This is a genomic window from Pseudoalteromonas sp. 4NS20-0020 (assembly GCF_057554385.1).
In genome coordinates this window covers 173,014-230,684 of the sequence record NZ_BAAJMI010000002.1, presented here as the reverse complement: position 1 = coordinate 230,684, position 57,671 = coordinate 173,014, and the positions used below count along the sequence as shown (strand labels likewise).

Sequence of the window (57,671 nt, the reverse complement as noted above, 5' to 3'; positions counted from 1 at the left end):
AAAAATCGTTTGGGCTTTGCATTAAACAAATTACTTGGGACAACTCCCCGGAATTGCTATCGGGAATTAACGCTAAACCTTGCTTTTCAAAGCCTGTATTGTTTAGCCAATTTTGAATAAATGTTGGCTGCTTTGATTGCCAATCAGAGAGTTCGCTTTTAAGAATAAATGATAAAGGAATACCAGAAGATGTATTGCGAAGTAATGCACTCATTAAATAGCTCATAATTTGTAAAAATTGTTCTTACGAGCATATCAATAAGCACTATTAAAAGGTATCGCTAATTGTCGAGTTTTTAGTGTTATTTATTGTGTATATTTTTTTTAACTGATTCTTGATTCGATTGTTCTATTTCGTTATCAAGTTCTTTTATTGATTTATTAATGCTAAACGAGCTGGGCAATACATCCACCCCCACTAACCGCCCTAACTTAACAACAAGTGGAATAGTAACGGGTGAAAAAGGAAGCACAGCAAATACGCCCAATCCAAGGCCTTTTAAAATATCGACAAACTGCTCATTCGCTCGTTTAAGCTCTGCACTATTTGTTTGCCCTTGTGTGTAACGCTTGTATATGGCCAACATCTCTTTAGTTTCTTGTTTTTCTTGTGCAAGTGCAATTTTAAGTGCCACCATAGCACGACGAAAACGAAGCTGTTGACGCTTTTTACTAATTTTTACTACACGCCAAGGAGCACGGTGAATAACTTTATATAATCGCATTTCTATATTTTCACACATGCTGTTGGGTTAACAAAGAATAATTTACTTGATTAAGACTATACTTTATCCTTCGCACCAAACTAGTGCCAAAAAGTATTAACTATGACTGATTTCACAACTCAAATTCCACAAAAACCTGAAAAACCAAAATCTGATGAATGTTGCGGCAGTGGCAATTGTTATTCATGTGTGTGGGATGAATATAGAGAAAAATTAGCAACATGGAAATTAACAAATTTGCAAACTAAAACAAAAAAACAGGATGACATTTAAAAAGCCAACCTCGAAAACCCCTCCCCACCTGCATTAATATTCCCAATTATATCTTAACCTGCACACAAATGGTTATAAGTAGCACTAAAATGCACCACCTTTGGATTTTTTACCTAATTAAAGTTTTGTTATTTAATAGTTAATTAATAATTGCTCTTGTTGTTTTTTATGTATAGTCTGTATTCAGGAGTTAACAGAAGGTGAGTATTTACGCTCTTTTGATTCGATATTTCAATCGCGTAAAACCACTCTGTTCGTTCCACAATTATGATTAAGGCGTGCTTTAAAGTACGACTAAAACAAAATTATTCTAACTGGGGAAATTTAGAATGAAATTAAAAAATAATACGCTAAACCAAGCGATTAAATTTGCATTAGCCACAACCACCGCCGGATTATTCATCTCGGGCTCTGCAATAGCAGCAGATGAACAAAGCGAAGTTAAAGTTAATAAGAATGTAGAGAAAATTGCTGTAGTAGGTACGCGTTCAGCTCCACGTTCAATTGGTGATTCACCCGTTCCTATTGATATCATAGGTGGCGAAGAGCTAGAAAAGTCAGGTAACACTGACATGCTAGAACTTCTTAAAGGCTCAGTTCCTTCTTTCAACGTTCATCAAAACCCTATTAGTGATGCAGCATCACTAGTTCGCCCTGCTAACCTTCGTGGTTTACCATCAGACAGCACGCTAGTACTTTTAAACGGCAAACGTCGTCACCGTGCATCTGTAATCGCATTTCTAGGTGGCGGTATTAACGATGGTGCACAAGGCGCCGATATTTCAGTTATTCCTAGCATTGCAATTAAACAAGTAGAAGTACTTCGTGACGGTGCAGCCGCTCAGTACGGTTCTGATGCTATTGCAGGTGTAATGAACTTCCAATTAAAAGACGCTTCAGAAGGCGGTAAGTTTGAAGTTCGTAAAGGTCAATATTTTGAAGGCGACGGCGATACAACTCAAATTTCTGGTAACGTAGGTTTACCGTTTACAGACAGTGGTTTTGCAAACTTAAGCTTCCAATACAAAACAGCAGATGCAACGAGTCGTTCAGTTCAACGCCCAGATGCAGCAGGTTTTGCAGCAGCAGGCGTACCTGATGTTTCGTCTCTTGCTCAAGTTTGGGGTGCACCAGAAGTTGATGACGATATCTCACTTTTTGGTAATGTAGGCCTAGACTTAACAAACAACTCACAATTTTACATGTTTGGTAACTACTCTGAGCGCGATGTACGTGGTGGCTTTTACTATCGTAACCCGCATACTCGTTCAGGTGTATATTCAAACGATGATGGCGCAACACTCCTTGTTGCAGACTTAACTGACGACATGAGCGGTAACTGTCCTACCATTTCAATTACAGATGGTAATGTATTAGACGACCCGGCTTACGTAAGCGGCGTAGCTAACAACCCAGATTGTTTTGCATTTAACGAAATGATCCCGGGTGGTTTTACACCAAACTTTGGTGGCAACATCACTGATACCTCTTTAACCATTGGTACAAAAGGTGAATTTACAGACGGCTTCATGAAAGACGTATTGTATGATTTAAGCGGTACTGTGGGTCTAAATGAATCTCGTTACTTTATTTACAACACAGTTAATGCATCTTTAGGCCCAGACACACCTCGTGATTTTAGTCCGGGTAAATACGAGCAGCTAGAGAAAAACTTTAACTTAGATCTATCTAAAGGCTACGACTTTGGCCTAGCATATGATGTGAACGTAGCCGGTGGTTTAGAGTGGCATGAAGAAACATTCACCGTTATTTCTGGTGATGAAGCATCTTACACAGCGGGTCCATTAACAGCGCAAGGCTTTGGCATTGGCTCAAACGGCTTCCCTGGTTTCAAACCGTCGCAAGCAGGTGAATTTTCACGTCGTAACTACGCAGCATTTGTCGACGTTGAAGCACCATTTACAGAAGACTTCTTAATGGGCTTAGCGCTTCGATTTGAAGACTACGACTCGTTTGGTAGCACAACAAACTACAAATTAATGGCTCAGTACCATGTAACTGAAGACCTAAATATTCGTGGTTCAATTAGCACAGGTTTCCGTGCACCAACTGTTGGTCAAGCAAACGTAAGTAACGTTCAAACAAACTTAAGTGATGGTGTATTAAGAGATTCTGCATTATTACCACCAACAAACCCTGTTGCTGTTCAACTTGGTGGTACGGAGCTACAACCTGAAGAATCGCAAAGTTATACATTTGGTGCAGTTTATACAATTGGCGATTTGTTCCTAACTGTTGATTACTACAACATTCAAGTTGAAGACCGTATCAGTCAATCTGAAAAAATTACGCTTAGCCAAGCTGATAAAGATACACTTTCAGCTGCGGGTGTACCTAATGTTGAAGGTCTTGCGCAAGTTAGTTTCTTCACTAATGACTTTGATACAACAACTCAAGGTGTTGATGTTGTAGCTAATTACACAGCAGATATTTTAGGTGGCAGCTCTACATTTAGCCTTGCTTACAACTGGAATGAAACTGAAGTAACTAAGTTCAGTGATATTACGGGTGAGTTTAAAGTTAAACGCCTAGAAGAAGACTTACCTAACCACCGTGCAACACTTACGTGGGCACAACAGTGGGAGTCAATCTCTGCGTTTACTCGTCTTAACTACTATGGCGAATATCAAGGTGTTCACGTTGATTACGATGCAACAGCTAAAACAGCAGACGCATCTGTAACGCTTGATGCAGAAATTACGTACTTTGTGAACGATTCAATCAGCTTCTCTGTAGGTGCACAAAACTTACTTGACCAAGATGCTGAAAAACTTGATTTCCAAGATGCAACGGGTATCCCAAATAATAACTGGGGTGGTAAATACTACGAAACATCTCCTTACGGTATTAACGGTGGTTTCTACTACGCTAAGGCCACGTATACTTTCTAATTTTTAGAATGAAAGCATTAAGGCGAAATGTTAAGACATTTCGCCTTTTTTATTTTATAGTAAATAAAAAATAAAATGCTCCACTATGCTACTAGATAAAGCCAACAAACTACTCGAACAAAATAAGCTCAAAGAAGCTGAATTTCATTACAAAACGATACTTGCTACTGAGCCCGAAAATGGCGAAGCCTTATTTGGTTTAGGTAAAATAGCACTAAGACTAGAAAAGTTTGATGCCGCAGTTTATTTACTACAAAAAGCCTGCGAACGTTTACCCCACATGTTAGAACCGCTTCACGCATTGGCAGACGCGTTTAATGGTGTTAATTCACCACAGGACGCACTTACCGTATTAGAATATGCAAAAAGCCTAGCAAGCCATAACCCTGAACCACATTATTACTTAGCTCAGCATTATTTAACACATGGTGATTTGGATAAAGCGCACACAACATTTGCACACGCATTGAGTATGGGCTTATACCCTGTCACAGCCTATATTTTATTTGAATTAGTACAACTTGGCCGTTTTAATAAAGAACACAATTACATTAGTAATTTGCATCACTTAGTAACTCAAACTAACAACCTACGTCTTAAAATGGTGTGTTACTACGCATTAGGCAAAAGTTACGATAAACTAAACGATACAGATCAAGCTTTTAACTATTTTGAGCTAGCAAATACGCTACAATATAAATTAAGTACGTTTACAACCAAAGAGCTTGACCCTTTTTATGATCAGATCATTAAATTCAATACTCTTGATTTATTGGCTACACGTGAAGAAGACTTTTCCGCAACAATCACGCCTGTATTTATAATTGGCATGCCAAGAAGCGGGTCAACTCTACTAGAGCAAATGCTTATAAGTCATAGCCAATGTTCAAGCCTAGGCGAAAACACGAGTATTAGTAATAATGTTGTTGCCTTTTTAGAGCAAAAAACCAAAACTTCGTATCCTCAGTGCTTAGCAAATTTAACGCCTGGCCTAATTAATCAAGCTCGTAATATTTATATTGATACACTAAAAACAGCGACACCGTTAAGGCCGATTATTATTAATAAGCTACCAAGCAATTATCAATCGCTCGGGCTGATTTATATTTTATTTCCAAACGCTAAGTTTATTAATTTATCACGTAACGTTAATGCCACAGCATTTTCTGTATTTAGTAATTATTTTGCTGAGAACGAGCCGTACTTTTGCTCTTTAACTGAATTTAAACACTACCATGGCTTATATGAAAAACTAATGACACATTGGAATACTTTAAGATTACCTGTGTTTAATTTGGCCTATGAAGACTTAGTAAATAATCCTGAAGACCAATTAAATACTCTTTTTAAGTTTTTAGAGTGTAAATATGAGCAAAACTGCTTATCGTTTTACAATCAAAAAAGAGCCGTCACAACACTGAGCAAACAAGCTGTTCGCCAGCCAGTGAATACAAATGCCGTTAGTAAATGGGAACGATACCAAGTCCCCTTGCTCAAGCTAATGAACAAGGGTGACTCTTAAACCATTGAAGTAAATCGTTAAATTGCTCTTTGCGGGCTATTGGATGAGTCAACATATTTATGTGGTCGTAATCAATACGGTGTCCATGGCGACGACCATAAATACGCATTTGTTGGATACCAGGGCCAGATTCATCAATAAACCTTTGAATATCAACTGGCTGCGCTAATGCTTTATCTTTAACCGCTGCAATATGTAGCGTAGGTGGCAAATGAAGTGAACGTAGTGCTTTTGCATAATCAAAATTATCATCGGAATCAACCCAAGGCTTTTTTTTAGCCCACTGCATGCTTTGATAATGCGACTTTTGGGTTTCGTCGTCACTTCCCCACTTTAAGCGCTTTGCAGGTAAATACCCGTGCTTTTTAGCAAGTAATGGCGCCATAAAATACCAAATAAAATTAGCTTGAAGTAATTTTTTTGGATGATTATTAAACAGTGAGCGTTTTGAACCAAAGTAAACACATGCTTTTACATCATCAATATAATGTGGAAAGCGTGCAAATACGCTATTCATTAAAACGCCACCCCACGAATGGGCCACCCAGTAATCTGGTTTAGAACCTTCGAGCTGCTCAATTTTATTAATAAACGCGGGAATATCTTCTAATATAGCTTCGGTTTGCCCATAGGCAGCAGATTTAGATATAACAGGCTTACTTTCTCCGCGCCCACGCAGATCAGCGACATAGCAACGATATCCGTGCTCAGCTAAAAATGGAGCAAGACCTTTATTACTATGTGTATAAAAAATTTTGCCATTTTCGACTGCACCATGCATAAAGAATACGATGGGACCATTTTGTTGTTCATCGAATATTTTGCGTAAATGCAGTGTTTGTTTATCTGCTAAATTTATAGTTATTGATTGTTGAGAAATGGCCACGCTTAATCCTTATTGTTACCCTCAACTCATCGTACCAGTATTTTTAAATATGCCAAAGTAATTGTCTGCACTTTAATTACGAGGATTTGTTACAATTAACTATTGATATAGATTGCTAAAATAAATTCATGACTAAAAATACACCACGTGCAAAACTACACCCACGCAATCAGCATAATAACGGTTACGATTTTAACTTACTAACAGCTGCGCTGCCGGCTTTAAGCCCTTATATAGTTAACACGCCTGCAGGTACTAAAAGTATTGACTTTGCAAATAATAAAGCAGTAAAAACACTCAACCAAGCGCTACTCAAAGCGCACTATAATATTGAATTTTGGGATATTCCCGAGCACAACTTATGCCCACCAATACCAGGGCGAGTAGACTATATCCATCACTTGGCGGATCTATTAAGCGAAGATAATAAACAAACAATCCCGCAAGGTAAGCAGGTTAAAGTACTTGATATAGGTACTGGTGCAAATTTAGTTTATCCATTAACAGGGACGAGTGAATATAACTGGCACTTCACTGGCTCAGATATAGACCCTGTCTCGGTTAAAATAGCCAAGCAAATTGCACAATTTAATGCCTTAAAAATAACGGTTAAGCTGCAAAAAAAACCGGCTAATATATTTAAAGGTGTTATAAACCAAAAAGACTTATATCACTTAACGCTTTGTAACCCGCCATTTCATGCAAGCGAACAAGAAGCAAAAAAAGGAAGTGAACGAAAATGGAAAAACTTAGGAAAAGCGCCCAGTAAAACGCTTAACTTTGGTGGTAACAACAACGAGCTTTGGTGCGAAGGTGGTGAAGTACAATTCATCACAACAATGATTGCAGAAAGTGAAGAATTTGCACAACAAGTATTGTGGTTTACATCTTTAGTCTCAAAAAAAGACTCACTTAGTGCACTTGAAGCAAAGCTAAAAACATACCCAATTGCGGAATATAAAATTATTGATATGGCTCAAGGGCAAAAAGTTAGCCGATTTCTTGCTTGGAGTTACTTTGATAAAGAGACGCGTGAACACATTTGTAATGAACTTGATTAAATAAGAAAAAGGAAAAATATGATAGATTTTCGTTCAGATACGGTCACCAAACCAACAAAAGAAATGCGCGATATCATGTACAGTGCACCAGTCGGTGATGATGTTTATGGCGACGATGAAAGTGTAAATAACCTAGAGAACTTCGCTTCTACTCGTTTTAATTTTGAAGCCGCACTTTTTTGCAGCTCTGGAACACAAGCAAATTTACTTGGTTTAATGGCACATTGTGAACGTGGGGACGAATATATTTGTGGCCAAAGTGCGCACAATTATAAATTTGAAGGTGGTGGTGCAGCAGTTCTAGGCTCTATACAGCCACAACCGATAGAAAACGAACAAAACGGTTCCATTAATTTCAATAAAATAGCCGCTGCAATTAAACCAGACGATAGCCACTTTGCAAAAACGCGATTACTAAGCCTAGAAAATACCATTGGCGGTAAAGTACTTAGCCTAGAGTACCTTGCCCAAGCACGGGACTTTGTTAATGAGCATAATTTAGCTCTGCATTTAGATGGCGCACGTGCGTTTAATGCATCAGTTGAGTTAGAAGTTGATATTAAACAAATAACGAAACATTTTGACTCTGTGTCTATTTGCTTATCTAAAGGGTTAGGTGCACCGGTTGGATCATTATTATTGGGGTCATCTTCGTTGGTAAATAAAGCTAGGCGATGGCGTAAAGTACTTGGTGGTGGTATGCGACAAGCCGGAATGCTCGCTGCTGCGGGGCAATATGCGCTTGAAAATAACATAAGTCGCTTAAAAGACGATCATGCTAATGCGCGCTACCTAGCTGAATGTTTAAGCTCACTTGAAGGCTTTAACGTAGATATGAGTAATACGACCAATATGGTGTATGCATCTTGTGATGAAGATTTTAATATTGTAGATATAGCTGCGAAGCTAAAACAGCAAGGTGTTCTAATAAGCCCAAGTAAACAACTCAGGCTAGTTACGCATTTAGGGATAACTCGAAAAGATATAGACACCTTTATTAACGCGTTATCGGCCCATATTTAAAGCGGCTTTGTAATGTTTGCGGCATACCGATACATAACGATCGTTGCCGCCAATTTCAACTTGATTACCATCGGCAATGGCATCACCATTTTCATCGGTACGTAATACGTGATTGGCTTTGCGCCCACAATGGCACACCGTTTTAAGCTCAATTAATTTATCAGCCCAAGCTAGTAGGTATTGAGAGCCAACAAACAACTCACCTCTAAAGTCGTTTCGTAAACCGTAGCAAAGCACAGGAATGTCTAACTCATCTACTACATCAGTTAACTGCATGACTTGCTCTTTGGATAAAAACTGACATTCATCGACTAATATACAATGGCGCTTTTTTTCATTGTTAAGCAATTGAATCAACTCATACACATCTTTACTTGCATCAAATACATGTGCATCTGATTGCAAACCTATTCGAGACGAAACCTTGCCAACACCTTCTCTATCGTCAATAGCTGCAGTAAGGATAACTGGCTCCATACCTCGCTCTTTATAATTAAAAGCCGATTGTAATAAGGTGGTAGATTTTCCCGCATTCATTGCAGAATAGTAAAAGTATAATTGAGCCATGATGGTGCCAAGTTACAAAAAGTGCGCTTATGCTACCCTAATATGCACTGAATACCAATTTCAAACGCCAAATAAGCTTATGATTTAAAGTATTAGTTTTGAGGTTGTTTGGCAGAATTTAAATAATCAATGTAGATAGGAGCCGAATCAAATTCACTAACCCACTGCCACATTTTATGACTAAGCGTCGGATGATTTTCATAAAATTGATGCGAAAAAACTAAATAACCAAGCGTAAATTCGTATGGGGGAAATAGTGCTTTTACATCGGTGTCACTATAAGGGTAACTAGACGTTTTAATTTTATTAACTTGGCAAATATCTATGCTTGAGTCCACAACCCCTTTGTTAAGTAGCTCAAATGCACTTTCTTTTGACACCGTCTCGTGAACAAAAAGAGGTTCTTTTTTTAAAACAGCGCTCAAGCCATAACCGCTTGGCACAGCAATTGTAAATGTTTTGGTATTAAACTTATCGCGTGATTGCCATTGCGATCGAAATTTATCACGACCTAACAAGCAGCTGCCAAACCTGCTAATAGCAAACTGAGCATTAGGTTTTGCATCTTCATCCATTGGGTAAACGGCTATTCGCTCTCTGCCTTCTCTGAAGCTAGCAATAACTGCATTTACTTTATTTGATTCAAGATCTTTCAAGCACCTTCGCCAAGGTTTCCTTACAAACTCAATATCAACGCCATCAACTGCATCATCTAATAGCCGGAGTACGTCTGCCGAAGCTCCGGGCCTTTGAGTCGGGATCTCTTGCCCTGCACCTAAAAACATTGGCGCAATTTCCTTGTCTTCATAGCAAAAAAGCAACCTTTTAGCAGCGGCGTTTGCAACATTAATAGGTACGATGCATAAAAAGATAAATATATAAAATAGTGTATTAAATTGCATAGCTATTTTTTATTAGAGTATTTTTTATAGTGTAACCTTTATAATATATGATACAAAACTTAAGGCTACTAATTCACAAAACCCCTTCGTGTTTTAGGAGCCAGCGTTTTCTTTCGAGTCCACCAGCGTATCCTGTGAGCGTTGCATTTGCGCCAATAATTCTATGACAAGGCACGATAATGCTAATTGGGTTTTTACCGTTAGCTGCCCCCACCGCTCTTACCGCTTTTGGGTTATTTAATGCGTGAGCAATATCACCATACGTATTGGTTTTACCGTAAGGAACATCTGAAAGTGCGTTCCATACACTTTTTTGAAATTCAGTCCCTTTAGTATCCAATGGAACATTAAATGTTTTACGCTTTTTATTAAAATACTCTTTTAATTGCAGCGCACAGCTTAATATCGGCTCATTAGTTACTTTAGCAAGAGGCACATGTGGGTAGGTTTCAAGCGGATAAAAGCCAACGTAACTCACCCCTTTTGTAGTTGCTTGAATTATTATATTGTCTATGGGACTTGTTATGTATGTTTGAATAATCATGATAGTTGCTGCCAAAGTTGAAACGTTAAATAGGAACGAAATGGGGTGCACTTTTCACTGTTAAACGAACTTGCCGCAGCTTGTGCTTTTTTAATACCTAAATCACCATCAAGTAATATATCGGGTTGGCTTTGCCCTCTTAATTTTGCATAGTTCACAGTCCATGGGCCTATTCCTTTTAAGTCAAGCCATAAATCTAAGTCACTATTGCCAGGGTTATTGGTGCAAAACAAAGCTAAATTATGTAGCGCATTTTTGCGCGCTTGTGGCATTTTAAAAAAATCAAAGCTGCTTTGTGCTACCTGTTCGGCACTCGGAAAATACACATGGTTTACGTCTTTTTCTCCGAGCTCATCAACTAGTTTAGTGACTAAGCTATGCGCTGCGGCTACGCTTACTTGTTGTCCTAGCACAGCCCTAATACCAGCCTCAAACTCTGACCAAATACCTGGCAACCTAAGTCCGTTACACAGTGTGAATGCATTGTTTATGTTTGTATTTAAATGAGTTTCTATTAAATTAATATCAGCATCTAAGTCTAGAACCCGCCGTATGTTATTTATAACTGTTTGCAAATATTGCGTGTCGTCTATCTCTACCTTTACTTTAAAGTGATGTTTACTTTCGATAAATTCGGCAGTGAAACATCCTTTATAAAGCGTATTTGAAAACGTACGCCCGTAGCTATTTGCCGAAATCCATTCAACAGGTTTAATTAAACGTTTTTCTATAAACGAGCGTAAAGCAAGCCAATTATAAGGAGGCCTAAAAGGAAGGGTTAAGGTAAGTGACGTACTTTGAATTTTGGTATTTTGACGCAGTGCTGATGGTGTCATATTTAATTGTTTGAAAAAAGCATCGTTAAATCGCCTTGTACTTTTAAAACCTGCCGCGTATGCAATGTCGGTTAGCGATAAATGCGTTTCTTGTATCAGCTTTTTTGCAAAATGACATTGCTTAAATAAACGATATTGCGTAAGCGACAAACCAAAATGTTGTTTAAACAAACGTCTTAAATATCGGCTACTCACTCCTAACCTTTCAGCTAACTTTTCGCAATCATGTTCATCGTATTGATCAATGAGCTGCTTTGCCCTCAAAGCGGTTGTTTTGACCCCTTGCCAAGCCGCACTTCCCGGTGCACTGTCAGGCCTACAACGAATGCAAGGCCTAAAACCGTCTTGCGCTGCATTATGAGCAAACTCATAATAAATAACATTTTTTTCAAGCGCAGTAGGCGCTGGACAAATAGGCCTGCAGTAAATACCCGTACTTTTTACCGCAACATAAAAAAGACCATCAAATCGGTGATCGCGACTTTGACGTGCTTTTTGCCAGTAAGATGAAATCATAAATAGCTCTTTTAATGAGTGACCAGCGCAAAGTTTAAATAAATTTTTAACCATTGCTAGCCACAATCGGAACTTAACTATTTAGCAAAATCTATTAACTCTTGACCCGTTAAACGATAAATAATCCATTCAGTTTGGGGCTTTGCACCTATACTGTCATAAAAATCTATTGCAGGCTTATTCCAATCCAAAACAACCCACTCAAAACGACCACAATTATTGCTCAACGCCTTATTAGCTAAATGCTTCATTATGGCTTTACCAGCACCTTTACCACGGCTATCTGGACTTACGTATAAATCTTCAAGATACAAACCGTTTTTACCTAGCCAAGTAGAATAATTGTAAAAATAAACTGCAAAGCCTATAGGTTCATCGCCATCTAAACATATAATACTGTGCGCTGTGGCGCCTTCGCTAAATAATGTATCTAAAATAGCTTGCTCATTTGTTTTGACCGCATCTGGCTCTTTTTCATATATCGCAAGCTCTGTAATAAAATTTAAGATAATTTTGGCATCGCTTGGCTTCGCATCGCGAATTATAATTGACTTGCTCATAGTTGTGACCCTAAGTGTGCTGCACTATTGTTAAATTAAAATATGTGTTCAGTAAGTATTTATGGTGCTGATAATGTATTACACACCATGAAATTAATGTGTGTTTGAGTATGCCATACATTAATTAGCTTAATTGATTAATAAACAAAAAATATAATTGAATTAAAAACTATTAATGTGGTTTGCTATTTTTTGCACCTGAGTTCAGCGCTATAAAGTTAATTACGACACCCGGATTACCTAAGCTGTTTTAAATATATTCAAGCTACTCTTATTCAAGCAAAAATTGATTGTGTGCCCAAAACGCAGAGAGCCTATAAAGCAAGCAACAATGCAAACTTAAATAAGAATCAAAACCAATAGTAACACAATGATTTTTATAGAGAAAACTTGCAATTACTTGGTTTTACACTACACTAGCCATAATTAACAAAGCTATGGTGGCATATCATGAAAGGTAATCAAAAAGTAATCGACGCATTTAATGCGCTACTCGCCAACGAGTTAGCTGCAATCGATCAGTATTTTATACACTCTCGCATGTATGATGATTGGGGTTTAAATAAACTTTATGAGCGCCTTAATCATGAAATGGAAGAAGAAAAAGATCATGCTGACTGGTTAATCAAACGTATTTTATTTTTAGAAGGTGTCCCAAACCTTACCAAGCGTCGTGATTTGCTTATTGGAAACGATGTTAAAAGCATGATGCAAAATGATTTAACACTCGAACTAGAAGTTGTTGCCTGCGTAAAAGATGTAATTGCCATCTGTGAAGAACAGCAAGACTATCAATCTCGTGCAATACTCCAAAAACTATTGTTCGATACAGAAGAAGATCATGTTTACTGGTTAGAACAACAACTTGGCCTAATTGAAAAAATTGGCTCAGAAAATTACCATCAATCTCAAATTGGTTAGCAGGAGCTAAAGTTATGAAAGGCGACTTAGAGGTAATTAAAGCGTTAAATAGCGTACTTGCTAATGAACTTGTCGGAATTAATCAATACTTTTTACATGCACGTATGTTTAAAGACTTTGGTTTTAGCCAGCTTGATAAAGCAGACTACAAAGTGTCAATTCAAAAAATGAAAAACGCCGATCGTTTAATTGAGCGTATTTTATTTTTAGAGGGTTTACCAAACCTACAAGACTTAGGCCGTTTACGTATTGGTGAAAACAGCGAAGAAATGATTGCTGCTAACATGAGCTTTGAGCTTGATACTATAGACGAACTTCGCGCTGCGGTTAAATTAGCTGAAAGTAAAAAAGACTACATTAGCCGAGAAGCACTCGACCATATTTTAAACGAGCAAGAAGAGCAAATGGACTGGCTGGAAACACAGCAACAGCTCATTGAGAATGTAGGTATAGAAAACTATCTTCAATCTCAACTTTAACAACACGTTATAAGCATAAAAAAAGCAGCCATATGGCTGCTTTTTTTATGTAATATTTTTTAAAATAATTAAGCGACTTGATCAGTTATGTCTGCAATTTGAATCAGCTTGCGATTCAAAATCTTCTTAGTACAACCACAGCATTTTCCGCATTGGCTGCCGACATTAAGCTCTTTTGCCAACTCACGCATAGTTGTTGCACCATCATCAATTGTTTGTTCAATTTTTTTATCTGTGACACCGTGACATAGACAAATGTACATGATTACAAACCACTCTAATTACTTTCAATATAGTTATATTAATCTAAATAGTAATAGTTATCAATAATTTTTAGAGCGTTATTTTAATTTTATTTTAAACCCAATTATAACTTTAGAGTAAACTCTCATACAAGAATTGGTAACTCATTGTTCCCCTAATCTTTTGTCAATTTTATTTAGTATCGCCATTGATTCAAATTGATAGATTGCTCATTAAAATCTAATAATTAGTGAATATAGATTAGTTCATCTGAGAGTTGACTAATAAAACTTTCACTCAAAAGTGTGCACTAACACAAATATAAATCACTTGCATAAAACTACTGACTACTCAGTTAGGCTCTTTTTGAAAAAATAGAGTGTGATTTAACACTCAACAAATTTACTTTAAGGAAGCGGCCCCCTGAAGCTAAACCCTATTTTTGCAATAACAGCCTTTAGTATCTGCTACGAGTAATTTTGAGTTAAACCCAGCAACTAAGTTAGTCATTGCCGTTTCTACAAAACCACTGCCCTGCGAACAAGCCAATCCTTCGGATAATGGCCCCGCATAAACAAACTCGCCATTCTTATCCATAATTACTGCGGCTGGCGTAGCTGGAATAACGTGTTGTAACTTAGCTGAATATGGATGCTGAATAATATTAAAGCCTTTTTCGTCAGCAAACCGTTTAAGTGCGGTAATGTGTGCTTTAGCCTGCTTCGCGCAACCACAGTTTTGCTCTATGACAAGAACTAAAGACGCCTCGTGTATTTGCGTATTCAACCCTAGCTGCTTTTTAAAACTTAAAAACCAACCATCCTGTAATAGTACTCTGTCACTATCAAACGATTTTAGCTGGCTAACCTGAAAATAAACTAAGCCTGATATAACGAATCCTAACCAGGCTAGTATTATAAACTTTAAAAAATGTGGGCTACTTAAATTTAGCAATTGATTGCTCAAGTACGTCAATACTCACGTCGATTAACTGAACTTTGTCGGTGAGTTGCTTAACAATATTGGAATCTTCGTACTGGTTTTGGCGCATTTGGTCTGTGCTGTTAGCAATTTGTTCTGTATTACCAGCCTGCTCTGAAACAACTTGTGCAACCGAGGTAGTACTACTGGATACCGCTTTTATCTGTTCACTCATTGCTGAAATATTTTCTTTCATTGCAGTGCTTATTTCAGTTAAATCAACAACAAAGCTTACGCACTGAGTCATTGATTGGGTAGATGTTTTACTATTTGTAACAAGGTCTTTAAGAGTCAGGCCTATCTTGTCTGTAGTTGCTTTACTATGGTTTGCTAATGATCGTACTTCATCCGCTACAACTGCAAAGCCCCTTCCGTGCTCGCCAGCCCTGGCGGCTTCAATGGCTGCGTTAAGCGCAAGTAAATTTGTTTGCTCAGCAATCCCAGATATTTCGTTTAATAAGCTTGAAATGACATCGCCGGCAGCAACGAGTTGGTTAATTTGCTCTTCTGTATGATTTAACAAATTCAGTAGCTCTCTGCTTTTACTGTCGGTCTGCAATACGTCGTCTAAAGCCCCTTTAGCAGATTGTGTGATGCTATCTACTTGTGTTTTCAACACTTCGCTTTCTTGCTCTACTAATTTGAAACCATGCGCAACTTGAGCACCCGAATTAGCTATATCATCTGTTTGCTGAGTTCGCTGATGTGCACCATTCGCTAGTTGATCATGAACTTGAATTAATTCACCGGAATTGGTTTTTAGAGAATACGATTGAGTTTTAACTTGTTTAATAACGTCCGATAAGTAATCGAGCAAGGTGTTAAAACCAACAACGGCTTCACTTTGCGTGTAATCGGCTCTAAGAGATAGTTTGATGTGCTCAGAGTTTTCCATGATTTGCTCAGTTGCTGAGCTAAGTGATGTTCCAGCCCGGCGCTCTCTCTCTAAAGTAATTGCTATGTAACCTACAACAAGCACTTCAACTATTGCATAAGCTGCATGAATAATCACAGTACTAAAAGCAAGCCTATCAGGGTCAAAAACATAAAAGCCCGTATTTTGGGTTTGTAAGTAGTAGAAAGAAAGGTGATGGACCGCGACAAACAAGATAGCTGTAATAAAAACGCGCCACTGAACAAAAACAATTAAAATAGGCATTAATATAAAAATTTCAAAATGCACTTCAATTAAGCCAAATGCTTGCTGTATGTGCAAAAAAGAAAACATCATAATTGCAGCAGCAACTATGTGGGGTGTAATAGGGTTATTTTCTTGAGTTTTAAGTAGCCATATTGGAAGTAAACACAACGGTAAACCAACTATTAATGCTTGAGTTAACGTACCAAAATAAAGGCCTAATCCTATAGATTCGACGAATAAGATGACAAAAATAACTGTTAATAAACGACTAACACTAGACATAAAGACCCTAACTTTTAATTTTGCTAATACATTTAACTTAGTACAAATACAGCCAAATAGTACCGATATTATCAATGAATAATTTAAAATTTAATAATAATAAACATTTAATTTACACTATATACAAGTAACCTATTTAATTATAGGTAATATTTTCTTAAACGTAGGCGTAGCTGCAGTTTTTGTCCATTGAAATATAATAATTTCTGCACATGAAATTACCGCTCCGCCATGCCTTAGCTGTTCTATTGCGATACTTTTATGCTCAGCATTACGAGAGCCTATTGCATCTATTACTAAAACCACTTCAAATCCATTTTTTAATAAATCAATACACGTTTGTAAAACACACACGTGCGCCTCAGTGCCCACTACAACAATCGTTTTTTTGTTAAAACTAATTAACTTATCTAAGAAGCCAGCTTCTTCACAAGCACTAAAATGCACCTTATTAAAATACGTAGCACGCGGTAAAACAGATTTAATTTTGTTGTCGGTTTCTCCTAATCCTTGGACGTACTGCTCTGAGATAAGTGTTGGTATGTCGTAAACACAGGATGCCTGCGCTAATTTTAGCGTATTTTTTAAAAGACTTTGAAAATCACTAATCATAGGGGAAAGTTGCTTTTGAATATCTATGATCAGTAAGAGACTATCTTTAGCTTGTATGTTTGTTAAAGCCATTTTAAGACCTCCCTAAAGCTCTTAAATAATAATAAACATTAGTTCATTGCATTAAATTTACATTGTTTTACCCAGTATTTTATTTGTAATAAAAAATAAAAGTTGTGCTATATTTAACACTTAGCTGTACAAAGCAATACATGTTTGGAGATCGGTCATCAGTGCCAATAAGTAAATTATCCCTTTTTGTTTTATTTATAATGTTGTGTATGACCAATGCATTTGCATCGCAAAATTATGCCCAACAGTTACAACGCCTTTCTACCGATGAAGGCCTCTCACAAAATTACGTAGTAAAAATACAAGAAGATGAGATTGGCTACATTTGGATTGCTACGCAACAAGGACTAAATAGGTTTGATGGCTATAATGTTGAAACATTCGACGGTGGTTTTGACCTAGACAAACATTACATTTTTACAGTACTAAAAACACAAGACGGTAAGTTACTTGTTTCTACTGATATAGCTGGTGCATACCTAATAGACCCGCAAACTTTAAAAACAGAAAAAATCTACTCAGGACAGCTCGATAAAGAAAAACAAATTTATTCACCTGTTTCAGCAATGGCCGAAAAAAACGAACTTTATTACTTAGCAATTGATAACCAAATACTCACTTACAATAAAATCACTGGAGCTTTCACACAAACAGCGGCTTTACCCAAAAAAACGTCGTATATACGTGCTCTAACACTACACAATAATACACTTTTCATTGGTGCCAATGATGGGCTATTCACGTTCAACCTTGTTAGTAATCAGCTTACAGAAATACCGCTTCACCCTGTCGAAAAAACAACAATAGACAACATCAATGTAAAGTTTTTACAGGTAGATAAAGAGCTTGGCCTTCTAGTTGGCACGGTAGAAGGGCTGTATAAATTCGCATTTTCAGAAGATAACCTTGTACTCAGCTCTAAAATAACGACGCTTATTCCCGATCTTAATATCTGGGATTACATTAATTCTGAGCAGGGTGAGTTTATAGCAACAGAAAAAGGATTATTTAGTTTTAGCCGAATAAACGGCGAAATAGAGTTCATATTAAATTATGAAAAAAGTAAATTTAATATAAACGATAACTCAATTGACGATTTAACAATAAGCCAAACAGGAGTACTTTGGTTATCATCAAGAAGCCAAGGGGTATTCACGTGGCCCATTAATACAAGACGATTTAAAAATATTAAGTTGCCCGTCAATAATACTATAAACAAAATTCACGAAGACGAAGATAATACTATATGGTTTGGCACAAACGATGGCCTAGCTCAATACAACCCTAAAACAAAAACCACGCGTACTTTTTTAAACTCAACTGACGCAAAAGCAGTGTTTGGTTCGTCAGCAATTTATGATATTTTTGCTTCCTCTCTTGGAAACAACCAATATTTATGGCTATATTCTTACAATGGTTTTGAGTTGTTTGATAAAAATAGTAAGCAATTAGTATCAAATTTAAGTACTAATAACGATATACTTACTCAACCAACTGTTTTTGGTTTTGCCAAAATTGGCACTCATCAATATGCATTTGCAAACGACAAAAACTTTTACCTATTTAACGAAAAAACGGGTGATATAAGGGTTGTTAAAGGACTTAAAAACTTTCTAGACCCGGTATATGCCTATGTGTTCCTTCCGCCAATAGAAACACACCCAAACGAACTTTTAATTAGTATGACCAACAGCCTATATAGGTATAACGAGTCAACACAAAGCTTAACCCAAATATTTGAGTCATCAAAGAATAGAGACGACATCTATTACACTGTAGATAGTTATTACCTTGACTTAAAAAGAAATGTTTTATGGCTTGCAACTACTCATGAAGGCTTAATTGGCATAGACCCACAAAGCTATGAACTTAAACATTCTCTGGGGCTTAAAAGTTCTTTAAATTCTAATTCAATTTTGTCTTTAGTGCCTGATGAAAATGATTACCTGTGGGCAAGCTCTGAGAATGGGCTCTACAAGGTAAACCTCAATACACTTAATGTTACAAGTTTTTCTGTTAAAGATGGTTTAAGCACCAATAAATTTACAGACTACACACAAAGAAAATTGAATAATGGGCAAATAATATTGGGTAGTAATGCAGGCGCGCTGCTTTTTAATCCTGCTGATTTTAATACAAAAGCAACAACTAAAAAACATAAATTAGCAATTACAGATGTCAGTCTATTGACAAGAGAATTACCTTTTTCACCTCTTGCATACAGTAATCAACCACTCAAATTGAGCCATGATGATATGGGGTTAACGGTAAGCTTTTCTGACTTTTCTTACCCAGATACAAATAAAACGTTATATGATGTGGTTCTTGATGGCCCAACATCACTTACCTATGACAACTTAAAATCAAATCAGGTGTTTTTTACTAAACTTCAACCAGGAAGCTACACTCTAACCATAAACGCTCATTTTAAAGATGGTGTAATTAAAGCCCAACCAGTTAAGCTGAGCATGAATGTAGCCTATGCTCCTTGGAAGTCACCCTTTGCGATATTCACCTATATTATCGTTATGTTAAGTCTCTTCGCTTTATTTTTCTGGCAATACCGTAGCCGCCAAAATGTTATTCAACAAGCGCATACAGACACTATAAATTCGAAAAAACAAACAGAGCTCGCTCTTAAAAATAATAAAAGTGGAATATGGGATTTTCGATTTGAAGATGGTTCTGTAAATACCTTACGCGGCATAGAACTGGGTTATGAGAACCTTGAAGAACGAGTATCGATAGAGCTGTTTTATTCTATTATACACCCTGACGATAAGCGTCGATTTGAAACCAAATGGCAAAGCTTTATAAGCAAAAAAAGTAAAAATAAAAATTGGCAATTAACATATCGTCTCCGCCATAAAAATGGGCAGTGGTTGTGGTATCAAGACACTGGCCAAATAATTTTTGACACTCAAACAGGCAAACCTTTGTATGTATCTGGTATTTATACCAATATTACAGAGCAGCGTGCCAATGAAGAACAAGCCAAAATACTAGGTGAAGCATTTAGCCAAATAAACGATTGGTTACTGATTTTAGACGATCATTTAATGCCATTTTCAGCAAATAATAGTTTTATAAGAACGTTCTCTGATTCAGAGGAATTTACAAATATTAGCCCGAAACTATTTATAAAGTCTATTGGTAAAGAAAACTGTAAAGAGTTCGCAAAAATACTTAAAAAATTGCAACCAACTGAAAACTGGCATATTGATACGTTAATAAAAACAGCTAAAAGCAGTAAGCACCCAGTGCATATTAATGTGACTGCTGTAGCAAAAAGTACAACAGAAGTAAGCTACTATGTAATTGTTATTTCTGACCTAACAGAGCAAAAAAGAGCTGAAAATGAGCTGCGTTATTTAGCCAATTACGACGCACTAACAAAACTGCCAAATCGTAGTTTAATGTATCAAGAAATTGAGGAAGCCATTAAACAAGCCGAAAGTTCAAATACACATTGCGCACTCTTATTTATAGATTTAGATAAGTTTAAGCCAGTAAATGACTCTTTTGGTCATGCTGTAGGTGACAAGCTTCTTTGTAATATTACTGAACGGGTGAGTAATATTCTTAACGAAAATGCACAGCTTGGCCGCCAAAGTGGAGATGAGTTTTTAGTTCTTATTAAAAATGTAGAATCTCAGGACTCATTAAAAGAAACAGTTATGCTAATTAGTAAAGAATTAGCAAATAAAGTGATGATTGAAGACTTTGCGATTAATATTTCTGCCAGTATAGGCGTTGCTTTGTACCCATTTGATGCAATAACAACCGACATTTTAATTCGTAACGCAGACGTCGCTATGATGCAAGCAAAGCAAAATGGCAGGAATGGTTTTAGCTTCTTTAGCGATGAAATGAACGAACAAATAAAACAAAAGCTAATGCTCGAAAATGATTTAAAAGATGCAGTAAAAGCCGACTTATTTTTTAATCATTATCAGCCAATTGTTGATATTGAAGCAAGAAAAATAAATGGTGTAGAGCTACTAATGCGCTGGAAAAACAAAGAGCAATTTGTTTCACCCGCAGTGTTTATTCCAATTTCAGAAGAAACCGGTTTAATCGAGCGCTTAACTGAGTTAGCCCTTAAACGCGCACTTATTGAATTAGCGCCACTACTGAATGACAATCCATTATTTTATATTTCCTTAAACCTATCACCAAAACATATTTTAAAGGAGAATATAACCGAACGTTTACAATGCATACTAGCAGACGCGGGTATTCTGCCAAAGCAACTGAGGCTCGAAATTACAGAGACTATATTGCTTGAAGATAAACTGAAAGCTGCTAAGCAGTTACAAAAATTAAAAGCAGCAGGATTTAAATTATTGCTTGATGACTTTGGTACAGGCTATTCATCGCTGACTTACTTAAGCCAATTCCCAATTAACGTTATAAAGATAGATCAAAGTTTTGTAAATAGTATTGGTGAGGACAAAGGAGACGAGTCAATTATTAAAACAATTATTTCTTTAGCTGAAAATTTGAACCTATATTGTATTGCTGAAGGAGTCGAAAACCGCCAACAAATGGAGTTTTTATCGAATGAAGGGTGTCATATACTTCAAGGTTATTACTTTGCAAAACCAATGAGCGCCGAAGCGCTTAATGAAAATAGTTGCTTTAGCAGAATTATTGAGCTTATTTGAAGCAACTAACATGGTATATAAACCCTCCCCCCCACTAACACTAAGTTCTAATGACCTTTGTGGGTTAGTGTTTGTTAAAACTTAAAGCGGTTTAATCGCAGCACCAGGTTGGCTAATACTCCTGCACTACTCTTCAGCCTTTACACTGTGTAACAGAAAACCAAAGCCAAGCAACAAGAAGTAAACTGCCCCGGGAGATTCCTTTGGGGCCGCGTCTGCTTGCATTAATTATGCGTTATCAACTATTTGTGAAGGTACACACCTTATGTGCACTGTCTTGCCTAAGCACCATGTAGGCCGTTGGAATTTAACTTTGAAGGTTAATAAACTCTAGTGAATATGATGGCATTCATGGCTTTCAATTTGCAGTACGCTACTCGTTACTCTAAATCTTTCAGCAAGCAGATTTTCTACCTTTAAGCGACATGCTTCGTCATGCTTTTCAATAGTACAGTGCTTTTTGAGTACCACATGAGCCCCCACGACTAGGCCATCGTAATTACGTGTTACAGTTACATTATGTACATTATGTACGTGTTCTATGCTTGTGATTTCGCTTTCTATATCTGCTACCTTAGGAAGTTTTGCTTTATTTAAACGCAAACCTTTAATACAACTTATAATTACTTTAATGCCCGTAAACAATACAAACGACGCTATAAGCATACTCGATAAAATATCGATGACCGCAAGGCCTGTGAAATATATTAATACACCAGCAACAAAAGTGGACACAGTAGAAATCAAATCAAAAAACGAATGTAAGAACACGGCATAAACATTAATGCTTGCTTTTCGTCCCTTGTATAACACCCAAGCAGCGGCACCGTGGAACAAAAAGCCCAGCCCCGCAATTACCGACATTAAGTAACTATTTATCTCAAGTTCGTTACCTTCATGCTGATGAATAAATCGCTCCCCACCTTCATATAGAATCACCAAACTAATTGCGAGATATAAAATGCCATTAATAAGCCCACCCATTAACTCAGCCCGTTGATAGCCATCATTGAAAGTTTTAGCTAAGTGAATAGCAAAACTTGAAGCAATTAAGGCAATAAATAGCGAACTATTATGCACAAACAAATGTCCTGCATCAGCTAATACAGCAAGCGAATTAGCATAATACGCGCCAATTACTTGTATGATCATAAATGAGCATGTTATTGCAAGCGCAATGAGTAAGCGCCTGCGAGAAGCTTGGTGTGTTGTAATTTCGGTCATGAAATACTTGGATTACCTATACTTAAAATGCAAGTAAGCCGCTAAAGGCTCACTGAAGAAAGGAGTAATGATATACAGTATCAATTATAATGCGTGACTCACATAAACGCACTAAAAAAGTTAGTAATATCAACAAAACTGTACTAAAACTATATTATAAGAATAAAAATCAATCGGATATGTCCTATCTTTTATAGAAAATGAGGTAACTTAAACGTTGAACTCGATTAAAGAGATCTGGAGTACATTAAAGTGTCTCCCTTTTGCTGTTTTGGTCCACGACTCAAAAACACGCAACTACAAAGCGAACGAATCCGCGTTAAACCTGTTTAATTTAAAGCAGCATTCTGACTTGAATGAAAATCACTTTAGTCACATAAAGCTAATAAGCCCTTTAAGTAAAAAAACTTTATTATTACAGAACCTTTTTGATGTTTATCTTATACCTAATGTTCAAAATAAAGTGGTGCTTGAAGTAGATAAAACAGCCTTCTTACTGAATATTAAATTTGCCAATATTACCGAGACCGTTTCAATGATCACCTTTGAAATAGAAAAACAAACAATTGATGAACAATATAATTTTGATGTTGTTATATCGAATATATCAGCCGATCTCATTGATATTCAGAACGATGATGTAGATAAACATATTAATTATGCATTAAAAGCAATTGGCACTGTATGCCATGCAGATCGCAGCTATTTATTTAAATTTAACGACGAAAACACACAAATGAGTAATACACATGAATGGGTAAATAAAGGCATAATGCCTTTTAAGGATTCGTTACAAAATATTCCTAAAAGAGAACTTCCCTACTTTTTTAAATTAATGAACGACACTTACCTTTTTAAAGTAAATGATATTGCGGATTTACCAGCCTCTGCAGGTGGTGAAAAAAAAGAATTTGAACTACAAAAAATCAAATCAGTAATGTGCATTGGCTTAAGCTACGAAAAAGAGCTTGTTGGTTTTATTGGTTGCGATTGTGTAGCAGTAAAACGTGAATGGACAAACCTTGATTTAATCAGAATAAAATTAGTGGGTGAAATACTAACCAACGCGTTCAAAAATATAAACTATAAACAAAAATTAGAACTTACTCAGCAGCAACTTATCACAGCCAATCAACAATTAAGTGAGCTGGTAAATACAGACGGCTTGACTAACATAGCTAATCGTCGATGCTTTGATCAAACTATAGATGACGAAATACAAAGATGCGTTCGTTACCAACAACCCATTAGTTTACTTATTTGCGACATCGACTTTTTTAAAAAATACAACGATAGTTATGGTCATCAAAAAGGGGATGAGGCATTAAAACAAGTTGCTGAAACACTACAAAATTTATGTAAGCGCCCCGGCGATCTAGCAGCTCGATATGGTGGTGAAGAATTTGCACTTATTTTACCCTGTACCAATACTGATAATGCATATTGCTTTTCCACTCTAATTCAAAAAGAAATAGCCAAGTTGGGCATTGAGCATAAATATTCAGAAGTAAGTGATATGCTTACTTTAAGTATTGGTTTTTATAGCCTAATTCCTAACACAAAAACAATAGCAGAAGACATTATTGCAAAAGCAGACGCTGCTCTTTATAACGCTAAAGAAACTGGTCGAAATAAAATTTCCGAGAGCCCCCCTCGATAATATGTACTTCTTAAGTGCCCACTTTTTGTAGGTAATTACATTGAAAAGTGGTAGTCTTTATTAGTTTAAAATTAAAACAATACACCATTTTATGATTAATTATTATAAGGAATATTTAAATGGATCCAGTGTCACAAATCCTCGATGTCGTATTTACCGTTGAGGCATTTTTACTCATATTTGTTATTGTGCTTCTAAAAAGCAGTGTTAAATTTGTCCCTCAAAATAGAGCTTGGCTAATTGAACGTTTTGGTAAATACCAATCAACCAAAGAAGCCGGCCTTAATTTTATTATTCCGTTTATCGATAGAATATCTGCCGACCGCAGCTTAAAAGAACAGGCCCAAGATGTTCCATCTCAATCAGCTATAACAAAAGATAACATCTCGTTAATTGTAGATGGCGTATTGTACTTTCGAGTATTAGACCCGTACAAAGCTACCTATGGTGTTGACGATTATACATTTGCAGTTGTTCAGCTTTCGCAAACAACAATGCGCTCAGAGCTTGGTAAAATGGAGCTAGATAAAACTTTTGAAGAGCGTGACCTACTAAACACAAATATAGTAGCTGCAATAAACCAGGCATCTGAGCCATGGGGTATTCAAGTACTGCGTTACGAAATTAAAGATATTGTGCCACCGAACTCGATTATGGAAGCTATGGAAGCACAAATGAAGGCTGAGCGTGTAAAACGTGCTCAAATTTTAGAGTCTGAAGGTGACCGTCAAGCAAATATAAATGTCGCTGAAGGTAAAAAGCAAGCACAAGTGCTTGCTGCAGAAGCAGATAAAGCTGAGCAAATTTTACGTGCGGAAGGTGAAGCTACCGCAATTACAACCGTCGCTGAAGCACAAGCCAATGCACTATTAAAAGTCGGTGAAGCCGCTGATACAGAGCAAGGGCAAAAAGCGATTCAACTTGATTTAGCAACTAAAGCCATTTCGGCTAAAGAAGCCATTGCACGTGAATCATCTGTTGTTCTTCTCCCTGACAACGCAACAGATGCAAGCTCAATGGTTGCGCAAGGCATGGCAATCATTAATAGTTTAAACAAGCAAAATAAAGGTTAACACCTAAAGAGGTTTGTATGGATTTTATTATGCAAAATTTACCACAAGCACTTATGGTGCTTGGTATAATTGCCTTAATAATAGAAGTAGCCGTGCTGGGTCTCTCTACTATTATTCTATTATTTTTTGGCTTATCACTACTGATAACTGGTTTTTCAATGAGCATAGGAATATTGCCAGACTCATTAACAACTGCACTATGGAGTAACACAGTGGTAACGGCTATTTTAGCCATTGGCCTGTGGAAACCTCTAAAAAAAATGCAAAACCGTGTGGATACAAAGCCCGTAACAAACGATTTTGCAGAGCTTACGTTTACCCTAGATGACGACGTTACCGAGCAAGGGTTAACTACTTATAATTATTCAGGTATTAGCTGGAAATTAAAAAGTGAGGAAGCAATTACTGCAGGCACTCGCGTATACGTTATGAAAAAAGATGTTGGTGTAATGTGGGTAAAACCGGTTTCACAGTAATTTGTAAGCTAATTATAAAATAACGGGTGGCTCGAGTTGCCCGTTTTTTATCCCGCTAATTTGAATTGTCGTCCCTTGTATATTTTGTAAGTCCTTATTAGAGTCGCATAATGCTGAAGTCACAAATAGCAGCTCACCTTGTTTGCCGCCAAATGCTGTACATGTAGGATTGAGGTTATTTACTTTTATTGTATGAATTACTTCTGCATCAGGCGATAAACACATAATACAGCCCATTCCCCATACTGCTAACCACAAGTTACCAATACTGTCGATTACGCAACCATCGGGATCTACATCGGTGTTATTAAATTGATAGAATACCTTCGCCGTGCCAGCAACTTCACCTGTATTAACATCAAGGTCAAGAACGTAAATACAGCTTGTAAAAGAGTCACAATAGTAACCACGAGAGCGAGCTTTATCAAAACACAAACCATTAGGAATGGTTAAATCAGTCACAATGCAATTTAGCTTTTTTTTGTAATAGCGGTATATCTTACCCTGCCCTTTTTCGGCAGTCATATCCATTGTACTTAACCAAAAACCACCCCAGGGATCGGCACGCCCATCGTTTGAGCGCCTATTCGAGTCACCACTTTCAAGTTCCGTAATTAACTGAGGTATTTTACGCTTTATATGATAACGGTAAATTCCAGATTCAGTTCCTAAAATTAAATGCTCTTTATCTTGCCAAGCTATAGCTGTCACTATAAAAGGCATTTCAACCGAGTAAGCATTTGCTGGTTCATCGAGTGAGCAACAAAATAACAGTTTTTCATTGATATCAACCCAAAAGAGTTTTGCCAACATTGGGTGCCATAGCGGACTTTCGCCAAGCTGATTTTGCGTATTATTAAATAAGGTGATTTTAAAATCGCTCATTTTAGAGTTTATTTACCTTGTAGGAGCAAACTATGACCTTGGTACAATTATTCGCAGCACAAGGTTCTTAAATAACGGGCTCGAAAGCAACAACGGCTAAATTATGCTGACTTACGTTCGCGATATAATAACTATAACAATGTCAATTTATGCAAAAATATTGACGCATATTATCCATCTTAATGTTGCAAAATCAGTGACCCTTTTAAAGGTTTATTATTAACATAAGCTTGAAGCCTAACATTAACAAAAAATATAACTCAGTGCGATGGAATTACAGCCATAAAATTACTAAAAATATCATGCCAATTAATTAATATATTAACTACCGAGATATTTATTAAATTAAATGTCTTAGTTATTGTTTACTTATTATTGAATTAACCTTTAATAGGAATGCAACTTATTGATAATATGTGTTTTATAGCTCGCCCTCACTGGCCTTAGTTGGTAACATAAAGTCAGATTAAAAGGAGTTACAATTATGGCTAAAAATATAAAACATGCACTTGTAGTCGAAGGTGGCGCAATGCGCGGTATATTTGCTGCAGGTGTCCTTGATGAATTTTTATCACAAAATCATCAGCCCTTTGATTGTTACTTTGGCGTTTCTGCAGGAGCAACAAATGTAGCTGCATTCTTATGTAAGCAACCCATGCGAAACTACAAAGTGATAACAGATTATTCATGTAGGCCGGAGTTTATTAATCTGGCTCGGTTTTTAAAAGGTGGTCACTTATTTGACCTTGATTGGTTATGGGAAGAAACTATTCGTGAAATTCGTCTACAAACCGAAATATTTGAGCAAAACCCACAACCGTTTTATATTGTTACTACCGCTATAGATTCAGGTAAAGCCTATTATTTAGAAGCAACAAACGACAATATGGTTGAGCAATTAAAAGCATCCTGCGCAATTCCTATTGCATATCGTGATTACCCGATTATAAATAACACACCTATGACGGATGGTGGAGTTGCAGACTCTATTCCTGTTATCAAGGCGTATGAAATGGGGGCGCGCGAAATAACGGTTATCTTGTCACGTTCACGAGGGTACAAAAAAAAAGCGACAAAAACGTCTTGGCTCACTAAACAAATTTATAAGGGCTATCCTGCACTCATAAATGCAGCATTAAATAGAGCTGACGTTTATAATAAAAGTATCGATTTTATAGAAAACCCACCCAGCGATTGTATAGTTAATATTATTGCACCACCAAAGCACTTTAAAGTGGGCAGAACCACTAAATCGTTTAATATTTTAAATAAAGGATACCAAATGGGCATAACTGAAGCGCGTGCTCACTTGCAAGCACCCTAAAATAAACAATTAAAGAAAATGTTTTAACCGCCGATATTAATTTAGTCAGGAGAAAAATATGAGTGAAAAAATAAATGACGATGCACTTCATGCTCTTAAAATAGCGTTTACATATATGCCAAAAGCTATTGAAGTGACTAAATATGAATATGGTGAGCGTTATCAAACGGTCCTTGATCATATAGAAGCCGTAAGAGAAACACTGCTGATAAACGATGTTGATCCAGAAGAAGTTGATGGAGATATCAACCCAGAGTACACACCTAACTCAACATACTAGATTATATAACGTGCACACAGATACGCTAAATCTATATTTTAATCAAATCGTGTTTTTATGTATTTAGTTGCCGAGATAGTAATAGCTTTTTATCACTTTTTAACGTTATTCTAAACTTGCTAAATAAAGTTTAAAAAAAATTAATACCATAGGGTTTTTCTATTGAATTTTCTTAGGCAATTTCACGACATAGTCTCTGATCAAAGTTTATCATTTGACAACAAAACGCAAAAGCTATTAACGTTTGGGCTTAACGTTTTTAATCTTGATTTAGCTATTATCAGTAAGGTTGAAGACCAGTGTTACACTGTTTTATATGCGGTTACCCCTAACAACGATCTTGCTATAGGTACACAATTTGACCTAGAAGGTACTTACTGCACACACACCCTCAAAGCAGGCTCAGCCCTCGCATTTCACAATGTATCTCAGAGCGAAATTGCAGACCACCCTTGCTTTGCTAATTTCCAACTGGAATCCTACATTGGTGCTCCTATTAAAATAGGTAATGAAGTGTTTGGAACCGTTAACTTTTCTTCTGCTGATTCATCGCCTGTTTTTACAGACCAAGCCTATGATTATATAGAATTATTTGCACAATGGTTAGGTGCGGAATTTGCCAGAAACCAAACAAAAGATCGCCTAATAAAAAATAGTAATAGCCTTGTTAAGCTTGAAAGCGTTGCGAATATAGGAACTTGGGAAGTTGATATTGCCCACAATAAAATTTATTGGAGCAAACAAACTAAGCTTATTCATGAAGTTGATGAAAACTATCAACCTATTATGGAAACAGCAATTAACTTCTATAAAGAGGGATCTAGCAGAGAAAATATTACCAAAGCAGTAGAGTTAGCCGTTAGCAAAGGCGAAAAGTGGAATTTAGACCTTGAAATTGTTACTGCAAAAAATAACAACATTTGGGTATCGACCTTTGGAGAAGCTGAATTTGAAGGCGACACCTGCGTAAGGTTATTTGGCACGTTTCAAGATGTAACAGAGTCGATGACCCTTCGTGAAGAACTTAAAAGCAAAAAAGCAGAGGCTGAACGCTTACTTTTTGATAGAAGCATGCTTTTTGCAAAAATTAGCCATGAACTCAGAACGCCACTCAATGGTATTACAGGCATGCTCACCAACTTGATAGATGAGCATGATGAACAAAAAAGAACAGAAAAAATTAAAGTTGCGCTACGCAGCTCAGACATATTATTGAACATTATTAATGAGGTTCTTGATTTCTCAAAAATTAATCATGGCGAGCTTAAGCTTGAACCAAACAATGTTTTATTAAAAACTGTTTTCACTGACCTTGTTTCACTTTATACCCCTTTATTTACTGAAAAGCGTGTCGCACTTGAAGTGAAAAATGAAATTAATGACGATTGCTGGGCCTTTTTCGACAACACACGCCTAAGCCAAATTACCTCCAATTTACTCAGTAATGCATTAAAGTTTACAGAAAAAGGTAGTGTAAAGCTGGACACGTTTTTAACCAATATTGACGACGCTTTGTCACTCACTATTACCGTGACTGACTCAGGCAGAGGGATGACTCCTGAATTTCTTAAATCGCTATTTTCACCATTTACGCAAGAAGTCGATGCTAAAAATACAAAAGGCGGTACAGGTCTAGGCTTAGCAATTGTAAAAGAACTTGTTCAGTACATGGGCGGTAAAATTGAAGTCAGTAGCGAAATTAATAAAGGCTCTACATTTTCAGTTTATATCCCTATAACCCGAGGTGAAGAGCAAGCACTTGAAAATAAACCGCTCGCTAACATTGATTTAAACACAAGCGAGTTATCTGTGCTTGTTGTTGATGACAACGACATCAATAGATTAGTGCTTAACGCATCCCTAAATAAGCTTAATATACACCCCGACTTTGCGGTTGATGGTCAAGACGCTGTTTTAAAATGTAAGCAAAAGCCGTATGACCTTATTTTTATGGACTGTATTATGCCTATTTTGGACGGTTTTGAAGCAACTAAGCAGTTAAGAGAGCAAAAAATTTGCCCCGCAGATAAAACGTATATTGTTGCGTTAACTGCTAATACGTCGTCGCAAGATAAACTTGCCTGTAAACAAGCTGGCATGGATATGTTTATATCAAAACCTTTTAAAATGTACTCACTTGAGCTCGCTATCGCATCAGCAATAAAAACCGTTAAGCCAAAATTACATTAAATATACCTGACAGTAAGTAAAAGGAAATAACAATGAAATTAATAGCTCGGACCATTTTGATTACTATTTTAGCTTTGTCACTTTATACCGGTTATTCGTCACAGGATTGGCAGTCAATCATGGTAATTTTAATTGTTAGTAGCTTTTTGCTACTACTTACCTTTGTCACTGCAAACTCAAAACAAGGTGCAACCACATACAATACTAGTACAAGTTACTCTGATAATAATTGCAGCGGTTCAGATTCTGGCTGTGGTGGCGGTGGCGATTAACCTATTTATATATGATTTATTACGCCATAAAAAAGCCGCCTTTGGAGAGGGCGGCTTGGGTTAACAAACAGCGATGGGTGTACCTTGCTGTTATATCAAGAGAAGTTTTGCACGTTAAGCAGCTGTTTTGTCTTGCTCGCTTTCTTCGCTGTTGCGAATTAAGTAATCAAAAGCACCTAAACTTGCTGTTGCACCGCTGCCCATGGCAATAATAATTTGCTTAAATGGGGTATTTGTTGCATCACCTGCGCCATAAACACCCGGTAATGACGTAGCACCTTTTGCATCAATTAATATTTCACCAAATTTACTTAGCGCTAAGTCACTAATTTTTAACCACTCAGTGTTAGGAATTAAGCCTATTTGTACAAAAATACCCGCTAGAGTAAGTGCCTTGCTATCACCTGATACTCGGTCTGTGTACGTGAGTCCTGTTACCTTTTTACCATCGCCAAGTACTTCTGTAGTTTGGGCGTTTTTAATAATAGTAATATTATTTAAGCTTTTCGCTTTGCGAATAAGTACTTCATCGGCGCGAAGTGTATCTGCAAATTCAAGCACTGTTACGTGCTCAACAATGTTTGCTAAATCGATTGCCGCTTCAATACCTGAGTTACCACCACCAATCACTGCTACAGGCTTACCTTTAAACAAAGGGCCATCACAATGTGGGCAGTATGCTACACCGTGCCCACGGTACTCTTGCTCACCGGGTACGTTCATTTCACGCCAGCGTGCACCGGTTGCTAAAACAAGTGATTTAGCTTTTAAAGTAGCCCCGTTCTCAAGCGTAATTTCGTATTTGTTATTAACGCGTTCAAGTCCTGCAGCACGTTGGTTATGCATTACATCAACATCGTACTCTTTAACATGCTCTTCAAGCTGTGCAACAAGTTTTGGCCCTTCAGTGGCTTTAACAGAGATAAAGTTTTCAATCGCTAATGTGTCAGCAACTTGCCCACCAAAACGTTCAGCTACAACACCTGTATTTAAGCCTTTACGTGCAGAGTAAATAGCAGCTGAGGCACCCGCAGGCCCACCACCAACTACTAGTACGTCAAATTCATCTTTTTCACTCAGTGCCGCTGCTTGGCGTGCTGCACCTTTACTATCTACCTTGTTTAAAATGTCAGTTAGGCTTAATGCACCTTGGCTAAATGGTTCGCCATTTAAATAAACAGCCGGTACGGCTAAAATGTTGCGCTCTTCTACTTCCTCTTGAAATAGTGCGCCATCAATCATTGTTGCTTTAATTTTGCTATTAGTCGCGGCCATTGTATTTAGCGCCTGCACTACTTGAGGGCACGTTTGGCAGCTCAAGCTAATGTAAATTTCAAAATTAAGTTCTTGATCAAGTGATTGTATCTGTTCAATGTCTTCGCTTTTTGCTTTACTTGCGTGTCCGCCAGTGTGTAAAAGCGCCAACACTAAACTTGTAAATTCGTGTCCCATCGGTACGCCTGCAAACGTAATATGAGTATTTTTAACTGGTGAATGTACAACCATAGACGGGCGGCGTGCGCTGGTATCTGGGTTGTTAACTACCGTAAACTTATCGCTTAATGATGCTAAATCATTTGCTAAGCTTTCTACTTCTGTTGATTTTTTGCTGTCATCCAAGGCAATAAGCAGCTCAACAGGTTGAGTAAGCGATTCGAAATGGCTTTTTAATTGATTTTTAATGTTGTTATCTAACATGGCTTAACCCTTTTTAGGAAAATTCAAACAGCAAGCCTCCCATGCCAATAAATGCATGTGCTTAATTACCATATTGAGATAGGAGGCACCAATAAACGAATATTTATTGGCTTAAGGGCAGTTACCTGCCCTTACAGTTGAGGTAATCTATACTTAGATTTTACCAACTAGGTCTAGTGAAGGAGCAAGTGTGTCCTCACCTGGCTGCCAAGATGCTGGACAAACTTCACCGTCGTGAGTTGCAATGTATTGTGCAGCTTGTACTTTACGCACTAGCTCTTTAGCGCTACGGCCAATGCCTAAATCGTGAGTTTCAATTACTTTAATTTCACCTTCAGGGTTCATTACAAACGTACCACGAAGTGCTAGGCCATCATCTTCAATCATAACGCCAAAGCTGCGAGTAATACGGCCTGTTGGGTCGCCAATCATCGGGAATTTAATTTTACCGATTGTGTCTGACGTATCGTGCCATGCTTTATGAGTAAAATGAGTATCAGTTGATACTGAGTAAACTTCTACACCCATTTCTTGTAGTTGCTCGTAGTAATCAGCAACATCGCCAAGTTCAGTAGGACATACAAATGTGAAATCTGCTGGGTAAAAGAAGAAGATTGACCACTTACCAAGTACATCTTTTTCAGATACTTCTACAAAATCACCATTGTGGTATGCAGTTGCGTTGAAAGGTTGAATTTTTGTGTTGATTAATGAAGTGCTCATAGTATTCCTCATTTATATTTAATGTATTAATTTAAGTTACCAAGCAAAGCGAGATTTTTTGGGCTAACCTTGCTGGCTTGATTAATACAATAAGCCCATCGATAAATTAAATAAAATTGATTGTTTAGATTAAAACAATCGATTTTTAGGATGAAACTAAATAATAACTAGATTCGTACTTAATTTATTGCAATATATCGGTTTGCACGCGTAAGGCTGATACAATTGCCTCGCTTACTATTAAAAACACCCAGGGCACACTGTTATGAACAAGTTTATCAATCACATCCAATTAGGCTATCTTGGCCTATTACCATTTCTAGCCTGTTTAGCGTGGCCGCTGATGCTCGGTAGTAACAGTGTTAACTTAGAGTTTTTTACGTTTTATAGCATTGCTATTCTTGCTTTTATGGCAGGTAATCTTTGGCATGCCGGCCAGCAAAGCTATGCTGATGCAATAAAAGCGGTACTACCTGTTATTCCGGTACCATTTTTAGCGTTTTTACCTGTTGAATGGGTTTTAGGGTGGTTATCGCTGAGTTTTTGGCTTGTTCTACTTTTTGAAAAATCAACATCACAGTGGCAAACCTACGACAAAGACTATCAAAAAATGCGCTTTGTGCTGACATCGGTCGTGTTTGTATGCCATATATTTATTATTGGTATGAGTATTTACCCAAAATAGTAGCTATTACCTTAAATATTGCGCGGTAATAATGTACCATCCGCGCACAGCTATTTGAGGACTCACCATGATTGACCAATTACGCCAGCAGCTTGACGAGCTTGGCGAAAACTATGTAGAAAAAAACGCCGCTTTCAAAATCAAGGTCATTCCATTTTTTTGCGCTATTAGCATTAAAAAAGATCACAAAAATGAAAACCGCCTCAACTTTTATTCAAATCAACTTATTGAGATATTTTTAGTTGTTTTGCTCATATTATTTGGCGTAACGTTATATAAAGCGGACGGTGGGTTTACAGATGGCCCACTGCATTTTGCATTTGCAATTGTAATCACTTTTAACTTAATTATTAAGCAAATAGCCATCGAAGGCCTAAAAACAAGGCTTGCTTTTGAGCGTTTAAGTACGGCGAATAAGCAACTTCAAAATGTTAATAAGCAAAACACATAGCAAAGTATGTACTTAAATCCTAATTGGCGAATACTTACTGTTGGCGATGGCGACTTATCGTTTTCTCATGCGATTTTTGAGCACGTAAAACCAAATAAATTAGTCGCCTCAACTTACGATAGCGCACAAACCATAGAACAAAAATACCCTGATAACGCTTTAAAAAAATTGCGTGAATGCAGTGTTGACGTTCTTAATAATTTTGATGTGACGAGCAAAGCGTGTTGGCAAACATTAAAAAGTAACAACCAATACTTTGATGTAGTCATTTTTCAGTTCCCACTTATTCCTGCATTTGTAGGTAAAGAGGCGTTTGAAGCTCGCACTCGTCAGTCAAGTATGAACGTTTTAAACAGAGCTCTATTACATCAATTTATTAAATATGCCACTGAGTTTGCGTTAAACCCAAATGGCCCAATGCTTTGCTTTATAACCTCTAAAGATGTAAAACCTTATCGTGAATGGAACATAGAAGGCAGTTTAAACGAACGTTTAAGCAGCAAATATTGTGGCCAAATGCCATTTGATATAACACGTTTTTCGGGCTATAAAATTCGTAATGTTGACCGTGACAAACACGTCAAAGACACCAGCGGGATCACGTATGTATTTAGCCCAAAAAGTAGCACCTTAGAACCCCAACTAGCCAAACAATTAACCAAACCCAGCTACTTAACATCAAACCATTGCGCGCTTTGCCGAGTTGGACCGTTCATCGCAGAAGAAGACCAAGCAAAACATCTTAAAGCTAAAAAGCACTTGCAAATGTTACGCCTAGAATCTGATTGGCAACACTGGTTAAACACCTTTTACAGCTAACTATTGGCTGCCTTAATTAAGTCAGCCGCTTTTTCTGCAATCGCTATAACAGGGGCATTAGTGTTACCTGTGACAATTGTGGGCATTATTGACGCGTCAACAACACGTAAATTATTAACGCCATGCACTTTTAACTTGCTGTCAACAACCGACATCTCGTCCTTACCCATTTTACATGTCCCAACGGGATGATATTCAGTGTCAGCTGTTTCACGAATAAACTCTATTAACTGCTGATCATTATTTATATCGAGTGGATAAACCATATCTGCACGTATTTCATCAAAGGCTGGGCTATTCATTATTGCGAGTGTTTTTTTCAAACCCAACAACATTATGTTTAAGTCATCTGGGTGGCTTAAATAATTAGGATCAATCAGCGGTGCTGTATGGGGGTCATTGTTTGCAAGCTTGATAGTCCCTCTACTTTTAGGTCGCATAATACTGCTATGAATACTGTACCCATGCCCATAATGCAACTTGCGACTATGATCGTCTACAAGCCCAATTACAAATTCGAGTTGAACATCAGGTGCCGGCGAATCTTTAAACAATTTAATAAACGCATGAGACTCCGCAAAGTTACTTGTTAAACATCCGTTTCGTTTACTAAACCAATCTGCAACCCCTTTGGTAACTTGAAGCGCACCTTTTGGGCTTATACCAAACGTACCGGCACTATTATTGGCTTTAAAAAGTGGAACCACTGTTAGATGGTCTTGTAAATTTTCACCAACGCCTTCTAACACAACCTTCACATCAATATTATGTAATTTTAATTGCTCTTTTGGTCCAATCCCCGATAGCATTAAAATTTGCGGCGAATTAATAGCCCCCGCACTCAAAATCACCTCTTTATTAGCCGTTAACACTATTTGCTGTTTGTTACGTGTTATTTGCACTCCTTGCGCAGTTTTATTTTTTATATTTATTTTTTTAACGTGGCAATGTGTGAATACGGTTAGGTTATCCCTATTTAAATTAGGTGTTAAATACGCTTTCGCTGCACTACAACGTTCTCCTTTATGCTGTGTAACCTGCGACAAACGTGCACCACTTTGTTCTTTACCGTTAATATCATCATTTAGCGGTACCCCTTGTTCAGCGCAAGCATTTAAAAAATACTGATTAACAGAACTTGGCGTATTTAGCTCTTGTACATAAAGCGGTCCATCAACTCCATGCAATGGGTTTTTTATAAATTCACTGTTGTTTTCAGCTTTTATAAAATAGGGCAACATGCTTTTATAATCCCAGCCAATGTTCCCCTGCTTTTCCCACTCATCATAATCGTGTTTATTACCTCGAATATACACCATTGCATTGATTGAGCTTGAACCACCGAGCACTTTACCCCTTGGCATAAAACCGCACCGATTGTTAAGTGCTTTTTGGGGTACTGTATTATAGTGCCAACTGTTAATACCATAAGGCACGCTGGCAGCAACTGCAGCTGGCATTTGAACAAGAGCGCTTTTATCTCCCCCGCCGGCTTCAATTAAACATACACTCACATTTTTATCTTCAGATAAACGCGAAGCAATAACACACCCAGCACTACCTGCCCCTATAACAATGTAATCAAATGTTGTGCTCTGCATGTGAGCCCTTATGAAAAATTAATACCTTATTAATACTGCATAGAAAAACACATCAAAACTTGATATTTTTAGACACCAAGTTGCTGGAGTAATGCATGAAAAATTTTATTAAGGCCACATCACTACAAGGGATAGACTCGCTTGTTAAGAGCTTAGGCGCTGACATATCACAAATAATGACACAGCTTGGCCTTAACATTTGCTTTAATAACTTAGAGCAACAATACTTGCCCTATAGTACTTACGCCGAACTCCTTGAGCATTGTGCACATACGCTCAACTGCCCAAGCTTTGGGCTGCAACTAGCCAATAAGCAGAGCTTTGATATACTTGGCCCTATTGCTATAGCAGCAAAAAGTAGCACTAATTTAGGTGACGCTCTCAACTGGGTTATTAAATATTTGCACCTACACACTCCCGCTTTAAGTTTAACTATTCATCCGTTAGAGGCTGATAAAACACTCTTTTTATCATTTCAAATAAACTTAAACCCATTACCTAAAACAACCCAGGTTTTAGAACTAACTATCGGCCTCGCCATGGGAGTAATAAAAAAATTAAGTGATAACACCTGTAAACCACAAGCGGTATTTTTACCTCAAAAGCAACTTACTAATACCCGCGCATATAACACTTACTTTGGCTGCAAAGTCACGCACAATAGAAATAGTGCCGGTATAGTTATTTTAAAAACAGATTTAGCATTATCAATTGCACAACCCCAGTACGATAAAGTACCTGCCGCGCTGCAGTTTTTAGCTCAAAGCGAACAGCAAAATCAATCCCTGCCAACTCAAGTAAGCGCGTTAATTAGGCCCATGTTGCCAATATATCAATGCACAAACGAAACCATAGCAGCAGCGCTGGGTATGCACCCAAGAACATTGCACAGAGAGTTAAATAAACACAACACAAGCTTTGTAAAACTAAAAGACTCAACCCGGCGCTCATTAGCTGCGCACTATTTGGCGCAAAACCATTACAGTATTTCAACCATCTCAGAGCTATTAGGTTATCAAGAACAAGCAACACTTAGCGCCAGTGTAAAACGTTGGTTTGGTTATTCTCCGCGAGCATACAGAGCTAAAAAAATGATAAACTTAAATAAACATAATTCTAAGGAATGAGTATGAACTTTGTAATTGTAGGTACTAATTTTATCAGCGACACATTACTTGACGCTGCTAATACCCTCGCTGATTTTAATTTATACGGGGTTTGCTCTCGCGCGCTTTCAAGCGGCGAAGCATTTTTAGCAAAGCACCCGCAAAATACACATGCAAAAACGTTTACCAGTATTGAACAAGTTTGCCAAGACGAATGCGTTGACGCAGTTTATATAGCCGCGCCCAACAGCTTGCACAAACAGTATGCGGTTAGGTGTTTAAACGCAGGTAAACATGTACTCGGTGAAAAGCCGTCTGCAGCCAATAGCCAAGAACTAAAAGAAATCATAGCCACCGCTAAGCAAAACCAGTGCTTATACATGGAAGCAATGATGACCACCCATTTACCTAACTTCACATTGTTAAAGCAAGCACTTAGCAGAATAGGCACTCCTCGAAAGTACATCGGTCAATACAGTCAATATTCATCTCGTTACGATAAGTACAAAAATGGGGAGCGCCCTAACACCTTTTTACCTGAATTTGCCAACGGTGCTTTGGTCGATTTAGGTATATACCCTCTTTACTTGTTAATTGCACTTTGGGGCGCGCCGCAAAGTGTAAATGCAAGTGGCGTAATACTAGATACCGGTGTTGATGGCGCAGGCGATGTACTGCTTAATTACTCAAATAAGCAAGCTGTGATTAGCTACTCAAAAATATCGCAAGGCGAAAACATAACAGAAATACAAGGTGAACTAGGCAGAATGCGTATTGAAGCCGTATCGCAACTCAAAAAAGTAAAGTTTATTGCTAACAATGGCGAATCAGAAATTATATCTGAACAATTTGATGAGCATTTTATGAAGTTTGAAGTTGCTCACTTTATGCAACTCATAGAAAAAAAACAGTGGGAATCTGATGTAAACACCTTCGCGTTGTCATTAGATGTTATGAATGTACTTGACGAAGCTCGTAAACAATTAGGTGTGATTTACCCAAACGATAAAACACATTAATTAAGCCTATAACTGGATTAGCTGTATATGGGCGTTAACCAACGACAGTTAACGCCCATGGGGAAATGCAAATCACTATACCAACTACACACTTTTTACTTATATACATTTAGGTAACGATCCCCATCCGTGGGCAATCAGTTTGATAAAATGACCTAAAGTATTTACCAATTCCTGACGAGATAATAGAAACTATTACTCAATCTTCATCAGAAAACAGCCACTACTCATTTTATCGGTGTAAATCCAAACTAACACACAAAAACATAACCAATCAAGCTAGCCAATTATTTAATTTTAAACTAAATTGGTATTACACAAACCAAAGCAACTAACAATATTGTTTTATAACCAAATCATAACACTAGAATTTTGACATATTAGTGGGGTTTGGGGTAACCTTGTCGGTTAATAAATGATATAAATTTTTAGACCTAAATGGTCAATATTCCTTAGGGTATGAAGGTACAATATGGGTAATCGTCGCTTATTTTGGCGCATTGTTGATAAAATAGAGTCTTTAATAAATCAAGGTGAGTTTACTGCTGGGAGTCGTTTACCTCCTGAGCGTGAACTTGCAGAAATGTTTGACGTAAGTCGCCCAACAATTCGAGAAGCAATTATTGCATTAGAAGTACGTGGACGGGTTGAAGTTAAAACCGGTTCGGGTGTTTATGTTGTTGAACAAAAAAATGCCTCTATAAAATCAAAAGAGATCAGCGCATTTGAATTAACTCAGGCCCGCGCACTCATCGAAGGCGAAATTGCAGCACTTGCCGCTCAAAGCATTACAGAAGAAGAACTTGAGAAGCTAAATCAAACGCTAATAGTAATGGAAAAAGGGCTTTATGTAGAGCAAGCAGACCGAGAATTCCATGAAATAATTGCCAGAGCAACACGCAATAAAGCGCTTGAATTTGCTGTTTCTAACTTGTGGGATTTACGATTAAAAAACCCACAAATTGTTGCTGATTACAGTAGTGTTTGTACTAATAACAACGAATGTGTGATGGATGAGCACACCGCTATTTACACGGCACTAAAATCACATGACGCAAGTGCAGCCCGCGCGGCCATGCATAAACACTTCAACCGGTTAATAAATGCATTGTTTGACGCTGTAGAAGCGCGTGCTCTTGAAGAAATAAAACGTAAAAATGACGAAAAACGCGGTCTTTACTCTTTAGACGGTCTCGTTAATAAAAGCGCTCACTAAGTTTAAACATACTAGCAAACAATCTGTTTGCTAGTATGTTGCCCTTCATTAGATCATACTCTAAACAGCCATACCTATTTTTTAATCGCAAACACTTACCAATCGTACTAAAAGCAGATATTATCCCGCCACAAAATATAGCCATTGCATCTTAAATAGTGGAAATTTATTAACCCCTATTAACAGTGCTTTAAATTAGGGACAACAATGCAATCAAGTACCAAAGATTTCATATTAGCAACTGTTTGCTTATTAATTGCCATGATGACCATTCAATCGGGTGCGTCGTTTGCAAAGCAACTATTCCCCATTGTTGGCCCCGAAGGGACGACCGCGCTTAGGCTTGGTTTTTCTGCACTTATATTATGTTTAGTATTTAAACCATGGAAACATATACCCACTAGAGGAAACCGCTTAGCTATTGTGGTTTATGGTTTAAGCCTAGGTGGAATGAACATTCTGTTTTACTACGCTATTGAGCGCATACCCTTGGGTATTGGTGTGGCACTGGAGTTTACTGGTCCCCTTGCCGTTGCTTTATTTAGCTCTCGCCGTAAACGCGATTTATTTTGGGTTGCCTGCGCCATTGCCGGTATATTACTTTTATTGCCCGATATGAGCGGTGAAGAGAGCTTAGATCCTGTTGGTGTTATTTTAGCTTTAGCAGCAGGTGCATGTTGGGCTGGCTATATATTGTTTGGTAAAAAAACCGGAATGCAAAGCTCAGGTGGTGCAACGGTTGCCCTAGGTATGACCGTTGCGGCCATTGTGCTTGTGCCCTACGGAGGCATTATGCAAGCGAGCGCATTCACATGGGAAGTTATTCCTCTGGGGATTGGTATTGCAGTTTTATCAAGTGCGTTACCCTACACGTTAGAGATGGTGGCACTGCGTAATATGCCTTCTCAAGGCTTTAGCATAATGATGAGCCTTGAACCTGCCATTGCATCACTTGCTGCCTTTGTTATTTTAGGCGAGCTACTCACACTCTGGCAGTGGTTAGCCATTTTATTAGTAATTATAGCCTCGGCAGGAAGCTCCTTCTCTGGCGAGTCAAAAAAGTAGCCTAAACCAAAAGCCATCAACCACGATGGCTTTTTTGTTAAGCTGTATGTGCTTTTTGTTTTTCTTTTTTAGCAGAATAAACAAAACCTATTAACGCAATAAGCGGCATTGCAGCCGCAACTAAAGCTATACTTTCCCACCCCCCAAACTCATATAATGAACTAGCAATTAATGACCCAACAGCACCGCCCAAAAATATACTGGTCATGTAAATGGCGTTAAGCCGAGCACGGCTTTGTGGCTCTAGCGAATAAATTACCCGCTGACCAAGTACCATATTGGCTTGCACTGCAAAATCAATTAAAACACCGGTTAGCGCCAATATGATAATGCCGTTTGGTAAATCAAATAAGCTGGGTAAAAAACACAATAATGCAATCACTTTGGCTAATAACGACATTTCGTAGGTATAACCTTTGTCAGCTAAACGCCCAACAATAGGCGCTGCAACAGCACCGGCTGCGCCTACTAAAGCAAACAATGCTATTTGAGTTTGAGAAAAACCATATTCTCTGGCAAGCACAACAGGCACTGTCGTCCAAAACAAGCTAAACGACGCAAACATTAGCCCCTGGTAAAAAGCACGTTGACGAAGCACAGGTTGACTTATTACCAGCGACTTTAACGATCGTAATAAAGCAAAGTAACGTGTTTTATGCGTTGGCAACCTTGTGGGTATAGCAAAGTGAATAACTAAAGCAATAAATACCATGCATCCCGCGGCAAAAAAGAACACGGCACGCCAGCCAAAATGATCGGCAATTATGCTGGCTACAGGTCTTGCTAACAAAATACCCAACAACAGCCCCGCCATAATATTACCTAAAACTTGCCCCCGCTTTTCGTCTGACGATAAATGCGCCGCCAACGGAATAAGTACCTGCACCGATACCGAGCTTGCCCCCACTAGCAAACACAAAAACAGCATTGTATTTGGAGTTTGAACAACCCCCAGTCCAATTAAGCTAAAAAATGTAATACACAGAGTAATTAACATTAACCGTTTATTTTCAACTAAGTCGGCTAACGGCACTAAAAAAAATAACCCAATGGCATAGCCAATTTGAGTTAAAGACACAATAAAGCTGGCACTGTGTGCACTTAAACCCACATCCGGGGCTAACAATTCTATAATAGGTTGTGCATAGTAAATGTTGGCAACAATTAAGCCGCAACATAGTGCAATAACGCTTACAAGAGTACGGCTGATCTGCACAGGGTCTGCGCTTAAATTAGACATGGCATTCTCAAAATTAATTAAATAAAACCTCAAAAAACTGAGGTTTTATTAGGTCACTTTATGGGTGAAGGCTTTCCGTGCGGGCCTGAACGTAAATATTGCTTAGGTGCGTTAACTGTTGCACCCAATTCAGCTGCTGCATGCCATGGCCAATGTGGGTTATATAAAATACCTCTAGCTAAAGCCACTGCATCCGCTTTGTGCTCGCTTAAAATATTTTCTGCTTGTTGCGCTTCGGTAATTAAACCCACCGCAATAACCGGCATATTAACGGCCTGCTTTATTGCAGTAGCAAAAGGCACCTGAAAGCAAGGCTCAACAGGTATTTGCTGTAAAGGGCTTAAACCCGCAGTACTTACATGAATAAAATCACAACCAAGCTCATCAAGCGCTTTAGCAAGCGCTATTGATTGCTCTAAATCCCAACCACCCTCAACCCAGTCAGTCGCTGAGATTCGAATACCCACGGGTTTATTAACATTAAACTCAGCGCGCACCGCTTTAAAAACCTCCATTACAATGCGCATACGGTTTTGTAAACCGCCTCCATATTCATCGTCACGCTTATTACTCAAAGGTGATAAAAACTGATGCAACAAATACCCATGAGCACCATGTAATTCGATCAGATCAAGGCCTAGCTCGTCGGCGCGTTTAGCAGCGCTTGCAAAGTCCGCAATTAATTGGCCAATATCTGCCTTACTCATTGCAACAGGTTCAAACGAATGCTCATCGTAAGCCTGTGCCGATGGCGCAATAGTTTGCCAACCATTTTTATCGCTAGGCGAAATAGCACCTACGTCGTCCCAAGGTTTACCGGTTGACGCTTTACGCCCTGCATGCGCAAGCTGAATACCTATAGGCATGTCACTATATTGCCTAACCGTGTTTAAAGTTTTACCTAATGCTTTTTGGGTTTCATTATTCCACAGACCTAAATCACCATAGCTTATTCGCCCCTCAGGGCTTACAGCCGTCGCTTCCATAATAAGTAAACCGGCTCCACTTAAACTCAGTTGACCTAAATGAATAGTATGCCAATCAGTTGCCTCACCATTAATAGCTGAATATTGGCACATAGGTGCAATAATAATGCGGTTAGGTAAACTGAGCTTACCCAAAGATAACGGCGAAAAAAGCTGGCTCATAACAGATCCTTGATGCATACGAATTAAAAATTAAATTGAATGTACGAACTAATAAACACATTCGCCCATTTAGTCATATAAAAACCTTTATTTAAAAGTAGGTTATGGGGAGGTAAAACTTTTTTTAAACCGCTACAACTTACTAAAAAATAAATGGCTCCCTGCCCAGCCAAATAAACTTACAAAAAATTAACACCACCAAAATCCAAGCATACAAAAAAGGATGAATAGTCATTCAAACATTCACAAAAATCAAAACCGTACACAAATTGTACCCTGCACGGGTAAAGCAAATAATAAATGGGTGATAAATTTAAAAAACCCAACAAACCACACCTAGCCAATCCTTTTTTATTCTAAAAATGTGAATTTTAATTCAATTTACACATTCCCTGATTCGATTGTGACTGATATCATATTCAGTGTACTTTACTTATGTTAAATCTTTGAACTAGGGATCATTTTTATGTTTAAACCAAGCTTGTTAACCTTGGCTATGTCGGGCGCCCTATCTAGCGCTTTTTTACTTCCAAATACTGCGTTTGCCCAAGAGCAAGAAACCGCAAAAGACAAATCACTTGAAGTTATTGAAGTAACAGCAACACGACGTAGCGGCTCAGTGCAAAACGCACCGCTTAACATTACAGCGCTTGATGCCGACATAATGAAAGACCAAAACATCAGCGAGCTCGCCGATGTAGCACGTTGGGTACCTGGTTTAACAATTACCGATCAAGGTGGTCGTTCTGGTTCACCTATTATTGTACGTGGTTTAAACACAAATTCTTCAGGTCCATCATCAGACGGTGGCACCGTTGCAACTTACATTAACGAGATCCCAGTCGCCATTGATATGCGCCTAGTCGACGTAGAGCGCGTAGAGGTTCTTATTGGGCCACAAGGTACGCTGTACGGTGCAGGTACATTAGGTGGTGCTATTCGTTACATGCTTAAAGAGCCTGAGCTTGATTTCACATCACTTGAAGTATTCGGCAATGTATCGCAAACACAAGAAAGCGACTCTATTGGCGGTGAAGGTGGATTCATATTTAACTTACCATTAATTGAAGACACACTTGCCGTTCGTGCTAGTTTAAACATTTACGAAGACCCAGGTTTTATTGACTATGGTTACGTAGTGCGTGAGCCGGGCGTATCGTTACCTGATCCAGATTGGACCGACAGCGCAGCAGTTAACAACAATCTTAAAAAGGTAGAAGACGCCAACGGTGAATCAACCACTACAGGGCGTATTTCTGTTCGCTTTAAACCAAGCGAAACATTTGAAGGTACACTTAACTACTTTTACCAAAATCAAGACAGCGAAGGTCGTTCAATTGTTCATTACAATACATTGAGCGCCGATAACGGTCTTAGTGATTTAATTGGTGAATACGAGTCAGGTTACCGCTACGAAGAGCCACGTGAAAAAGAAAACCAACTACTAAGCTTAGAGTTAAAAGCAGACTTAGGTTTTGCTGAATTAGTATCGGCAACAGGTATTTCAAATTTTGATGCCGACGGCCAACGTGACCAAACCGATTTACTTATTCGCCTTGATTACGGCTACGAAGAATTTCCTGCGTTTTCATCGTTCACACGTGAAATTGAAGAGCAAGACACGTTCACACAAGAAATTCGTTTAGTATCACAAAACGACAGTGACATTAACTGGATTGTAGGTGGTTTTTACAACAAAATTGAAAGCGATGCGTCTAGCCAAGAATACACGCCAGGCTTTGGCGATTTTGCAGTAGAAAACTTTGGTGCAGACCAATCTCGTCCAGACCAACTTGAATACTACTCAGTTGATCGCGTTGAAATAACAGAGTCAGCTTTATTTGGTGAAATTGGTTACCAAGTTACCGAGAAACTCGATATTACTGTAGGCGCTCGTTTTTACAAATACGATGTAGAATCTGAGTCAGCGGTCGATTTTCCATTATTTAATACCTTATTCGACGGCGCAGGCCCAGACGACGTAACACTTAACTTTGAACAAAATGAAGCAAGCGACAACGGCAGCCTATTTAAATTTAACGCCAAGTATCAATTTACTAATTCAGTAATGGGTTACGCAACAATAAGTGAAGGCTTCAGAATTGGTGGTTCAAATGGTTTAGCACCTTGTCCTGATCCATTACCAGCTAACCAAGCGGGTTGTGGTAACCCAAGTGAAATGCTTTACGATGCAGATACAACAACTAACTACGAGCTTGGGTTTAAAAGCACATGGTTAAGAAGCCGTTTACACTTTAACGCCGCATTATTTAATATAGATTGGGACGACGCACAAGTTGCCGGTGCAACTGAGGTAGGCCAACTACCGTACTTGTCTAATGCCGGTTCAGCCAATGCGAAAGGTATTGAAATATCGTCGCGTGCAATTTTATCTGACTCATTCTCTGTGTATTCTACATATGCATACACAAAAGCAGAGCTAACATCAGACGCACCATTCTTATTTAATTCAGACGGCACAGATGGTGCAGAAGATGGCGACCGTTTACCAGGCTCGTCTGAGCACCAGTTTTCAATGGGTGTAAACTATCAAACCGATGTGTTTAACGACAAAACGCTTGATATTAACTACGGTATTACCGCACAAAGCGATGTAATTTCTCGTGTTGGTTTACGCGATAACGGTGAAACATTGCCAGGTTATAGCTTAAGCAATATTTCGGCTAAATTAACCGCCGATGAGTGGTCAGCGACCGTTTACGTAGACAACGTATTTAATAAATACGCCGTTACGTCTGTTCGCCGTTCAGATGCCGATATTACCTCAGCAAATAGAACTGATATACAACGTAACTATGGTTACTTTATCAACCGTCCATTAACGGTAGGCATTAAATTTAATTATAAGTTTGAAATATAATTAACTGTTAAGTTTAAGTACAATCAAAAGGCTCAAATTTATTTGGGCCTTTTTTCTTTATTAACGCGTAACTAAACAATACAAATTAAAAAATGCAGCCAAATTTAAAACAACTCCATCAAAGCGCTATTAAATATTTAAACGAAGGCAAAGTACAACTTGCCCACAAAAGCTTAGTTGAACTGGTTTCGCATAAACCTGACTTTGCCGATGGCTATTTTTTACTGGCAATGGTTAACTTGCAAGTAGGGCAAATTTTTAAAGCCATCAAGCTAATCGAAAAAGCCTTAACACTTGGCTCTAGCATTGAATATACTGCTCAACTGGCAAAATGTTATGCGCTTACCGGTGACTTAAAAAAAGCAAAGAATGTAGCGCTGTCGGTACCTATTACACAAATAAAAAAAGCACTCGACGCCGATACTCTAGGCGTTGCACTTACGCAAGCAGGCCTACACGAACACGCTTTACATTATTTTGAATGTGCACTCACATTAGCCAATGCCAAACAACAACCTCAACCCCAGTTTTATTACAACTTTGCAGTAAGCGCCAAGTTTTTGGGCCTATTTGACAAAGCACACACCGCGTTTGAACATGCCATTGCACTTAACCCGCTTCATCATCAAAGCCACTTTGCACTCAGTGATTTAACTAAAGTAACAAAGCAAAAAAATAATATTACACGGTTAAAGCAAGTGTTTGAGCAGGTTTCACACCCTGATGCTAAATTACACATAGGCCACGCAATGGCAAAAGAATACCAAGATATTGGCGCATTTTCTGACGCCTTTACCGCGTTACAACAAGGTAAAGCAGCAAAGCATGCGCTTACCCCGTTTGATAACGCATCGTCGAATGCATTGTTTGAACATATAAAACAACTCAGTGCCGAACACAAAAACCAACAAGTAAACGGTAATCCCACTGCTGAGCCTATTTTTGTATTAGGTATGCCCCGCTCTGGCACCACATTAGTTGAGAGAATATTATCGAGCCATAGCGACGTGCAATCGGCTGGTGAACTACAAGACTTCGGCCTAAGTGTAAAAAGGTTAAGCAACACACCCACACCAAACGTGCTCGACATACAAACACTCACTAAAGCGTATGAACTTGATTTTAATCAGCTTGGCTCAACATATTTAAACGCCACCCGCGTTACTACCGGTAGCCATAAACATTTTATAGATAAACTCCCGTTTAACTTTTTTTATATAGACTTAATCACTAAAGCACTGCCAAACGCTAAAATTATTTGTATGCTGCGCGACCCAATGGACACCTGTATTGGTAACTACCGCCAGCTATTTACCATTAACAACCCTTACTACGCGTATTCGCTAGACCTACTCGACACTGCTAAATTTTATAGCCGCTTTTACTCACTCATGCAGCACTTCAGCACCGTGCACAGCAATATAAAAATTGTGAAATACGAAGAATTAGTCGCACAGCCCGAGCAGCAAATAAAAGAGTTAGTCAGCTTTTGTGATTTAGAGTGGCAAGCACAGTGTATAGACTTTCACTTAAACACCGCACCGGTATCTACTGCCAGTAAAGTGCAAGTACGCCAACCGCTAAACAACAAAGCCATTGGGCGTTGGAAGGCATTTAAACCCCATACTGACGAGGCTCAAAATTACCTGTTAGAGCAAGGAATTACGTTGCAATAGCCATTAATTATGCATTGCTTTAGTAAAAGTGAATTTATAAGCCAAAGTTAAAGCTTAGGTTTATAAATTCATAACACAATAAACTTCCCAGCTTTCACTAGAGAGTTTTTATATATTGCAATAGAGAGCATTTAACTTGGCTTTTTAGATTGAACTTTTCTTATTTGAGAAATAGCTTCCATTAAAAAAGCCGTATTAAGCCCTACAATTATTAACCCATTAACAGCCGTTAAACTGCCAAGCAGCCTCCATTGAATGCCCAACACAACGTCGCCATAACCAAGTGTTGTAAAGGTAACAACCGAAAAGTAAAGTGCGGGCTCTAATTCGCTAAAAACATCAAAAATTAAAAATATAGCAGCCCATAACCACGCACTCGCCGTTAAGCCTCCTACCAACCAAATTACCATTGCCGTGACGACTAAAATCATCTTTAGAGTTTTTGAGCCATTTAGTAACCAATCGTTAATATTAGCCAGCACTTTAGACAAAACACCAATAAACATTGCTTGTATTAGCACCGTGCCACAAATAACAAATGTTCCAATAATAAGCTGTATTAGCATTTTGATCCCACTGCTTAAATCCTTATATTTTAAGTAACATTATACATAAAATTAACAACGGGGTAGGCACCTGTAATCACTTTAATAAAGTATTTTTACTACCCTTATTTAACCGTTTATTACTGCTATTACTAGCGTGCTAAAACTCAGCGAAAACCTAAGTAAGACAATATTTAGGTAAAAAAAAACAGAAATAAACACTTAAAACCAAAAGGAAATGCAGTAACCGTAAACATCACTTAACCGCTAAGTAATCACCGGGAAAGCAATAACAAAAATGTTTGGCGTAAATCATCAATTTAATAAAACTACAGATAGTTATGCCTGTACTTGCTTTAACTCACCTGACTCATATTTCGTTAAATTTTCATTTAACTCGATAGATTAGGTTTAATCTGCAAAGTGCCATGAGCAGACATCGAAGGTTTTAATGTCTGAAGTCAAAATTTGACCCCGCTTACTTCCTAAAATGACTAGAAGCATAAGTAAGACTCTAAACAGGAGTCTAAACTTTCTGTTACTCATGGCACATAACGCAAAGCTAAGCGGCTGGCGATAGCCTGTCATTACTTGAGCATATTGTCATGACCGTAATTATCACTCACGTAATCACTTTTAAAACTACCATCAATAGTTAAAGATTTGCTAAAAGTACTTTTCGCAGCCTCGCTATCTCCTTTCGATAAATAGGCGAATGCCAAACTGTCGTAGGCCTGCGGTGCATTGGGAAACAATGAAACTAAATATTCGAACATATCAAATGCTTCGGTCCATGATTTTGTACTAAGTAGTTCCATTCCTACTTCATTAATTGTTCTGCCGATGAATCGACTGTAACCATTGTCTTTATAAACCTGTTTGAAGTGTTTATAGAATTGTTGTTTTCCTTTTGATTGATAGTACTTAAAGGCAAAGTTTTTTTCCAATTGTCTAATTGGTTGATACTCACCATTTTTGATGTAAGAGTGTATTCGACCAGAAATGCGTTCGGCAACTAAGTGATCAGTGTTTGCCAGAACAACTATTTCATAGCTAGTGTCCAAATCTACTTCCGCGGCTGCACTGACGCCCTGACCACCTCCATATGCGCCCCAATGGGAGCCGTCCATTGCAAATAGGTGGCGATTAATCGCGTCTGAGTTTTTTAATAACTTATTGCTATAGATTAACGCTCGGTAAAATCGTTGCACATCCACAACAGTCGATTCAATGCCGCCATCGGGACTAGGGTGTTCATTAATACCGACCTTTCTCAAATTGCCATTGTACTGGAATGTATATCGGACTGACTGATATTCATGAGAATTAACCGGCCTGAAGGTCGTTGAAAACATCTCAACCCGATTGAAGATATTGTTTTTGAGTAGTTCTTCGAAAGGCTTTCCAGTTACTTTCTCAAGAATCACTCCTAATACCACATACCCATAATTTGAATATTTTCGATCAGTTCCAGGTATATATAAAAGGGGGTTATTTATCAATATCTTTATTTTCTTGTTTAGAGTATCAAATGCAAGTTGATTCTGACGATATTCAGCCACAAAGATATCAGCAAAGCCTGCACTATGATTTAGTAGGTGCTCAATCGTGATTTTATCAGCATCAGGTTGTTTGAACCCCAACTCAAAGCTAACTAGTTTATCACTTAACTTTAATTTGCCAGCCTCAACCTGTTGCAAGATCAAGACCTTGGTAAAGTCTTTCATGATTGAGCCAAGATTAAAGCGACTTTGAATGCTGTTCTTTATTTTTTCTTCGACATTCTGAAAGCCATAAGATGACGCAAACTCCACCTCATTATCTTTAGTTATCAGTAATGCGCCGGAAAACCAGCCCATCTGCTGGTATTGCATGGCGATACTGTCTGCAACCGTTGCGAGACTAACAGATTTATCTTGCTTTATATCCTCACTGTCCAAAGCCAGTGAATAACTGGCAAAGAATAAAAGAAAGATTAAAACTAAATTTTGAACCATTTGGCGGAATCCTTTCTGTCATAACGCCTTGCTCAGTTGCGCAGCGGTTGTAGTGGATTTTTGTGCGAAAATGAGCACCGCGAATGCACAAAAAGGAGCGTAGACCGATACGTCAACTGGAGCAATTTGTTAAGTGTTACCCCTCCAAACATTGACTTTTACTAAGAATATTTGATTTTAGATTCTTGAGTTTACGGGTAGATTCCGACCATAGAATTTCGCCCCCATCTCCAATTTCTTCGTAAATCGCTAGAACCTGTGTAACACCAATGAACTCCCATTTCACATCAACACCTTCGGGGCCACCTTTGTACGGATAGTCATGCTCTCGACCAATTTTCTCGACCTTCTCATATGCTTCCGATTTTGAATCCGCTCGTACAAGCACAGTATTCTCCCAGGAAAGAAATCTCTTTTCTGGATCATCTTTTGCTGAGTCCTCAAGCTCGAAAAACCTCAACATATATGAACCTACGTACCATCCAACTGGTGATGTGTGTTGTGTCATAGTTTTTGCACTTAACAATTTAATAGTGAGCTCATTGCGCATATTTCTACTGACGCCACGCTCAATTATCTACTTTATATAGTTTTAACAAATAACCTAAGGTATTACTATCTATAAGTATTCTAAATTTTTTAGGTAAAGTTAAGCGAATCAATATGCGCGCAGCGCTCATTTTCATGAATATATGCGCAAAGAGAAGTTTAACGAATCAAAGCCGAGGGTCAAATCTTGACTTCAGGCATTAAGGTTTTTGACTAACTATTACTTGCTCACAGCTAAACTTCGCAAAAGTGCCATGAGCCAACTCTTGTAACCTTAGACTCTTATAAGCCTTACATTACTCATACAGGGCTAGGTTTTCTTTACCCAGCATATAAGATGATATTTTTTGATAGATAACTAACGAACTGCACACCGTAAGAATAATGCCTAAATTATATTCTTGAATAATAGGGATATAGGTGATCATTGGTATTACAATCAGTATATATAAACAAAACGTAACCCAAAATAATTTTGAATTTATTACCCTTAAACGAATCTTGCAATTCGGGCATCTGAAATACAATGGAAATGCCGAAAGTGATAAGTCAAAAGGATTAACTTTATTTCGACAGTTTGGACAATTACTCATAACATTCCTTGTAATACTAACTTCCGATTAACGGGTTAAAAATTGCGGACTAAAATTGAGCGAAGCGAAGAACCCGCAGTTTTTAATCCCTGTTTCATTGTTTGTTAGGTGCGTAAGAATTCAAGTACTCACCTACTCGACCACCAAATAGTGAAGGTGATGGATATTGTATTTTCCGTTTAACATATGTACAAGACTCTTTAACTCTGTCGCTGCTCTCAGATTGCCACAATGCTATGTCTGTATTTTTTACTATTTCATTTAATGGTTGCTTGCCGATGATAACTGCTTTATCAATGAGTTGTTTGTTACTTAAGTACCACTCATTTATTTCTTCTTGGATAGCGGTATCACAGTATTTTTTTAAAGATAATACGTAGCTAAAAACCTGACGAGCTTTAAATGCAGCATCTTGATATGAGCAAACACCATCTCGCCTTTGCTTGCCCTCAGGGACTGCTGCACAAGGTTCCACAGCAGATACTTTAAATGAAAAAAGCAGAAACAAAGTTAGTAATACAATCTTCATTAGCACCTAACGAGCCTGTAGATTAACTCGTTTTTTATTTGTTTTTAGTAGTGAACCAACCATAGCCGAGTTCCTATTTCGGTTCAATCAGTTATCGCTATTTTACATCAAATATAAGATGACAATGTGCGGTTGTTTTAATTGGTGTTTTGGAAGGAATTGCAGCGTTTGCGTGGCTTTTTTAGGTTAAAAGGGCTTTCTCTTATACATGCAGCCTGTTTTGCAGCTTTTCTATGTTATGAACAAGGCAATACAATTGCCACTGCAAAGTCGAGGGTCAAAGTCGAGGGTCAAATCTTGACTTCAGACATTAAGATTTTTGACTAACTATTTCTCGCTCATCACTGCCCTTAATAACCATTCAAACATGATCAAAGTTTAAAGCTTTGCTTTAAACTAGGCACACACGTCTATGTAACCTATCGCTCATTCAAAGCACTTAATTTAGTGAACCTGAACCGCCCTACCACAACGCTTATTTACTTTTGTGTCGGTTCAACCTCTAATAATGTCGATTCAGATAAACATTAATGAAGCAGGTTAAAAAGCTCGCTAAATTTCTTATCAACAAAACGCCAAATACCTATTTTTTTGATAAGGAATACAGTCATGAACATTATTACAAAAACAGTTATAGCACTGAGTTTAGCAAGCCACTTTAGTGCTCACGCCATTGACCTACGAGTCGATAACATTCGTTTATACCAAAGTAGTTCGCAAAGCTTTTCTGCGCCAAGTTCGCTTTATATTGATGAGGGTAAAATTGTAAGCATTACTAAAGCGACTGACCCACTACAAAACGCAGATAAAACAATTAACGCCAACAACCAGTATGCAATACCCGGTTTAATTGATTTACATGTACATTTAGGCTCATCGGGCAGTAACTTTACTGAATTTCAGTATTTGCCGGTTAAATCGCACTTTAATTCTAATTTGTATTTAGGCGTAACTAACATTGTTGATTTGTTTTCGTTTGAGCAAACCCTAAACGAAGCTGCGCAATTAAAAGCAGCCCAACTAACCCCTAACCTTTTTTATGCAGGTACATTGTTTACTAACCCTGGCGGGCATGGCACGCAGTTTGGTGGCCAAACATACGAAATTGCAAAAGATGAAGACATAGCAGCGCTGTGGCAAAAACATATAAGCACTAAGCCACATGTAACTAAAGCGGTTATTGAAACCTTTGGCGGTGTAGGTAAATCGTTAACTGATAGCCAACTGGCTGAGCTAGGTAAGCGCTCTAAAGCCGCTAATTTACCGTATTTTGTGCATGTTTCTACACTAAATGATGGTAAACGCGCAATTAAGGCCGGTGCAACGGCTTTAGCGCACGGCATTAATAGCGAAGCGATTGACGATGAGTTTATTACGCTAATGAAACAGCATAATGTAACCTACATTCCTACCCTTGCGGTGTACCACAATCATAGCGATGAAAAGCATAACCATACTATTAGCTCACAAAGCGAGTTACTAAAAACCATTCCTGAAAAGCTTCAAGGCTGTTTGTTTGAAAAGGTGCCTGCACCTTCAAAATGGAAAGAGCACGCGTGGGATGAGCGTAAAACAGCTTATGCAAATATACAAAAGCTACATAAAGCTAATATCACTATTGGCACAGGCTCTGATGCCGGAAACCCATACACGCTGCACGGTACAGGGTTACACAACGAGTTAGATGCGCTTAAAAAAGCAGGCCTAACTAATGGTGAAATAATTAACGCAGCAACGGTTAACGGCGCAAAAGCGATTAATAAAGCCGAGAGCATTGGCAAACTTACTAAAGGTTTTGAGGCAAGTTTTGTACTGCTTAAACAAAACCCACTTAATGATATAAATCATATTCACACTATCTCACAGGTGTATAAAACAGGTTTAAAAGTAGACCGCTCAGCGCTTATTGCTCAAAACAAGGCCATTACACCACAAGGCCCTACCTGTAATGAAGAAGTTAAAAGCAGCCAAGCACAGCATAGTATTGATGATTTTACCGGTGATACACCATGGCAAGCTATGAGCGATTCGGTAATGGGTGGGCAGTCTGTTGCAACGCTTACCACGCATAAAAATAGCTTAACTATTGATACAACCATTACAAAGCCTACCAGCTTTGGTGCATGGGCGGGCGCTGAAATTAAGTTTTCGTCACCGGCTGATGCCTCAACATTTAAAGGTATTCGCTTAACCTATAAAGGCTCAACTACACCTTTTGCTATGTCTGTTTATCATAGTGATGTAAAAGATTGGGATCACTTTAGTGTACTTTTAAAACCACGCGATGAGTGGACCACGCTTGATATACCTTTTACTACATTTAAACAGTTTGGGTTTGGTAGCCCCGTTACGTGGTCGGCAACAGAATTAACAGGGGTTAACTTAATGTGGCGTAAAATGCCAGGCGCAAGCAACGAGCCGTTAAAAAACACACTACAAATCAAAGAGCTAACTTACTTTTAAATAAGTAACAGTCAAAACACAGACTCTTTGGGTTTTGACTGTTTTTTGTTATGGTTTAATCACTTACAAAAAGAAGCACCTATTATGCTCAAACATCCTTTTTACAAATACAGCTTTTTTATTCTACTTATTGTTGATATTGCTTACGCCCTTGGGCTGATAATTGCTAACTCTGCGCCCTTAACAGGCGGCAGTGCACTCGCCGCAACCGTGTGGTTTATTACTTTTTATTGGGTTCCGGTATGGAGTGCGGCAGCGGTTATTTTTTATCTGCGCAATAAGCATATTAATAAAACAGCACTTGAATGGTTAATTGCCGTTGTATTTATGGCCCTCGGTAATGTGCTTACCGATGTATTGCTGACACTGCTTTTTGATGGGCATAAATCAATGGGGATATTTGTTGTATTTAACGGCTTACTTTGGGGCTCGTGTATTTACCTTACCAGTATTTTTATTGAAAGCAAAAAACGCGTAACAGCCGAAAAACATGCGCTTAAACAAGCCCAACTTACTACATTGCGATACCAGCTAAACCCTCACTTTATGTTTAATAGCTTAAATACAATTTCCGCTTACATACACACAAAACCCGATTTGGCCGATGAAGTACTGCATGAACTGGCTGATATTTTAAGGTACTCGCTTGATACCGCAGAGCAACAGCAAATACCTTTACAGCAAGAGCTTACCATAATAGAAAAGTATCTAAATATTGAAAAAGCACGCTTTGGCGATAAGCTTAAGGTTAATTACCACATTCCTAATACCCTTAAAAACAAAACGCTACCACCTCTACTTATTCAACCTATTATTGAAAATGCAATTAAGCACAATGCTAAACAAACCTCACTTACACTTAATATTACCCTGAGTGAAATGTCTAACGGGGTTAAAATTGTGATAAGCGACAACGGAAAAGGCTTTACTGACGATGTATTAAAATGTGGCTACGGAAAAGGTATAGGGATGAAAAACATTATGCTACGCGTTAATCAACTTGGACAAAGTAAAGTATTGCTAAGTAATGATAATGGTGCTGTTGTTACGTTGGAGCTAGCGTTATGAACAATATAAACCTGCCAAATAAAACGACTAAAATGCGCATACTGTTTGCCGATGACGAGCTTCCTGCTCGCGAAAAGTTAAGCCATCAATTAAGTTTAATGGAGCATGTTGACGTGGTAGGCATAGCCACAAATGGCAAAGAGGCCATTGCATTAATTAATGAGCTAACTCCTGATGTGGTATTGCTTGATATTCAAATGCCTGAAATTAATGGCCTTGAACTTATTGATTTACTTAACTACCAACCCATTATTATGTACACCACCGCGTACGACCAATTTGCGATTGAAGCATTTGAGCACGCCTCAACTGACTATTTACTCAAACCTTTTCCAATTGCACGATTAAAAAAAGCGTTAGCCAAAGCACAGCAGCAATTAGAGCAACAACGAGCGCACACTCATATAACTAGCTGCGCAGGTGAACCCGCTTTTACACTCACCGAAAGTTCATTAAACAAACTAGTTAGTAAAAGTGGCGAGCGCATATTTTTACTTTCCCCAAGCGATATTAAATTTATTAAATCAGAACAAGGAAATAGTTTAGCGTGGAATGGAGAAACGTTTAATCATTTGAGCGACACGCTCGATCAGCTTGAACACGCCCTAGCCGCGCACAACTTTGTGCGTATTCATCGCAGCTATTTGGTTAATATTGACCATATAAAAGAAATACAGCGCTGGTTTAACGGCAAATTGATGGTGATTGTAAACGACGATATAAAATCGGAGCTAAGCACCAGCAGAGCCGGTGCCGATAAGCTAAAACAATTACTGCATATTTAGGCTTATTTTAAAATTAGCTACTGATCATTACTTGAGTAAACACTTAAAATAGGAAATTTATGTTCAGCAAACGAGACAGTTACCGACTGCGTTTCGTTACCCTTAAAACTTAATTTAAAAGGTTGAGGAGGTAGTCGCGTTCCATCAGCGAACAAAGCCAGTAAGTGGTCTTCGTTAAGCTCACGATTACCCGTCGATAAATTAGTGAGTGTTATTACTGCCCAGCGTTCACCCTCGTTATTACTCATTAATATGTAATTTAAAACATTGAAGTCGCCTTTTTTAGGCGTGATGTTAGCATCGTTTGGAAATGCTAAATGCAAGCTATTAGGTATGGCTCTGTCTACGTTAATTACGTTCTCAGTATTTGCCAATACCGAAGACGACAGTATAACCAACATTAAAATCCATGCTTTAATCATATTAATAACCTCCTTCAAGCGTACTTAATGACGTTTGTATAGTCTACATAGTTAAGCATACTCTCAGCATTTACCTATTATGTAAACATGCACAACAAATTCAATAATGCTCACTAAGCGCTCATTCAGCGTTTCTTGTGTAATCTTAGCTTTAATTTCACCTAATAAACATGGCGATTAAACGGAGAAAATTACATGGCAACCACATTTAACAGTTCAGGCGCGATTGAACATTCGCAATTGGCTTTATTAAACACTGAGCACAGCATTCAAGTAAGAGGCG

At 38.1% G+C, this 57,671-nt stretch carries 52 protein-coding genes (2 of these 52 only partly in view); 28 read left to right on the top strand and 24 right to left on the bottom strand.

The features are described 5' to 3' along the window. On the bottom strand, positions 1-214 hold the 5' end (the start) of the coding sequence (locus AC27JL_RS04985) for a leucyl aminopeptidase family protein (protein WP_487194987.1). It extends 1,151 nt beyond the left edge of the window; 214 of the gene's 1,365 nt are visible here — the first part of the coding sequence; its start codon is at positions 212-214; its stop codon lies beyond the left edge, outside the window. A gap of 88 nt (positions 215-302) precedes the next feature. After that, the gene (locus AC27JL_RS04980; RefSeq protein WP_487194986.1) at positions 303-725 is read right to left on the bottom strand and encodes a hypothetical protein; all 423 of its coding nucleotides are present in this window, start codon (positions 723-725) and stop codon (positions 303-305) included. A 102-nt stretch (positions 726-827) separates the two neighbouring features. Here AC27JL_RS04980 and AC27JL_RS04975 point away from each other — a divergent pair, with 102 nt between their 5' ends. From AC27JL_RS04975 to AC27JL_RS04965, 3 genes are all read left to right on the top strand, one after another. After that, on the top strand, positions 828-998 hold the full coding sequence (locus AC27JL_RS04975; RefSeq protein WP_475604670.1) for an oxidoreductase-like domain-containing protein: 171 nt from the start codon (positions 828-830) through the stop codon (positions 996-998). Positions 999-1,327: 329 nt separating this feature from the next. Next, positions 1,328-3,910 carry a TonB-dependent receptor plug domain-containing protein gene (locus AC27JL_RS04970; RefSeq protein ID WP_487194985.1) on the top strand — a complete coding sequence of 861 codons (2,583 nt, stop codon included), beginning with the start codon at positions 1,328-1,330 and terminating at the stop codon, positions 3,908-3,910. An 85-nt stretch (positions 3,911-3,995) separates the two neighbouring features. Beyond that, on the top strand, positions 3,996-5,432 hold the full coding sequence (locus AC27JL_RS04965) for a tetratricopeptide repeat-containing sulfotransferase family protein (RefSeq protein WP_487194984.1): 1,437 nt from the start codon (positions 3,996-3,998) through the stop codon (positions 5,430-5,432). Here the strand turns inward: AC27JL_RS04965 and AC27JL_RS04960 are convergent. Continuing rightward, the gene (locus AC27JL_RS04960) at positions 5,404-6,318 is read right to left on the bottom strand and encodes an alpha/beta fold hydrolase (protein ID WP_010556770.1); all 915 of its coding nucleotides are present in this window, start codon (positions 6,316-6,318) and stop codon (positions 5,404-5,406) included. The genes AC27JL_RS04965 and AC27JL_RS04960 overlap by 29 nt on opposite strands. A 128-nt stretch (positions 6,319-6,446) precedes the next feature. On the opposite strand from AC27JL_RS04960, the gene rlmF reads away from it, so the two are divergent. Continuing rightward, complete coding sequence (gene rlmF / locus AC27JL_RS04955) at positions 6,447-7,379, top strand: 23S rRNA (adenine(1618)-N(6))-methyltransferase RlmF (RefSeq protein WP_010556771.1); 933 nt, start codon at positions 6,447-6,449, stop codon at positions 7,377-7,379. Positions 7,380-7,397: 18 nt separating this feature from the next. After that, positions 7,398-8,402, top strand: coding sequence for a low-specificity L-threonine aldolase (ltaE, locus tag AC27JL_RS04950; protein ID WP_487194983.1), 1,005 nt, complete (start codon positions 7,398-7,400; stop codon positions 8,400-8,402). Here the strand turns inward: ltaE and AC27JL_RS04945 are convergent. From AC27JL_RS04945 to AC27JL_RS04925, 5 genes are all read right to left on the bottom strand, one after another. Continuing rightward, positions 8,385-8,969, bottom strand: coding sequence for a thymidine kinase (locus tag AC27JL_RS04945; protein ID WP_487194982.1), 585 nt, complete (start codon positions 8,967-8,969; stop codon positions 8,385-8,387). The genes ltaE and AC27JL_RS04945 overlap by 18 nt on opposite strands. Before the next feature lie 92 nt (positions 8,970-9,061). After that, a complete protein-coding gene (locus tag AC27JL_RS04940; RefSeq protein WP_487194981.1) occupies positions 9,062-9,871 on the bottom strand; it encodes an amino acid ABC transporter substrate-binding protein in 810 nt (269 codons plus the stop codon). A 73-nt stretch (positions 9,872-9,944) separates the two neighbouring features. Next, positions 9,945-10,415 carry a methylated-DNA--[protein]-cysteine S-methyltransferase gene (locus AC27JL_RS04935; protein WP_487194980.1) on the bottom strand — a complete coding sequence of 157 codons (471 nt, stop codon included), beginning with the start codon at positions 10,413-10,415 and terminating at the stop codon, positions 9,945-9,947. Then, positions 10,412-11,767 (bottom strand): DNA-3-methyladenine glycosylase 2 family protein, encoded by a 1,356-nt coding sequence (locus tag AC27JL_RS04930; RefSeq protein WP_487194979.1) that lies wholly within the window; start codon positions 11,765-11,767, stop codon positions 10,412-10,414. The genes AC27JL_RS04935 and AC27JL_RS04930 overlap by 4 nt, the downstream gene beginning before the upstream one ends. Positions 11,768-11,844: 77 nt before the next feature. Then, positions 11,845-12,327, bottom strand: a complete 483-nt coding sequence (locus tag AC27JL_RS04925; protein WP_008126160.1) for a GNAT family N-acetyltransferase — start codon at positions 12,325-12,327, stop codon at positions 11,845-11,847. A gap of 450 nt (positions 12,328-12,777) precedes the next feature. On the opposite strand from AC27JL_RS04925, the gene bfr (AC27JL_RS04920) reads away from it, so the two are divergent. After that, the gene (gene bfr / locus AC27JL_RS04920; protein WP_487194978.1) at positions 12,778-13,248 is read left to right on the top strand and encodes a bacterioferritin; all 471 of its coding nucleotides are present in this window, start codon (positions 12,778-12,780) and stop codon (positions 13,246-13,248) included. Between the two features lie 14 nt (positions 13,249-13,262). Next, on the top strand, positions 13,263-13,727 hold the full coding sequence (bfr, locus tag AC27JL_RS04915) for a bacterioferritin (protein ID WP_006791630.1): 465 nt from the start codon (positions 13,263-13,265) through the stop codon (positions 13,725-13,727). A gap of 68 nt (positions 13,728-13,795) precedes the next feature. Here bfr (AC27JL_RS04915) and AC27JL_RS04910 read toward each other — a convergent pair whose 3' ends face one another. From AC27JL_RS04910 to AC27JL_RS04895, 4 genes are all read right to left on the bottom strand, one after another. Next, positions 13,796-13,990 (bottom strand): (2Fe-2S)-binding protein, encoded by a 195-nt coding sequence (locus AC27JL_RS04910; protein WP_006791629.1) that lies wholly within the window; start codon positions 13,988-13,990, stop codon positions 13,796-13,798. A gap of 409 nt (positions 13,991-14,399) precedes the next feature. Next, positions 14,400-14,924, bottom strand: a complete 525-nt coding sequence (locus AC27JL_RS04905; protein WP_487195250.1) for a DUF6436 domain-containing protein — start codon at positions 14,922-14,924, stop codon at positions 14,400-14,402. Continuing rightward, positions 14,908-16,374, bottom strand: coding sequence for a methyl-accepting chemotaxis protein (locus AC27JL_RS04900; protein WP_487194977.1), 1,467 nt, complete (start codon positions 16,372-16,374; stop codon positions 14,908-14,910). The genes AC27JL_RS04905 and AC27JL_RS04900 overlap by 17 nt, the downstream gene beginning before the upstream one ends. Before the next feature lie 132 nt (positions 16,375-16,506). Further along, positions 16,507-17,058: an isochorismatase family protein gene (locus AC27JL_RS04895; protein ID WP_487194976.1), complete on the bottom strand. Its 552-nt coding sequence runs from the start codon at positions 17,056-17,058 to the stop codon at positions 16,507-16,509. Positions 17,059-17,267: 209 nt separating this feature from the next. Between AC27JL_RS04895 and AC27JL_RS04890 the strand changes: the two genes are divergently transcribed. Continuing rightward, a complete protein-coding gene (locus AC27JL_RS04890) occupies positions 17,268-21,725 on the top strand; it encodes an EAL domain-containing protein (RefSeq protein WP_487194975.1) in 4,458 nt (1,485 codons plus the stop codon). A 330-nt stretch (positions 21,726-22,055) separates the two neighbouring features. On the opposite strand, the gene AC27JL_RS04885 is transcribed toward AC27JL_RS04890, so the two are convergent. Continuing rightward, positions 22,056-22,949: a cation diffusion facilitator family transporter gene (locus AC27JL_RS04885; RefSeq protein WP_006791624.1), complete on the bottom strand. Its 894-nt coding sequence runs from the start codon at positions 22,947-22,949 to the stop codon at positions 22,056-22,058. Positions 22,950-23,166: 217 nt separating this feature from the next. Between AC27JL_RS04885 and AC27JL_RS04880 the strand changes: the two genes are divergently transcribed. From AC27JL_RS04880 to AC27JL_RS04870, 3 genes are all read left to right on the top strand, one after another. Beyond that, a complete protein-coding gene (locus tag AC27JL_RS04880) occupies positions 23,167-24,609 on the top strand; it encodes a sensor domain-containing diguanylate cyclase (RefSeq protein WP_487194974.1) in 1,443 nt (480 codons plus the stop codon). 119 nt (positions 24,610-24,728) lie between these two features. Continuing rightward, on the top strand, positions 24,729-25,682 hold the full coding sequence (locus AC27JL_RS04875; protein ID WP_006791622.1) for an SPFH domain-containing protein: 954 nt from the start codon (positions 24,729-24,731) through the stop codon (positions 25,680-25,682). A gap of 17 nt (positions 25,683-25,699) precedes the next feature. Continuing rightward, complete coding sequence (locus tag AC27JL_RS04870; RefSeq protein ID WP_487194973.1) at positions 25,700-26,158, top strand: NfeD family protein; 459 nt, start codon at positions 25,700-25,702, stop codon at positions 26,156-26,158. 12 nt (positions 26,159-26,170) lie between these two features. Here the strand turns inward: AC27JL_RS04870 and AC27JL_RS04865 are convergent, their stop codons facing one another. Next, on the bottom strand, positions 26,171-27,043 hold the full coding sequence (locus AC27JL_RS04865) for an SMP-30/gluconolactonase/LRE family protein (RefSeq protein WP_487194972.1): 873 nt from the start codon (positions 27,041-27,043) through the stop codon (positions 26,171-26,173). 484 nt (positions 27,044-27,527) lie between these two features. On the opposite strand from AC27JL_RS04865, the gene AC27JL_RS04860 reads away from it, so the two are divergent. From AC27JL_RS04860 to AC27JL_RS04845, 4 genes are all read left to right on the top strand, one after another. After that, positions 27,528-28,367, top strand: coding sequence for a patatin-like phospholipase family protein (locus AC27JL_RS04860; RefSeq protein ID WP_008129729.1), 840 nt, complete (start codon positions 27,528-27,530; stop codon positions 28,365-28,367). A 58-nt stretch (positions 28,368-28,425) separates the two neighbouring features. Then, complete coding sequence (locus AC27JL_RS04855; RefSeq protein ID WP_006791618.1) at positions 28,426-28,647, top strand: hypothetical protein; 222 nt, start codon at positions 28,426-28,428, stop codon at positions 28,645-28,647. A gap of 162 nt (positions 28,648-28,809) precedes the next feature. Continuing rightward, positions 28,810-30,837, top strand: a complete 2,028-nt coding sequence (locus AC27JL_RS04850; protein ID WP_487194971.1) for a hybrid sensor histidine kinase/response regulator — start codon at positions 28,810-28,812, stop codon at positions 30,835-30,837. Between the two features lie 32 nt (positions 30,838-30,869). Continuing rightward, positions 30,870-31,109 (top strand): hypothetical protein, encoded by a 240-nt coding sequence (locus AC27JL_RS04845; protein WP_203988039.1) that lies wholly within the window; start codon positions 30,870-30,872, stop codon positions 31,107-31,109. A gap of 114 nt (positions 31,110-31,223) precedes the next feature. Here AC27JL_RS04845 and ahpF read toward each other — a convergent pair whose 3' ends face one another. Beyond that, a complete protein-coding gene (gene ahpF / locus AC27JL_RS04840) occupies positions 31,224-32,807 on the bottom strand; it encodes an alkyl hydroperoxide reductase subunit F (protein WP_243533924.1) in 1,584 nt (527 codons plus the stop codon). A gap of 153 nt (positions 32,808-32,960) precedes the next feature. Beyond that, positions 32,961-33,530, bottom strand: coding sequence for an alkyl hydroperoxide reductase subunit C (gene ahpC / locus AC27JL_RS04835; protein ID WP_004587118.1), 570 nt, complete (start codon positions 33,528-33,530; stop codon positions 32,961-32,963). Between the two features lie 265 nt (positions 33,531-33,795). Here ahpC and AC27JL_RS04830 point away from each other — a divergent pair, with 265 nt between their 5' ends. From AC27JL_RS04830 to AC27JL_RS04820, 3 genes are all read left to right on the top strand, one after another. Then, positions 33,796-34,215, top strand: a complete 420-nt coding sequence (locus AC27JL_RS04830) for a DUF3429 domain-containing protein (RefSeq protein ID WP_487194970.1) — start codon at positions 33,796-33,798, stop codon at positions 34,213-34,215. Between the two features lie 67 nt (positions 34,216-34,282). Beyond that, positions 34,283-34,666, top strand: a complete 384-nt coding sequence (locus AC27JL_RS04825) for a hypothetical protein (RefSeq protein ID WP_487194969.1) — start codon at positions 34,283-34,285, stop codon at positions 34,664-34,666. Between the two features lie 6 nt (positions 34,667-34,672). Continuing rightward, positions 34,673-35,485, top strand: coding sequence for a class I SAM-dependent methyltransferase (locus AC27JL_RS04820; RefSeq protein ID WP_487194968.1), 813 nt, complete (start codon positions 34,673-34,675; stop codon positions 35,483-35,485). On the opposite strand, the gene AC27JL_RS04815 is transcribed toward AC27JL_RS04820, so the two are convergent. Further along, positions 35,482-37,086, bottom strand: a complete 1,605-nt coding sequence (locus AC27JL_RS04815) for a GMC family oxidoreductase (protein WP_487194967.1) — start codon at positions 37,084-37,086, stop codon at positions 35,482-35,484. The two genes, AC27JL_RS04820 and AC27JL_RS04815, sit on opposite strands and share 4 nt — an antisense overlap. A gap of 95 nt (positions 37,087-37,181) precedes the next feature. On the opposite strand from AC27JL_RS04815, the gene AC27JL_RS04810 reads away from it, so the two are divergent. The 4 genes from AC27JL_RS04810 to AC27JL_RS04795 all read left to right on the top strand — a co-directional run bounded on the left by AC27JL_RS04810 (position 37,182) and on the right by AC27JL_RS04795 (position 41,492). Further along, the gene (locus AC27JL_RS04810) at positions 37,182-38,213 is read left to right on the top strand and encodes an AraC family transcriptional regulator (RefSeq protein ID WP_487194966.1); all 1,032 of its coding nucleotides are present in this window, start codon (positions 37,182-37,184) and stop codon (positions 38,211-38,213) included. 2 nt (positions 38,214-38,215) lie between these two features. Beyond that, the gene (locus AC27JL_RS04805) at positions 38,216-39,211 is read left to right on the top strand and encodes a Gfo/Idh/MocA family protein (protein WP_487194965.1); all 996 of its coding nucleotides are present in this window, start codon (positions 38,216-38,218) and stop codon (positions 39,209-39,211) included. 472 nt (positions 39,212-39,683) lie between these two features. Further along, positions 39,684-40,427, top strand: coding sequence for a FadR/GntR family transcriptional regulator (locus tag AC27JL_RS04800; RefSeq protein ID WP_487194964.1), 744 nt, complete (start codon positions 39,684-39,686; stop codon positions 40,425-40,427). 207 nt (positions 40,428-40,634) lie between these two features. After that, positions 40,635-41,492 (top strand): EamA family transporter, encoded by an 858-nt coding sequence (locus AC27JL_RS04795; protein WP_010556798.1) that lies wholly within the window; start codon positions 40,635-40,637, stop codon positions 41,490-41,492. A 37-nt stretch (positions 41,493-41,529) separates the two neighbouring features. Here the strand turns inward: AC27JL_RS04795 and AC27JL_RS04790 are convergent, their stop codons facing one another. Both AC27JL_RS04790 and AC27JL_RS04785 read right to left on the bottom strand, forming a co-directional pair. After that, the gene (locus tag AC27JL_RS04790; protein ID WP_487194963.1) at positions 41,530-42,732 is read right to left on the bottom strand and encodes an MFS transporter; all 1,203 of its coding nucleotides are present in this window, start codon (positions 42,730-42,732) and stop codon (positions 41,530-41,532) included. Positions 42,733-42,785: 53 nt separating this feature from the next. Then, positions 42,786-43,880, bottom strand: coding sequence for an NADH:flavin oxidoreductase/NADH oxidase (locus AC27JL_RS04785; protein WP_487194962.1), 1,095 nt, complete (start codon positions 43,878-43,880; stop codon positions 42,786-42,788). A gap of 466 nt (positions 43,881-44,346) precedes the next feature. On the opposite strand from AC27JL_RS04785, the gene AC27JL_RS04780 reads away from it, so the two are divergent. Together AC27JL_RS04780 and AC27JL_RS04775 are read left to right on the top strand one after the other, a co-directional pair. Continuing rightward, positions 44,347-46,761 (top strand): TonB-dependent receptor, encoded by a 2,415-nt coding sequence (locus AC27JL_RS04780; RefSeq protein ID WP_487194961.1) that lies wholly within the window; start codon positions 44,347-44,349, stop codon positions 46,759-46,761. Between the two features lie 92 nt (positions 46,762-46,853). Beyond that, positions 46,854-48,437: a tetratricopeptide repeat-containing sulfotransferase family protein gene (locus tag AC27JL_RS04775; RefSeq protein WP_487194960.1), complete on the top strand. Its 1,584-nt coding sequence runs from the start codon at positions 46,854-46,856 to the stop codon at positions 48,435-48,437. Positions 48,438-48,568: 131 nt separating this feature from the next. Here AC27JL_RS04775 and AC27JL_RS04770 read toward each other — a convergent pair whose 3' ends face one another. From AC27JL_RS04770 to AC27JL_RS04755, 4 genes are all read right to left on the bottom strand, one after another. Continuing rightward, complete coding sequence (locus AC27JL_RS04770) at positions 48,569-49,003, bottom strand: ion channel (RefSeq protein ID WP_487194959.1); 435 nt, start codon at positions 49,001-49,003, stop codon at positions 48,569-48,571. A 566-nt stretch (positions 49,004-49,569) separates the two neighbouring features. Beyond that, the gene (locus AC27JL_RS04765) at positions 49,570-50,979 is read right to left on the bottom strand and encodes a serine hydrolase (RefSeq protein WP_487194958.1); all 1,410 of its coding nucleotides are present in this window, start codon (positions 50,977-50,979) and stop codon (positions 49,570-49,572) included. 136 nt (positions 50,980-51,115) lie between these two features. Further along, on the bottom strand, positions 51,116-51,487 hold the full coding sequence (locus tag AC27JL_RS04760; RefSeq protein WP_033019169.1) for a DUF4288 domain-containing protein: 372 nt from the start codon (positions 51,485-51,487) through the stop codon (positions 51,116-51,118). 728 nt (positions 51,488-52,215) lie between these two features. Beyond that, positions 52,216-52,650 (bottom strand): hypothetical protein, encoded by a 435-nt coding sequence (locus AC27JL_RS04755; protein WP_487194957.1) that lies wholly within the window; start codon positions 52,648-52,650, stop codon positions 52,216-52,218. Between the two features lie 609 nt (positions 52,651-53,259). On the opposite strand from AC27JL_RS04755, the gene AC27JL_RS04750 reads away from it, so the two are divergent. Genes AC27JL_RS04750 through AC27JL_RS04740 form a run of 3 tightly spaced genes read left to right on the top strand, consistent with a single transcriptional unit; the run spans position 53,260 to position 56,966 of the window. Then, complete coding sequence (locus tag AC27JL_RS04750) at positions 53,260-55,113, top strand: CIA30 family protein (protein WP_487194956.1); 1,854 nt, start codon at positions 53,260-53,262, stop codon at positions 55,111-55,113. A gap of 27 nt (positions 55,114-55,140) precedes the next feature. Further along, complete coding sequence (locus AC27JL_RS04745; RefSeq protein WP_487194955.1) at positions 55,141-56,181, top strand: sensor histidine kinase; 1,041 nt, start codon at positions 55,141-55,143, stop codon at positions 56,179-56,181. Further along, positions 56,178-56,966, top strand: coding sequence for a LytR/AlgR family response regulator transcription factor (locus tag AC27JL_RS04740; protein WP_487194954.1), 789 nt, complete (start codon positions 56,178-56,180; stop codon positions 56,964-56,966). The genes AC27JL_RS04745 and AC27JL_RS04740 overlap by 4 nt, the downstream gene beginning before the upstream one ends. A gap of 17 nt (positions 56,967-56,983) precedes the next feature. Here the strand turns inward: AC27JL_RS04740 and AC27JL_RS04735 are convergent, their stop codons facing one another. Beyond that, positions 56,984-57,388 (bottom strand): hypothetical protein, encoded by a 405-nt coding sequence (locus tag AC27JL_RS04735; RefSeq protein WP_487194953.1) that lies wholly within the window; start codon positions 57,386-57,388, stop codon positions 56,984-56,986. Between the two features lie 195 nt (positions 57,389-57,583). Between AC27JL_RS04735 and uvrA the strand changes: the two genes are divergently transcribed. Further along, positions 57,584-57,671, top strand: partial view of an excinuclease ABC subunit UvrA gene (gene uvrA / locus AC27JL_RS04730; protein ID WP_487194952.1) — the start only. 2,495 nt of this gene lie beyond the right edge of the window; only the first 88 of its 2,583 coding nucleotides appear in the window; its start codon is at positions 57,584-57,586; its stop codon lies off the right edge, out of view.

Bases quoted from the DNA above. Each gene is read 5' to 3' on its own strand.
- AC27JL_RS04820 (WP_487194968.1), top strand. From the start codon at position 34,673: ATGTACTTAAATCCTAATTGGCGAATACTTACTGTTGGCGATGGCGAC.
- AC27JL_RS04860 (WP_008129729.1), top strand. From the start codon at position 27,528: ATGGCTAAAAATATAAAACATGCACTTGTAGTCGAAGGTGGCGCAATG.
- AC27JL_RS04875 (WP_006791622.1), top strand. From the start codon at position 24,729: ATGGATCCAGTGTCACAAATCCTCGATGTCGTATTTACCGTTGAGGCA.
- AC27JL_RS04810 (WP_487194966.1), top strand. From the start codon at position 37,182: ATGAAAAATTTTATTAAGGCCACATCACTACAAGGGATAGACTCGCTT.
- AC27JL_RS04825 (WP_487194969.1), top strand. From the start codon at position 34,283: ATGATTGACCAATTACGCCAGCAGCTTGACGAGCTTGGCGAAAACTAT.
- AC27JL_RS04815 (WP_487194967.1), bottom strand. From the start codon at position 37,086: ATGCAGAGCACAACATTTGATTACATTGTTATAGGGGCAGGTAGTGCT.
- AC27JL_RS04975 (WP_475604670.1), top strand. From the start codon at position 828: ATGACTGATTTCACAACTCAAATTCCACAAAAACCTGAAAAACCAAAA.
- AC27JL_RS04895 (WP_487194976.1), bottom strand. From the start codon at position 17,058: ATGGCTTTAACAAACATACAAGCTAAAGATAGTCTCTTACTGATCATA.
- AC27JL_RS04900 (WP_487194977.1), bottom strand. From the start codon at position 16,374: ATGTCTAGTGTTAGTCGTTTATTAACAGTTATTTTTGTCATCTTATTC.
- AC27JL_RS04755 (WP_487194957.1), bottom strand. From the start codon at position 52,650: ATGAAGATTGTATTACTAACTTTGTTTCTGCTTTTTTCATTTAAAGTA.
- AC27JL_RS04865 (WP_487194972.1), bottom strand. From the start codon at position 27,043: ATGAGCGATTTTAAAATCACCTTATTTAATAATACGCAAAATCAGCTT.
- AC27JL_RS04775 (WP_487194960.1), top strand. From the start codon at position 46,854: ATGCAGCCAAATTTAAAACAACTCCATCAAAGCGCTATTAAATATTTA.
- AC27JL_RS04910 (WP_006791629.1), bottom strand. From the start codon at position 13,990: ATGTACATTTGTCTATGTCACGGTGTCACAGATAAAAAAATTGAACAA.
- AC27JL_RS04945 (WP_487194982.1), bottom strand. From the start codon at position 8,969: ATGGCTCAATTATACTTTTACTATTCTGCAATGAATGCGGGAAAATCT.
- AC27JL_RS04980 (WP_487194986.1), bottom strand. From the start codon at position 725: ATGCGATTATATAAAGTTATTCACCGTGCTCCTTGGCGTGTAGTAAAA.
- rlmF (WP_010556771.1), top strand. From the start codon at position 6,447: ATGACTAAAAATACACCACGTGCAAAACTACACCCACGCAATCAGCAT.
- bfr (WP_006791630.1), top strand. From the start codon at position 13,263: ATGAAAGGCGACTTAGAGGTAATTAAAGCGTTAAATAGCGTACTTGCT.
- ahpF (WP_243533924.1), bottom strand. From the start codon at position 32,807: ATGTTAGATAACAACATTAAAAATCAATTAAAAAGCCATTTCGAATCG.
- AC27JL_RS04805 (WP_487194965.1), top strand. From the start codon at position 38,216: ATGAACTTTGTAATTGTAGGTACTAATTTTATCAGCGACACATTACTT.
- AC27JL_RS04845 (WP_203988039.1), top strand. From the start codon at position 30,870: ATGAAATTAATAGCTCGGACCATTTTGATTACTATTTTAGCTTTGTCA.
- AC27JL_RS04770 (WP_487194959.1), bottom strand. From the start codon at position 49,003: ATGCTAATACAGCTTATTATTGGAACATTTGTTATTTGTGGCACGGTG.
- AC27JL_RS04790 (WP_487194963.1), bottom strand. From the start codon at position 42,732: ATGTCTAATTTAAGCGCAGACCCTGTGCAGATCAGCCGTACTCTTGTA.
- AC27JL_RS04870 (WP_487194973.1), top strand. From the start codon at position 25,700: ATGGATTTTATTATGCAAAATTTACCACAAGCACTTATGGTGCTTGGT.
- AC27JL_RS04765 (WP_487194958.1), bottom strand. From the start codon at position 50,979: ATGGTTCAAAATTTAGTTTTAATCTTTCTTTTATTCTTTGCCAGTTAT.
- AC27JL_RS04760 (WP_033019169.1), bottom strand. From the start codon at position 51,487: ATGACACAACACACATCACCAGTTGGATGGTACGTAGGTTCATATATG.
- ahpC (WP_004587118.1), bottom strand. From the start codon at position 33,530: ATGAGCACTTCATTAATCAACACAAAAATTCAACCTTTCAACGCAACT.
- AC27JL_RS04930 (WP_487194979.1), bottom strand. From the start codon at position 11,767: ATGATTTCATCTTACTGGCAAAAAGCACGTCAAAGTCGCGATCACCGA.
- AC27JL_RS04830 (WP_487194970.1), top strand. From the start codon at position 33,796: ATGAACAAGTTTATCAATCACATCCAATTAGGCTATCTTGGCCTATTA.
- AC27JL_RS04735 (WP_487194953.1), bottom strand. From the start codon at position 57,388: ATGATTAAAGCATGGATTTTAATGTTGGTTATACTGTCGTCTTCGGTA.
- AC27JL_RS04800 (WP_487194964.1), top strand. From the start codon at position 39,684: ATGGGTAATCGTCGCTTATTTTGGCGCATTGTTGATAAAATAGAGTCT.
- AC27JL_RS04795 (WP_010556798.1), top strand. From the start codon at position 40,635: ATGCAATCAAGTACCAAAGATTTCATATTAGCAACTGTTTGCTTATTA.
- bfr (WP_487194978.1), top strand. From the start codon at position 12,778: ATGAAAGGTAATCAAAAAGTAATCGACGCATTTAATGCGCTACTCGCC.
- AC27JL_RS04785 (WP_487194962.1), bottom strand. From the start codon at position 43,880: ATGAGCCAGCTTTTTTCGCCGTTATCTTTGGGTAAGCTCAGTTTACCT.
- AC27JL_RS04740 (WP_487194954.1), top strand. From the start codon at position 56,178: ATGAACAATATAAACCTGCCAAATAAAACGACTAAAATGCGCATACTG.
- AC27JL_RS04935 (WP_487194980.1), bottom strand. From the start codon at position 10,415: ATGATTATTCAAACATACATAACAAGTCCCATAGACAATATAATAATT.
- AC27JL_RS04970 (WP_487194985.1), top strand. From the start codon at position 1,328: ATGAAATTAAAAAATAATACGCTAAACCAAGCGATTAAATTTGCATTA.
- AC27JL_RS04925 (WP_008126160.1), bottom strand. From the start codon at position 12,327: ATGAGCAAGTCAATTATAATTCGCGATGCGAAGCCAAGCGATGCCAAA.
- AC27JL_RS04855 (WP_006791618.1), top strand. From the start codon at position 28,426: ATGAGTGAAAAAATAAATGACGATGCACTTCATGCTCTTAAAATAGCG.
- AC27JL_RS04965 (WP_487194984.1), top strand. From the start codon at position 3,996: ATGCTACTAGATAAAGCCAACAAACTACTCGAACAAAATAAGCTCAAA.
- ltaE (WP_487194983.1), top strand. From the start codon at position 7,398: ATGATAGATTTTCGTTCAGATACGGTCACCAAACCAACAAAAGAAATG.
- AC27JL_RS04780 (WP_487194961.1), top strand. From the start codon at position 44,347: ATGTTTAAACCAAGCTTGTTAACCTTGGCTATGTCGGGCGCCCTATCT.
- AC27JL_RS04940 (WP_487194981.1), bottom strand. From the start codon at position 9,871: ATGCAATTTAATACACTATTTTATATATTTATCTTTTTATGCATCGTA.
- AC27JL_RS04890 (WP_487194975.1), top strand. From the start codon at position 17,268: ATGACCAATGCATTTGCATCGCAAAATTATGCCCAACAGTTACAACGC.
- AC27JL_RS04885 (WP_006791624.1), bottom strand. From the start codon at position 22,949: ATGACCGAAATTACAACACACCAAGCTTCTCGCAGGCGCTTACTCATT.
- AC27JL_RS04750 (WP_487194956.1), top strand. From the start codon at position 53,260: ATGAACATTATTACAAAAACAGTTATAGCACTGAGTTTAGCAAGCCAC.